The organism is Bradyrhizobium hipponense, assembly GCF_008123965.1.
GTDB classification, from domain to species: Bacteria; Pseudomonadota; Alphaproteobacteria; order Rhizobiales; family Xanthobacteraceae; genus Bradyrhizobium; species Bradyrhizobium hipponense.
Window position 1 is genome coordinate 1 of sequence record NZ_VSTH01000194.1, and the last position, 45,177, is coordinate 45,177.

Annotated in this window: 39 protein-coding genes and 2 pseudogenes; 16 read left to right on the top strand and 25 right to left on the bottom strand. The window is 58.5% G+C overall.

What is annotated here, in order from left to right; translation table 11 throughout:
* A partial coding sequence (locus tag FXV83_RS39185) for a DUF5801 repeats-in-toxin domain-containing protein (protein WP_235940559.1) occupies positions 1 to 1,844 on the bottom strand: 1,844 nt, incomplete at its 3' end.
* A 196-nt stretch (positions 1,845 to 2,040) separates the two neighbouring features.
* Here FXV83_RS39185 and FXV83_RS39190 point away from each other — a divergent pair.
* Positions 2,041 to 2,457, top strand: a complete 417-nt coding sequence (locus FXV83_RS39190) for a hypothetical protein (protein WP_235940560.1) — start codon at positions 2,041 to 2,043, stop codon at positions 2,455 to 2,457.
* A gap of 22 nt (positions 2,458 to 2,479) precedes the next feature.
* Here FXV83_RS39190 and FXV83_RS39195 read toward each other — a convergent pair whose 3' ends face one another.
* A complete protein-coding gene (locus FXV83_RS39195) occupies positions 2,480 to 2,929 on the bottom strand; it encodes a hypothetical protein (RefSeq protein ID WP_148745399.1) in 450 nt (149 codons plus the stop codon).
* A 54-nt stretch (positions 2,930 to 2,983) separates the two neighbouring features.
* Positions 2,984 to 3,409 (bottom strand): hypothetical protein, encoded by a 426-nt coding sequence (locus FXV83_RS39200; RefSeq protein ID WP_235940561.1) that lies wholly within the window; start codon positions 3,407 to 3,409, stop codon positions 2,984 to 2,986.
* A gap of 498 nt (positions 3,410 to 3,907) precedes the next feature.
* On the opposite strand from FXV83_RS39200, the gene FXV83_RS39205 reads away from it, so the two are divergent.
* Entirely contained in the window at positions 3,908 to 4,213 is a 306-nt protein-coding gene (locus FXV83_RS39205; RefSeq protein WP_235940562.1) for a hypothetical protein, read from the top strand.
* Between the two features lie 1,509 nt (positions 4,214 to 5,722).
* Here the strand turns inward: FXV83_RS39205 and FXV83_RS39215 are convergent.
* The 4 genes and pseudogenes from FXV83_RS39215 to FXV83_RS39240 all read right to left on the bottom strand — a co-directional run.
* Positions 5,723 to 6,967, bottom strand: a complete 1,245-nt coding sequence (locus tag FXV83_RS39215) for an HlyD family type I secretion periplasmic adaptor subunit (RefSeq protein ID WP_148745403.1) — start codon at positions 6,965 to 6,967, stop codon at positions 5,723 to 5,725.
* A 99-nt stretch (positions 6,968 to 7,066) separates the two neighbouring features.
* Positions 7,067 to 7,636 carry an ATP-binding cassette domain-containing protein gene (locus tag FXV83_RS39220; protein WP_235940564.1) on the bottom strand — a complete coding sequence of 190 codons (570 nt, stop codon included), beginning with the start codon at positions 7,634 to 7,636 and terminating at the stop codon, positions 7,067 to 7,069.
* Positions 7,637 to 8,007: 371 nt separating this feature from the next.
* Complete coding sequence (locus tag FXV83_RS39230) at positions 8,008 to 8,625, bottom strand: hypothetical protein (protein WP_148745404.1); 618 nt, start codon at positions 8,623 to 8,625, stop codon at positions 8,008 to 8,010.
* 894 nt (positions 8,626 to 9,519) lie between these two features.
* A pseudogene (locus tag FXV83_RS39240) lies at positions 9,520 to 9,843 on the bottom strand (sugar phosphate nucleotidyltransferase); the annotation flags it as partial.
* Positions 9,844 to 10,062: 219 nt separating this feature from the next.
* On the opposite strand from FXV83_RS39240, the gene gmd reads away from it, so the two are divergent.
* Complete coding sequence (gene gmd, locus FXV83_RS39245; RefSeq protein WP_148745406.1) at positions 10,063 to 11,154, top strand: GDP-mannose 4,6-dehydratase; 1,092 nt, start codon at positions 10,063 to 10,065, stop codon at positions 11,152 to 11,154.
* 305 nt (positions 11,155 to 11,459) lie between these two features.
* On the opposite strand, the gene FXV83_RS44620 is transcribed toward gmd, so the two are convergent.
* The 6 genes and pseudogenes from FXV83_RS44620 to FXV83_RS39275 all read right to left on the bottom strand — a co-directional run bounded on the left by FXV83_RS44620 (position 11,460) and on the right by FXV83_RS39275 (position 18,044).
* On the bottom strand, positions 11,460 to 11,723 hold the full coding sequence (locus FXV83_RS44620) for a hypothetical protein (protein WP_235940571.1): 264 nt from the start codon (positions 11,721 to 11,723) through the stop codon (positions 11,460 to 11,462).
* 43 nt (positions 11,724 to 11,766) lie between these two features.
* Positions 11,767 to 11,916: pseudogene (locus tag FXV83_RS45275) on the bottom strand (colanic acid biosynthesis glycosyltransferase WcaI); the annotation flags it as partial.
* 277 nt (positions 11,917 to 12,193) lie between these two features.
* On the bottom strand, positions 12,194 to 13,342 hold the full coding sequence (locus tag FXV83_RS39255) for an acyltransferase family protein (protein WP_187436472.1): 1,149 nt from the start codon (positions 13,340 to 13,342) through the stop codon (positions 12,194 to 12,196).
* Positions 13,343 to 13,954: 612 nt separating this feature from the next.
* A complete protein-coding gene (locus FXV83_RS39260) occupies positions 13,955 to 15,262 on the bottom strand; it encodes a WcaI family glycosyltransferase (RefSeq protein ID WP_148745408.1) in 1,308 nt (435 codons plus the stop codon).
* Positions 15,263 to 15,305: 43 nt separating this feature from the next.
* Positions 15,306 to 16,298 (bottom strand): GDP-L-fucose synthase family protein, encoded by a 993-nt coding sequence (locus FXV83_RS39265; protein ID WP_283811749.1) that lies wholly within the window; start codon positions 16,296 to 16,298, stop codon positions 15,306 to 15,308.
* 747 nt (positions 16,299 to 17,045) lie between these two features.
* Positions 17,046 to 18,044: an ABC transporter substrate-binding protein gene (locus tag FXV83_RS39275; RefSeq protein WP_235940565.1), complete on the bottom strand. Its 999-nt coding sequence runs from the start codon at positions 18,042 to 18,044 to the stop codon at positions 17,046 to 17,048.
* Positions 18,045 to 18,346: 302 nt separating this feature from the next.
* Between FXV83_RS39275 and FXV83_RS39280 the strand changes: the two genes are divergently transcribed.
* From FXV83_RS39280 to FXV83_RS39295, 4 genes are all read left to right on the top strand, one after another.
* On the top strand, positions 18,347 to 19,786 hold the full coding sequence (locus FXV83_RS39280) for an undecaprenyl-phosphate glucose phosphotransferase (RefSeq protein ID WP_148745410.1): 1,440 nt from the start codon (positions 18,347 to 18,349) through the stop codon (positions 19,784 to 19,786).
* A gap of 19 nt (positions 19,787 to 19,805) precedes the next feature.
* Complete coding sequence (locus FXV83_RS39285; RefSeq protein ID WP_148745411.1) at positions 19,806 to 21,062, top strand: hypothetical protein; 1,257 nt, start codon at positions 19,806 to 19,808, stop codon at positions 21,060 to 21,062.
* On the top strand, positions 21,059 to 21,730 hold the full coding sequence (locus FXV83_RS39290; RefSeq protein ID WP_210250791.1) for an acyltransferase: 672 nt from the start codon (positions 21,059 to 21,061) through the stop codon (positions 21,728 to 21,730). Before FXV83_RS39285 ends, FXV83_RS39290 begins: the two co-directional genes overlap by 4 nt.
* Before the next feature lie 120 nt (positions 21,731 to 21,850).
* Positions 21,851 to 22,483, top strand: coding sequence for a WcaF family extracellular polysaccharide biosynthesis acetyltransferase (locus FXV83_RS39295; RefSeq protein WP_148745412.1), 633 nt, complete (start codon positions 21,851 to 21,853; stop codon positions 22,481 to 22,483).
* On the opposite strand, the gene FXV83_RS39300 is transcribed toward FXV83_RS39295, so the two are convergent.
* Positions 22,438 to 23,910 carry an endo-1,3-alpha-glucanase family glycosylhydrolase gene (locus tag FXV83_RS39300; RefSeq protein WP_148745413.1) on the bottom strand — a complete coding sequence of 491 codons (1,473 nt, stop codon included), beginning with the start codon at positions 23,908 to 23,910 and terminating at the stop codon, positions 22,438 to 22,440. The two genes, FXV83_RS39295 and FXV83_RS39300, sit on opposite strands and share 46 nt — an antisense overlap.
* Positions 23,911 to 23,962: 52 nt before the next feature.
* Here FXV83_RS39300 and FXV83_RS39305 point away from each other — a divergent pair, with 52 nt between their 5' ends.
* The 3 genes from FXV83_RS39305 to FXV83_RS39315 all read left to right on the top strand — a co-directional run bounded on the left by FXV83_RS39305 (position 23,963) and on the right by FXV83_RS39315 (position 27,656).
* Positions 23,963 to 25,450 (top strand): hypothetical protein, encoded by a 1,488-nt coding sequence (locus FXV83_RS39305; RefSeq protein WP_148745414.1) that lies wholly within the window; start codon positions 23,963 to 23,965, stop codon positions 25,448 to 25,450.
* Positions 25,451 to 25,475: 25 nt separating this feature from the next.
* Positions 25,476 to 26,177 carry a class I SAM-dependent methyltransferase gene (locus FXV83_RS39310; protein ID WP_187436474.1) on the top strand — a complete coding sequence of 234 codons (702 nt, stop codon included), beginning with the start codon at positions 25,476 to 25,478 and terminating at the stop codon, positions 26,175 to 26,177.
* Positions 26,178 to 26,429: 252 nt separating this feature from the next.
* Complete coding sequence (locus tag FXV83_RS39315; RefSeq protein ID WP_148745416.1) at positions 26,430 to 27,656, top strand: glycosyltransferase; 1,227 nt, start codon at positions 26,430 to 26,432, stop codon at positions 27,654 to 27,656.
* A 483-nt stretch (positions 27,657 to 28,139) separates the two neighbouring features.
* Here FXV83_RS39315 and FXV83_RS39320 read toward each other — a convergent pair whose 3' ends face one another.
* The 6 genes from FXV83_RS39320 to FXV83_RS39345 all read right to left on the bottom strand — a co-directional run bounded on the left by FXV83_RS39320 (position 28,140) and on the right by FXV83_RS39345 (position 35,648).
* Positions 28,140 to 28,634, bottom strand: coding sequence for a hypothetical protein (locus tag FXV83_RS39320; RefSeq protein ID WP_148745417.1), 495 nt, complete (start codon positions 28,632 to 28,634; stop codon positions 28,140 to 28,142).
* A 285-nt stretch (positions 28,635 to 28,919) separates the two neighbouring features.
* A complete protein-coding gene (locus tag FXV83_RS39325; protein ID WP_148745418.1) occupies positions 28,920 to 31,187 on the bottom strand; it encodes a polysaccharide biosynthesis tyrosine autokinase in 2,268 nt (755 codons plus the stop codon).
* Positions 31,188 to 31,447: 260 nt separating this feature from the next.
* Positions 31,448 to 32,065 (bottom strand): hypothetical protein, encoded by a 618-nt coding sequence (locus tag FXV83_RS39330; protein ID WP_148745419.1) that lies wholly within the window; start codon positions 32,063 to 32,065, stop codon positions 31,448 to 31,450.
* Between the two features lie 142 nt (positions 32,066 to 32,207).
* The gene (locus FXV83_RS39335) at positions 32,208 to 33,692 is read right to left on the bottom strand and encodes an O-antigen ligase family protein (protein WP_148745420.1); all 1,485 of its coding nucleotides are present in this window, start codon (positions 33,690 to 33,692) and stop codon (positions 32,208 to 32,210) included.
* 29 nt (positions 33,693 to 33,721) lie between these two features.
* Positions 33,722 to 34,303 (bottom strand): hypothetical protein, encoded by a 582-nt coding sequence (locus tag FXV83_RS39340; RefSeq protein WP_148745421.1) that lies wholly within the window; start codon positions 34,301 to 34,303, stop codon positions 33,722 to 33,724.
* A 157-nt stretch (positions 34,304 to 34,460) separates the two neighbouring features.
* Positions 34,461 to 35,648 carry a polysaccharide biosynthesis/export family protein gene (locus FXV83_RS39345; RefSeq protein ID WP_235940566.1) on the bottom strand — a complete coding sequence of 396 codons (1,188 nt, stop codon included), beginning with the start codon at positions 35,646 to 35,648 and terminating at the stop codon, positions 34,461 to 34,463.
* A 268-nt stretch (positions 35,649 to 35,916) separates the two neighbouring features.
* Between FXV83_RS39345 and FXV83_RS39350 the strand changes: the two genes are divergently transcribed.
* The 3 genes from FXV83_RS39350 to FXV83_RS39360 all read left to right on the top strand — a co-directional run bounded on the left by FXV83_RS39350 (position 35,917) and on the right by FXV83_RS39360 (position 38,243).
* Entirely contained in the window at positions 35,917 to 36,456 is a 540-nt protein-coding gene (locus FXV83_RS39350) for a hypothetical protein (protein WP_235940567.1), read from the top strand.
* 74 nt (positions 36,457 to 36,530) lie between these two features.
* Positions 36,531 to 36,806 carry a hypothetical protein gene (locus FXV83_RS39355; RefSeq protein WP_148745423.1) on the top strand — a complete coding sequence of 92 codons (276 nt, stop codon included), beginning with the start codon at positions 36,531 to 36,533 and terminating at the stop codon, positions 36,804 to 36,806.
* Positions 36,807 to 36,974: 168 nt separating this feature from the next.
* Positions 36,975 to 38,243 (top strand): hypothetical protein, encoded by a 1,269-nt coding sequence (locus FXV83_RS39360; RefSeq protein WP_148745424.1) that lies wholly within the window; start codon positions 36,975 to 36,977, stop codon positions 38,241 to 38,243.
* A gap of 8 nt (positions 38,244 to 38,251) precedes the next feature.
* Here FXV83_RS39360 and FXV83_RS39365 read toward each other — a convergent pair whose 3' ends face one another.
* Positions 38,252 to 38,797, bottom strand: coding sequence for a transglutaminase-like cysteine peptidase (locus FXV83_RS39365; RefSeq protein WP_235940568.1), 546 nt, complete (start codon positions 38,795 to 38,797; stop codon positions 38,252 to 38,254).
* A 549-nt stretch (positions 38,798 to 39,346) separates the two neighbouring features.
* Positions 39,347 to 39,970: a transglutaminase-like cysteine peptidase gene (locus FXV83_RS39370; protein ID WP_148745426.1), complete on the bottom strand. Its 624-nt coding sequence runs from the start codon at positions 39,968 to 39,970 to the stop codon at positions 39,347 to 39,349.
* Between the two features lie 191 nt (positions 39,971 to 40,161).
* Between FXV83_RS39370 and FXV83_RS39375 the strand changes: the two genes are divergently transcribed.
* A complete protein-coding gene (locus tag FXV83_RS39375; RefSeq protein ID WP_148745427.1) occupies positions 40,162 to 40,899 on the top strand; it encodes a metallophosphoesterase family protein in 738 nt (245 codons plus the stop codon).
* 61 nt (positions 40,900 to 40,960) lie between these two features.
* Complete coding sequence (locus tag FXV83_RS39380; protein WP_148745428.1) at positions 40,961 to 41,623, top strand: hypothetical protein; 663 nt, start codon at positions 40,961 to 40,963, stop codon at positions 41,621 to 41,623.
* Between the two features lie 42 nt (positions 41,624 to 41,665).
* Here the strand turns inward: FXV83_RS39380 and FXV83_RS39385 are convergent, their stop codons facing one another.
* Positions 41,666 to 42,115, bottom strand: a complete 450-nt coding sequence (locus tag FXV83_RS39385; protein ID WP_235940569.1) for a hypothetical protein — start codon at positions 42,113 to 42,115, stop codon at positions 41,666 to 41,668.
* A gap of 814 nt (positions 42,116 to 42,929) precedes the next feature.
* Entirely contained in the window at positions 42,930 to 43,175 is a 246-nt protein-coding gene (locus FXV83_RS39395; RefSeq protein ID WP_148745429.1) for a hypothetical protein, read from the bottom strand.
* 184 nt (positions 43,176 to 43,359) lie between these two features.
* Here FXV83_RS39395 and FXV83_RS39400 point away from each other — a divergent pair, with 184 nt between their 5' ends.
* Positions 43,360 to 44,592, top strand: a complete 1,233-nt coding sequence (locus FXV83_RS39400) for a hypothetical protein (RefSeq protein ID WP_148745430.1) — start codon at positions 43,360 to 43,362, stop codon at positions 44,590 to 44,592.
* On the opposite strand, the gene FXV83_RS39405 is transcribed toward FXV83_RS39400, so the two are convergent.
* Complete coding sequence (locus FXV83_RS39405; protein WP_235940570.1) at positions 44,593 to 44,856, bottom strand: hypothetical protein; 264 nt, start codon at positions 44,854 to 44,856, stop codon at positions 44,593 to 44,595.
* Between the last annotated feature and the right edge of the window lie 321 nt (positions 44,857 to 45,177).

Sequence of the window (45,177 nt, forward strand, 5' to 3'; positions counted from 1 at the left end):
TCCGTGTACAGGTAGATGTGCTGCCCGGTCGCAACGTCGATCAGGCCGGAGTCAGCCCCGACGCTCTTGATCGTCAGCGCATAGGCCGAGCTGGTCGTGCCGGCGCCGTCCGCACCGTAGTTGCTGCTTACCGTGAAGTTGTCGGCAAAGTTCGCCGTCGCGTCGCCCGCCAGGTTGGTCTCGTCGACCACCAGCGCATCCGCCGCCACACTCGCCGTCACCGTGATCGACGGGCCGTCGTCCAGAAACGCAATCTGCCTGCCCAAATCCATGCTCGCGCTGGCCGTATCGCCATCCGCGTCAGTGATCGTCGCAACCAAAGTCACTAGGTTCGACACGCTGTCGAGGCTGATACCTTCGTTGAGGTCCGGGTTCTCGCCGCTGCCCTCGTGGACCGCACGCAACTGCGTCAGCGTGACTTCGCCGCTGGTCGAATTAAGTTCGATGGTAAAGACCTCGGCGCCGCTCGCCGCACTGGTCGGATCGGTGCCTTCGCGGCCAACAATTTCGCCACCCTGCAGGAACATGTACACGGTGTGGCCCGTACCCGAATCGACAAGCCCGGAATCTACCCCGGTCGCATCAGTGGCACCGGATGCCGCGAGCGCATAGCTGATCGTGGCGCCGTCGGCGCCGCCGATATGAGAGAACGCGCCGCTGAAATTGCCTGAATCATGTGTGAAGGTCGGGTTTGGCGTCGTGCCGTTCGGCAAGAAGCTCTCGTCGACTCCCAGGAAGGGCAGTTCGCGCTCGACCGAGGCCAAAATGCTCGGTCCATCGTCGAGTAATGTCAGGTGCGGACCGACGTCAACGCTGGCGCTGGCGCTCTGGTTGTTGTTGTCCGTCACGGTGGCGGTCAAGGACAGCAGGCCAGCCGACAGATGCGTCCCCTCGCTGACGTCGCCTGCCTCGCCGGAGCCCTCGTGCACCGAGCGCAGGTCGGTCAGCGTCAACTTGCCGCTCGCATCAACGGAAAGTGTAAAATCCTGCGGGCCAGCTGCTGCAGCGCCCGCGTTCACGCCCTCGCGGCCCACAACCACCCCGTTCTCTACGAACAGGTAGACGTGATTGCCGGTCTGGGAGTCGATCAGCCCGGAATCGATGCCAGGCGCACTGATCGACAGCGCAAACGTAAGGGATTGCTTACCGCCAGGAACGTCGACCGTGATGGGCACGAGCCCGCTCGCGACGGTGACTCCAAGCGGACCGTCCCCCGATCCGGAAATTCCATTGGTTGCAGCGGTCAGGAAGCTTTCGTCCACCACCAGATCCGGCACGCCGCCGACGGAAATCGTCGGCGCGGGAGTCGTAATCGTCGTCTGGAGGGCCGTACCGGTCGGAAAGCTGGTCTCAAGCCCCGGCAGTTCTTCCTGACCAGCCAACGTGTTGGTGCCCACGGGGGAAAGCGGATCGACCGTGTATGGATTGAAATCCGCCCCGCTCGCCTGCGCATTATTAAGGCCGAGCGTTTCACCCGCCGCGGGCAAAACCGAACTGTCGGTCGCGATCGGAAACGCGCCGGCGAACTCGGCAACGGTGAGATCGCGGCCGGGAGCCACCTCGATCGTTAGATTGCCCAGTTGATCGTGCCTGGAGTCGAAGAAGGGCTCGACCGTGATGGTCGATTGATTGTCGAAAAGAATGATCAGCTTTTCGCCGACGTGGACCAGCGTGATCTTGTCGTTGGCAATCCCGGAGAAATCGACCTGAACTTTCTGGTCGTAGCCGACGTTGACGACCACGGCCTGGTCGGCGAAGGGTTTCGTGAGCTTAAAGATGCGAGCGGGAGTTGCGTTCGACTGTCCAGCGCCGGCGGCCTGTGCCAAGCGAATCTGCTCGTTCATAAATTTCTCCGCCAAATAACGACTGTTGAACTAAGATTTCAACATGTTTGCTTCAAATTGATCGAATTAAGCTATTGTTTACCCCATCGGGGGTCAAGAAAATGATTTGGTTAATCAGTATTTTCCGTCGTTTTGTGGTAAAGGCGAAACAGATTGAGCGGGATCAATGGTGTTGGGGATGAAGCGGGGTTGTAGGTTGGCCTTTGCAGCCGCGCTCCTTGGCGTTGCAGGCCAGGCCGGCGCCCAAAATGCCCCAACGACCGAACCACAAATTGTGGAGCGCTCGGTCAAAGCCCTGCCAAGCAGGGACACCCAAGTCGGGCTCTACATTAACGTCCGGCCGGATTGCACGTCCGGGCCACTGCCGACCATCCGCCTGGCCAGCCCACCGGCCTCAGGCAAGATTGTCGTCAGGACGGGACGGGTGAAGGCAACCAATTACAAGGCCTGCCTTGCCCTCGAGGTCCCGGCCTACGTGGCGTTCTACAAATCCCCGCCCGATTTCGTGGGCAGCGATACCCTGATGATCGAAGTGAAATATCCGGGCGGACGGACCGAGATTCAGAAGATCACGGTCAACGTGGTGCGACCGGGCGCCCAGCAGAAGATCTGATCAGGAAGACCGCGGATCACGACTAATTCTCGACCGCGGTCACCTCGCATTGCGGACTGGTACCCAGCGCGACTAGACCGATATTCACATTTGAAAACTGCGCCGATCCATGAGCTGGCACCAAGCCTTTGGCAGGCCAGGCAACGACCTTGCTTTGGCGCCCGCGATCCTCGCCGGTCCAGCAGCCCAGCTCGATCGAACTAATCGGCTTTTCCCCGTCGTTGACGAGGGTGAAGCCGGCAATGCCATAATTGTCACCGCGTCTGTACGACTGAAATGCCTCTATCCGCACGTCGCTGGCCCTCGCATCCCCGGCGACCGCGCAGGGGACCGGTGCGAGCGCGGCCGAATGGAGGCCAACGAGGCCGACGAGAAGAAGACTAACTCTCATCCGAGACTCACCCGAAAATGCTCTGGATACTTCAGCAGCAGGCGCGAGGAGGCAACAGGCGAGTTTGTGCGCGGCGAACATGGCCGGAGATCGGGCTGGCTGCAGCTTCCCCGGCGGTCTGCCAACGCGAGAAAATCAGTGTGACAGGGTTGCGGATCGATGGACGTCAGCGGCAGCGTCGTTGCAGTCGCCCAGACGTTTGGCGACCACCTGCTCGACCCTCGGCACATCGCCCTTGTTGAGCTCGTTCACCTCCGTATACGCCTCCTCGCTGTGGACGGTGATCACCGTGCTCACCGGCCCCAGGTAATCGCAACGGTTTGAGAACGTGTAGGTATTGGCGTTCTTCTCGGGTTTTGCGGAGACGCAAGTGCCCACTGAGGGCGACGCAAAGGTGGCCTTCATTGCAATGGTCGGATCCACGCAAGCGGTCAGCTCGCGCTCGACCAAGCGGTGCTTTGTCTTTCGGTGTGCGACAAGATCAAGCGTCCGCACGAAGTGCCACAGGCCCTTGCGAAAAATTGGCCCGACAAACTCGTCGGCCTTGGCGCCGGAGCTCAAGGAAATCGCGAGTGCAATCACGATACCCAAATACCGGCAAGATATCTTCCCCAAGCGCGCCCCCGAAATCATTGCCCCTACCTGTCCCCAGTTCAGAGCGGTGCCTGGCGAATCAAGCTCCGCAGATTTGACGGCGACTACGTTGCGTCTGAGTTAATTTGATGGCGCGACCGTGCCCTCACGCCCTGACCTGCTTCTCACGCCAGCCTGTGCGCGGTCAATCTTCGCCGGCATCCGGCGGAATACGGAAAGCTGGACCAGAGCCAGCGTGATGAGTGCAAGGCGTTGACCTGATGCAGAAGTGCAACGGCCGACGTTACTTGGCCAAATCAGCACCAAATCGATGATCAACGGTTTGACCTGTGTGCCGGTTTTTGCTCTCTTGATATCCGATTTCTTTGCTCATTTTTGGGGGCGGCGATGCACAATCGGCCAGGCAAGTCCATTGCGGCGGCACTTCTTCTCGGCGCATGCCTTATGGCAACACCTCGCTCGGCTATGGCAGCAGACCTTGGCCTGGTCGCCTCGGGGCCGGGCGCGATCGGCCGCTGCTCCGAAATCGTCTTTGCTTGCGAGAACGGTCGGCAATATCCGTTGTGCCCGATCGCAGTCAGCGTGGCGGGCGAGGTCGTAGCCGCATCGCTGCACACCGGGCGCTATGGCGGAGTGCACGTCCGCATGGTGCCGATGGGCGTCGGATACCGCTACGCCGGGCGCGGCATCTGGCTCGACGGCTTCCACGATAATGCGCTGCTAAACTTCGGAAAGCACAGCCAGATCGCCTGCACGATCGAGCACCCGTGAGATCGCTTGGAACGCCGCGCCGCCGCGGCGCTTGCAGGCAGAAGGCTTAACCTTTGGTCCGCAGAACCACCCCTGTTCGCGGATACATATAGGCCTTGGGATGCACATACACAGGGCAATAGTCCTGCCACTGGTATAGTTGCCAATTCCACTTCCAGCATCCTGACGGGATTTGCGGGTCGTAGCTCCACTCGAGCCGGTACGGCTCGTCTCCGAATGGATATGATCCGCAATAGGCAGCGCTGGAAACAAACACCAGCGAAACGGTCAGAGCGGTTGTAGCCAAAAATCTCGGCATGTTGCCCTCGAGCTTGGTTCTTTATCAGAGTAAACACTGCCAAAGCGGGAGTTCCCAATCAAGTCCCAGGACTGGCCGTTAGCCCGCTCCTCGCCTGCCCACTATTGTGGCTGGGTTGGGGATTGATCCTGGTCTCTTCCGATCACTTGTCGGCTTACACAGGACCGGCGCGGAGCCCAACCAAGCAACGCATCAGTTCATGTTCGGGTCGCCTGTCCTTGCGCAAGCAGCGCATCTGCGCTCTTCACGAGCGCTCCTGCGAGCTCTTTGGCGGCATCCGGAGCGAATGCATAACCAGCTTGCTGATCGAGACGATGGGTGAGATGAACAGGATCAGGCCGCGGCCGCTCGTGTCGGCCGCGATCGTGCAGTTCTTTGGAATTTGGAGCTGACCGGGTCTGGATTGGCCGGCGCATTGGCTGCTTCCGCTTGCGGAACGGCCGCGAGCTTCGAAGAAGCAGCTCCGACCGAATTGGTCGGTTGGGCTGCATTTGCGCGCACCGGCTGCAGCTCGCCTCCCGCGCGGACGAGCGCCTCGAGCAGATCATTCACGCACTCACTTGCGAACCCTAATTCCAGGGCACCGGTGTATTTGCCGGTACTCTGAACCACGATCTCGTTTGTGTCGTCCGACAGAGCGGCCGAGTTGACCGCCGCAATCCCTGATCGCCATCGTCCCTGCCTTGATCATCTGCGGTAGCCCGTTCGACCCCCGTGTTGCGCGTTTCAGAGCTCACTATAGCGCAAGTGCGTTTGCTCTCAATTCCGGACGGTAGTGACAGGGAGCACGGCGCGGGAACAGTGAGGTCGGGGCCGTGTGGCTTTTGCGGACAAACTTCTACAACCGCCCTCCGCCGCATGACCCGACGACATCCCTGCCAGCGACTACAAGCGCCCGGTACAACGCCGATCTATAACCGCGCCTGCCAAGTCCAATTGCGCAACAGACAACCCCGGCTCCGCGGTCACCGACAATGCATTCGGAAAATTCATCGCACAATTCGCAAAAGGCGAGATGCCGAGCGATTCAGCGAGCGGATGATCCCCGACATTATTGATACCGTTCACAATCCGACTGATCCGACTTTCGCTCACGACGCTTCGGCAAGCTGAAATATCGAATGACGCGGTGAACGGATCGATACGGTTTCAGAAGGGCCAATTGGGCGCTAGGACGGCTGCGTCGGCCAAAGCCGATTTGTCTTGCTTCGCTACTGCTCGCGGAATGCATGGGCGAAGCTGTCGGACAGCGGCTGGATCAGGTAATCAAGCAGCGTCCGCTCGCCGGTGACGATGGAGACATCGACGGGCATGCCGGGATAAAGCTTCACATGCGGGACGCGCTTGAGCTCGGCGGCGCTCACCTCGACACGCGCAAGATAGTAGGTCGTGTTGGTCTTGTCGTCAGTCGTGGCATCGCCGGCCACCCACTTCACCGTCCCGTCTACGGTCGGCGTGATCCGCTGCTTGTAGGCAACGAAGCGGACAGTCGCAGGCAGGTCCGGCCGTACCACGTCAATATCAAGCGGCTGAACTTTCACCTCGAGCACCATCTTGTCTTCCAACGGGACGAGATCAAGGATCGCCCCGCCCGGCGGCACGACGCCCCCTTTGGTGAAGAACTTCAGGTTGAGGATGGTGCCGTCCTGCGGTGCGACCACTTCGGTCCGGCCAGCTTTCGCAATGAACTTGCGCAATTCCTCCGCCGCTTCATTGCGGTCGCCCTGCACCTTCCTCAGCTCTTCCGAAACGGCCTTGGCCTGCGTACTCCGCACGCCCATGATCTGTGCATCGGACTCTCCAATCTGCTCGCGGAAGGACTGGATCTTACCCTTGTTGGACTCGACATCGCCTCGTGCGGCGACCAATTGCCGCTCGAGCTCGAGCAGTTTCGGCTTGAGCGAAAGGCCTTTGGTCAAGAGGTATTTCTGATCGTTTAGCTGCTCCTCGAACAACGGAATCTGCTGCTCGATCGTCTTGTTCTGGGACTCGAGCGATGCCATCTGCGCCCGATACTGCTCGCTGCGTTGCATCCAGACGCTGATTTGATCCTGAACCGCGCGCTGATGATCGGCGAAGATCCTCTCCTGACCCTCCAGGATCTCGCGAATGGCGCCATCGCTGCGGCGGGAGGATAGATCGTCCGGATAGCCGACGGACTTCCGGCCGTCGCGCTCGGCGATCAGGCGCGCTTCCTGCGCGGTGAGCGCGTCGACCTTGGCGCGCTTGGCATCGCGATCTGCGTCTGCATCCAGGCTATCGAGCCGTATTAGCACCTGGCCCTTTTTGATAAGGTCGCCGTCACGCACCAGAATCTCGCGAATGATGCCGCCTTCAAGATGCTGGATCGTCTTGCGGTTGGTGTCGACCTTCACGGTGCCCGGAGCGACCGCAGCGCTGGACAAAGGTGCCAAACCTGCCCAGCCGCCAAAGCCGCCAAGCAGCACCGCGAAGATCGCAACGCCGTCCGCACCAGGTCCTTGATGGGCGGCTGCGGGGTTATCGGCGGTGCGACAGGGCGCGCGGGGCGATCGGCTCGATGGTTGTGATCAAGCTCATGCCTTCACCGCCCGGACATGCTTGGTGTCCGCCGGCTGCACGGCCCGGCGCTGGATCTGCCCGAGCACGGCGCTGCGTTCTCCGAACAATTCCACCTGGCCCTCGTTCAACACCAGAACCTTGTCGACGTGCGCCATCAACGAGGGACGATGGGCGATGACCACCACGGTCGTGCCAGCCTCCTTCATCGACCTGATGGCCTCGTTGAGCGCCTGTTCGCCCGGCGCATCCAGGCTCGCATTCGGCTCGTCGAGCACGAGCAGCGACGGCGTGCCGAACAGCGCGCGCGCGAGGCCAACGCGCTGGCGCTGGCCGCCGGACAGCACGGCCCCCTGTTCGCCGATCTCGGTGTCATAGCCTTTGGGCAGGCGCAAAATCATGTCATGCACGCCGGCCATCTGCGCGGCGGCAACAACGGCAGCGGGATCAGCATCTTCATCCATACGCGAAATATTTTCCCGCACGGTGCCCGGAAACAGCTCGACGTCCTGCGGCAGGTAACCGACGCAGCGGCCGAAATGCTCGCGCGTCCAGCTGTGCACGTCGGCGCCGTCGAGCCGGACCACGCCGGAATCCGGCCCGTGGATGCCCACGATGAGGGCGAGCCAATGTCGATTTGCCGGCCGCGGACGGCCCGATCACCGCAAGCATCGCCGGGCGCAAGATGGAAGTCACGGGGAATTACGGCGGCTGCCTATCTCAAGCGCATCCGCCAGGTGCACGCTTACGATACGCTGGCCGAAGCCGGGCCGAGGACGACGGTCACGAAGGTCTGCGCCAAGTGCGGCTTCGGCAATCTCGGCCACTTCGCGCGCGACTACCGCGACGCGAGCTGCCGTCGGACACCCTGCTCCGCGCGAGGAGAGCATCGAAGTGCGTCGCAGAATAACGACGCAACTCTCGGACATTCGCCGATTGTGGATGAGAGAACAGCTCATCAAGGAGAGAACACGCGAGTGCCACGAGGCCAAGTTTGCTGGCTTCCGATTGGACTGGCTCCAATTTCCCAGCCAGCCCCTCCCCATAGCGCGTCAACTACACCAAGCTCGCCCATAGCATCACGGACGAAGAATATGTTGGGAGAAGAGTTGATTTCCAGCGCACCGCTTTCTCCTTTGCCCTGCAGCCTCAAAAGGCACCAAACATCCGCGAGCCTGGTCTCATCGCGAATACCTAAATCTCCGGTGATCTCCGTGGCGCTTGAGGGCGTCCTCAATGTGTACGATTGCAAGGATGTATCGCGCGCGGTCTCAATCTTGACTGCGAACCGGCGCACGAAGGTCGCGCCAAGCCAGGAAATCTTGACCTGGGCCGCTGGCGTGATGTCCTCTCTAAAGTGCTCTCGAGCAACGAATGCCTCAGTTTGGGGTATTGCTGAGGTTGAAGGGGGATCGAACGGTTCGCCAGCTTTCCGGTTGGGCGAGCATTCGATCTTGCCACCAGGAACAACCGATGCCGATCTGCCGTTATCAGCCTTGCTCGCATCCGGGGTTGCGCCGCACGCCCATACTGCCAGCACAGAGACGAGACACGGGTTGAGCCATGTGCGGCGCATTGTAGGCGTCCTTGAATTGCTACTTCAAGGAGAAGGTAAACTATCGATTTCAGATGTAAATCAAAGGTTAGGTTCCTAGTTAAGCTCTAAATACGTAATAAAATGTAACGATAAATTTGAGATGAGTTCGAAGAAATACTTGCTCTCCGACAGCAGCAAGCGCTAACCCGTTGGCATTGCCGCGCACGGCGTAGTCGTCTCAGGTGGGAAGCAGCGAAAGCGCCGCTCAGTTAAGGCATGAAACGATGCCTGCGCGCAAATCGCATCCGACTCTCGGCTGTAGACTACCCAGCCAGCTTTGCGATGGAGGGAGCGGAGGCCGGAATTCGCATTTCATCCGGATCTATCATTGACTGCGGTGTTGCCCGACAGCACCTCGCCTGTGCGCGAAGTGGATCGCTCCACGTCCAGCGCACGCGCCAGGCTCGATTATGGGCGTAGGCCGGGATACGCCAGAACCAGATGGTTTCGTAGACACCATCCCCGAGCCGCTCCACATCCGAATGTGGTGTTGGCCAGAGCGCCACGACGGTGAGAACGGCCGCCAGTATGGGCCCTATTGAAATAACTACCTTGCGCATTCGTTTCTATAATCTAGGAGGAGCAACTTCCGCAGATGCAATGAGCAGTGAAAACACTTAAGTGTTCCGTCAGTAGAACACCCCTTTCCAAAATTGGAAATCCGGAACTCTACGGGTTCCAAACGGATGCGATAACCGCGGCCAATTGCAAATCCGGCCGCAGTCATTGCAGGGCGTATCATTGAATGGCCGCCTCACTAACGCTTAATCTCGCGCAGATCTGGTGTACTCGGTAGAGCAAAGCCGACCGGGCGCGCGCCGCCAATAGCGCCGTAGCCGGCGGTCGGCTTTGCGACGAAGGCAGCCTATGGCGAGCAGAATCCCGGCGGATCTGCGCGAACACCGCACCCGCGGCGATCGCCGGCCCGGAATCGCGCCGCATCGGTTCGAGGATCACGTCGGCCTCGATGCCGATCTCGGCGAGCTGCTCCAGCACCATGAAACGGTAGGACGCGTTGGTGATGACGATCGGCCGATCGAACAGCGACGCGTCCGAAACCCGCAGCAGCGTGTCCTGGAAGGTCGAGCGCGCGCCGAACAGCGGCAGGAACTGCTTGGGCCGCACCTCGCGCGAGGCCGGCCACAGACGCGTGCCGGCACCGCCGCACATGATCAGGGGGATAATCCGCCGAGCCAAATACAATACTCCACATGTCAATTCTAAGCCGTCATTCTAGCGGCTTCTCGTCGCAAGCTCTCAGAGAGAGTAACATCCACTTCGGGTAAAGTTATCGACGGGAAGCGGCTCTTGTTTGAGCGACTGACGCTGTTAATCTTAGCTTGATTTTTCCGATCTTTTCGTCTCCCTAAAGCTCTATTTTCGATTACGTAGAGGCCTCGACCTCCTAGGATTGATATGGCAAAGAAGCGCGCACTAATTACCGGCGTCACAGGTCAGGACGGAGCTTACCTGGCTGAACTGCTCCTGGAAAAGGGCTACGAAGTCCACGGCATTAAGCGGCGGACCTCGCTGTTCAACACCGACCGCATCGACCACCTTTACCTCGATCCGCACGAGCCCAATCCGCCATTTCGCCTGCACTACGGAGATCTGACGGACTCCTCCAGTCTCATTCGCATCGTTGCTCAGGTACAGCCCGACGAAATTTACAATCTGGCTGCGCAGAGCCATGTGGCCGTGTCGTTTGAGGAACCCGAATACACTGCAAATTCCGATGGGCTGGGGACGCTGCGGATTCTCGAAGCCATGCGCATCGTGGGGCTCGAGAAGACGGCGCGCTTCTATCAGGCGTCGACTTCCGAATTATATGGCTTGGTTCAGGAAATTCCGCAGAACGAGACGACTCCCTTTTACCCGCGCTCCCCTTATGCGGTCGCTAAGCTCTACGCCTATTGGATCACGGTGAACTATCGCGAAGCCTACGGGATGTATGCCTGCAACGGCATTCTGTTCAATCACGAGTCTCCCGTTCGCGGTGAGACCTTCGTTACCCGAAAGATCACGCGAGCACTCGCGCGAATCCATTTGGGTCTGCAGGAGCGCCTGTATTTGGGCAATCTCGACGCGCTGCGCGACTGGGGCCATGCCCGCGACTACGTCGAGATGCAGTGGTTGATGCTGCAACAGGAGAAGCCGGAGGATTTCGTCATCGCCACGGGCGTGCAGCATTCCGTGAGAGACTTCGTAAATATTGCAGCGAGCGAAGTTGGGATAAGGATCCGCTGGGAAGGCGCTGGCGTCGATGAAAAGGGCTATGACGCCTCTACCGGCAAATGTATCGTCTCGGTAGACCCGCGTTATTTTCGGCCCACCGAGGTCGCGACTCTCTTGGGAGACCCCGCGAAAGCGAAGCAGAGACTCGGATGGGAGCCAACGACGTCCTTCGAGACGCTGGTTCAGGAAATGATGAAGGAAGACCTCGAATCGGCAAAGCGAGACGAGCTAATCAAGCAGCACGGATTCCGGTACTTTCCGCGTCACGAGTAGCGTCGGAGTAGATCGTTGAACGGAATTGAAGTAAGCGCCCATCTGGCGCACTCACTTCTGGCTGCTTTTGTTTTGCCAGCCGACCTAACCGCGCCGCAGTTGAGGTCAGATGCCTCAGGGCAAGCGAACCGCATCCTCCACTGGAAGTCCAATGTTGTCGTTAGCGCTTGTAGCTCCGATACCTTTCTGCCCCGTCGACTTGCGCTCGCCCGCTATGACTTCCGACCAACGACGAACAATTGTCTGTCGATCCCACTTCCTTCCTCGCCGTAATGCCGGCGGAGGGCGGGTCCCTCATTAAGCTGCTAAATCGCGACTTGAAGAGCGGACGAATCTTCAGGTGGAATCACAAGGCCCGCACCCGTTACTTCCGCCGCGAGCCCCGTATCCTCTTCGGCCATCGCGATGAGTGGCCGAGCCGACGCAAAGATTGCACCAAGCTTGGAAGGCAAGACCAGATCGGCCGCCTCGGCCTTCTGCGGAATCAGGTGAAAATCGGCAGTTGCCATCAACTCGTTGAAGCTCTCGTTGGGCTGAAAGTCCGAAAAAATGGATATTGGAATGTCCAACGGCCATATGCTCGAGCCTCATCTTATCTGGTCCCTCGCCGGCGAGGATGAAGTGAATATGTGGATAACTTTGCTCCAGTCCGACCGCTGCCTCGATCACGAGTTCAAGGCCTTGTTTGTTCGACATCGTTTCGGAGTAGAGCGCAACGATATCGCTTTCAGCAAGCTTCAACTGCTCGCGATATCTCGTCATCCGCGAAGTAGGGCGGATCGCGCGAGTATCGATCCAGTTTCTGACCTCATCCGCTTTACCGACGCCTATCAAACTCTATGTACAGCTTGATGTCGCGCTCAACCTGATCCAGTTGTTCCTGGAGAGTTCTCGGCATCAGCCGCCCTCCTCGGTACTGCCCCAGCCCACTTCATCTTCGGCTTAATCCGCGCAGCGATCAATAATTGTTCTCGCCTTACGGACAATGCGTTTATAGAGGATTATTTCGGTGCGTAAGGGACCCATCGCAGCAGACGCATTACTGGCCGAACGGCTGGTTGCCATTGCTGGGCCGAGAGCCTCTCCCCATTGGGCCGCCACGACTACCAAGACCGCGTTCTGATTGAGGGGGCGACCGCACAAAAGCCATCTGCAGAGCGATGCCTTCTGGCGAGCTAACTGCGATAAGATTCGTCCTAGCCTGTGCCTTGGTCACAAACGGGAACACAATTTTTCGGCGAGCGAGTTTGAGTAGTAGTTTCTCGATCAACCAATAGGAGATCACGCCGACGATGGCGGAGGCGACGACAGCAGCGATAACGAACCCATAGCGGTTTTGCCCCACGACGCGGAATAGAGCCGATACGACGAATGTATGAGCAAGATAAATCGAGTAGGAGGCATCGCCGAGGATTCGAGGTATCCGCAGCTGTACGACGTTGCCTGAGGTCTCATAAAACACGCCGCCGAAGACAAGTAGGGCCGCTGGAACGCCCCATGATAAGAGCCGCGGTTGATCAATCGTCGCGACAGACACCAGTGCAAAACCGAGAATTCCTGTTGCAACGAGGCTTCTGGAGAGCGTGCGACCTATATCAACCCGCTTGGTCGAGTAGCCAAGAAGCAGGCCAAATCCAAACTCAACGAGAATTGGATTGGTGTAGGTCCGAACTATGACGTTCTCGCTGCTGATGAGAGTGCCGATCAGCGTGAGGAGCGAAAGGGTTGTCAGGATTGCGATGAGACGGATAGTCTTTCCCGCGAGGAGCGCAACCGAAAAGAGCAGGTAGAAAAACATCTCATAGTTCAACGTCCAACCCTGATAAAGAACGGGGTACGGCTGGCCATCCGGACTGTGACATGGAATGAAAAAGAGCGATCCCAGCATATGCCCAAAGGTGATGCCCGTTTGTTGCGTGAGCCCCGCCGAAACCATTGCGAGCAACAGAAACGTATACAACCAGTAGGTGGGAACGATCCGCGCGACCCTATGCCAAAGAAATTGTCCAGGCGTCTGCTCCCGATTCTCCGTCACGGTCCACATGATGAAGCCGGAAATGACAAAGAACACGTCTACGCCGGCCGCGCTTGCGAAGGTCGGTAGTCCGGCTTTGCTGGCCGCGTGATGATACACGACCGACAGGGCCGCGATCGCGCGCAAATATTGGACCGAGTAAAATTGCCTCATTTCCCGCTCAAATTCTTTATGTGCTATCTTAAAAAAAGAGGTGCGTCTTCGAAACGAGATGTAGGCTCGAACGCCGTAGCGAAACATATCGCGAAAACGCTAAAGTGTATGATGAAGGCGTTCAGGCGGGTCCATATGAGCCATCTGCCCGTGCGGCTGACAAGGCGCGGCTGCCGTTAAGGCTAATTTGATGCCCCTATCAACTCCCTCCAAGGCAGTCAGCCTGCGAGCAACACGCAGAGCGGTACGAGCGCTCCACGACGGCTCGCCGCCCGTCCGTCGAGGATCGCGCGGTACCAGGGCCACAAAGCTGCTCGGCCTGGTCAGTGATCACCGCGATCGGATCGTGCGCCTCTTGCTCGGCGCAAAGCGCAGCTTCCGGACTAGACGGCAAGCCGAATTGTACAACGTTCGATTCCAAAATCAGCAAAACAATTTGTAGATCTACGTCTTACCTGCGAAGAAATGGCGGTTTCCGATACTTTCCGCGTCACGAGTGATGTGCGCCGCAGTGGAGATGATTCGGGAGGTCGCGGCCCAGCGTTCGCTCGGCCTAACAGCAGTCAGTCCGCTTAGAGCAAAGTCGGTGCGAGCTCGAGCGACGTTAGCTCCTCAGAGTGTGGAAACCACATCCTCGACCGGAATAGCGGTCTTTTCTTTCGCAGGCGATGGCTTGACGTCCCCATTCGAGACTGAGACACGCGTCGCCTCCATGTCGCCAGCCCATCGACGAACAATGGTTTGACGATCCCAACGTTCAATTGAGCGCTCTCTACCCTTTTCACCCAGATTCTCACATAGAGCCCGATCTTCGCTAAGTTTACAGATCGCGGCGGCAAGGGCGCGGACGTCTCCCGGGGCAACGACCAAACCGGCGCCTTTCACCTCAGCTGCGAGCCCGGTGCGTTCACCAGCCATCGCGATGACCGGACGCCCCGAAGCGAAGATCGCGCCCAGTTTCGAGGGCAGGACCAAGTCGGCGGCTTCAGACTTTTGCGGGATCAGGTGGAGATCAGCCGTCGCCATCAGCTCATTGAAGCTCTCGTTTGGCTGCAATCCAAGAAAGTGGATTGTCCGACGCCCAGACGCCATCTGGATCAGCCGAGGCTTGTGAGGCCCTTCGCCCGCCAGGACGAAATGAATGTGCGGATGACTCGCCTCCAGGCTCGCGGCGGCTTCGATCACGAGATCGAGACCCTGTTTGTTGGACATCGTGCCGGAATAAAGAGCAACAACTTCCCGCTGGTTCAGACCGAGCTCTTGACGATATCTGGTCTGTTTTGAACGGGGAAAGATCGCCTGTGTGTCGATCCAATTCCTAACTTCGGCCGTTCGCTCCGGCGCGAGCCCCTTATCCCACAGGCGCTCTATCATCTGTGGCGATATGGTGGAGACACGATCAAAGGAACGGAGAATGGCTGCCTCGGCCTTCAGCATCATCTTGCGTAGTGAGCTGCTCCGGAGTAGCCCGAGCTCGAACGCGGCATCCACTTCGAAATCCTGTACGTGAAGCCACGAGGTTGCTTTGATTCGACGGGCAATTGTGGAGACCAATGCACCTGACATCAGGGATGGCGCAACTGAGAGCACGATATCCGGCCGCCAAAAGGATGCCTCCGCCAATATCGGCACGATGCTCGTTAATGCGAACGAAGCATGATGCAGCAGTCGCTTGGCACCTGAGGGATGCTCGGGCACGTAAATCGGCGTGCGAGTGACGCGAACCTCGTCAATAAGCCTTCGCCTGAAATACGCTGTCTTGAAATCGGTTGGGATCTTCCAAACCGGATAGTACGGAGGCGCGGTAACTACTCGTACCTCGTGACCTTCGGCAACAAGGCTCTCGCAGAGCTCCGTGTTGTACTTCGCAACTCCGATCAGATCGGGGGCATAATTGATGCCCACAAATAGAATACGCATCCACCATCATCCAATTTAATGTTCACGGTTTTAAAACTTGCAATCAAACGGGCCGACCGAAGTCAGGTATCTGCACGACCTCCAAATGACGGCCGCATCCCTGGAGAAAGTCTTCGTATGCGGCGGCGAGACCAGCCCGCAGGGAGACGTTCGGACGCCAACCAAGTGCGCGAAGGCGGGCGCTGTCGAGAAGTTTCCGTGGCGTGCCGTCGGGCTTGGATCTATCGAAAACCAGCTGGCCCTGATAGCCGACTACTTGAGCCACCGTGGCTGCAAAATCAGCAATCGACAATTCATCACCGCTGCCAACATTGATCGGCAAATCACTTGAATAGTGTTTTAGAAGGAAGATGCAGGCATCGGCAAGATCATCAACGTTTAGAAATTCCCGAAGCGGCGTGCCGGTACCCCATACTGTCACGCTCGGCGCTTGCGCCAGCTTTGCTTCATGAAAGCGCCGGATCAACGCCGCCGGCACATGGCTGTGATCGGGGTGGTAATTGTCACCATGGCCATAGAGATTGGTTGGCATCGCCGAAATGAAGTCATCGCCGTATTGGCGACGATACGCTTGACACATCTTTAGTCCGGCGATCTTCGCAATCGCATACCATTCGTTCGTTGGCTCAAGCGGCCCGGTCAGCAAATCGTCCTCTGTGATCGGCTGCTTCGCATGCTTTGGGTAGATGCAAGACGAGCCCAGGAAGAGCAGCCGCTGCACACCGGCCGCGTGGCTTGCACGGATGACATTGAGCTCGATCGCGAGATTATCGCATAAGAAATCGACCGGATAACTGTTGTTGGCGGCGATACCGCCGACCTTTGCAGCCGCGTGCACCACGACGTCCGGCCGATTTACCTCAAGCCAGCGCAGCGTGGGCTCCTCCTTGGTCAGATCCACTTCACGACGATCGACGAAAAGGATCGTGCAATTCTCAGAGGTGAGGCGCCGCACGATGGCCGAGCCCGCCATGCCGCGATGGCCGGCCACGAACACCCGCTTTCCCGACAGATGGTAGGTTTTAATTCCCGCCACGCTACACTCTCCACTGAGCTCCCGATGACGGAAGAACAGAGCGCACGGCGCATTTCACAAATCCCGTCCCACTCACCAGAACTGTTCGATGCCGGCGTGCGCGCTTACCAATATCATCTTCACGATGGGACAGCGCCTGTCACCCGGCAAAGATATTCATAATGAACAACGGCTGCGTGCACAAAAAGCAGTGGGCATAAGCACAAAATAGAGGCGACCTAGCTGCTGCATCGTGGACCGAACAAGGCCGAAGAATGCAGCGCCGCCGATCAGTATGCGCGGCGGAGAACGGGGGCTCCGGATGCAATGCAGACGCGATCCCAGTACCAACCATACGGCGTCTCGACGCGCACCAGCGGGCATCGACGCGAGGGAACATAGCGATATGGATAGGGTTGAGCCCAAAAGGTGACCGGGAATGCCCGGGATGCGCCCGTCAACAGGGCCGCGCTTGCGGGCATATACATCGCAGCGCCTGCGCTGCTCGCTGCATAGAGCGTCGCAGCTAGCGCCAGAAGACCAACCCGCGCGAACGTCTTCAACATTCGTAAAGCTCCCTTACCCCCGACCGAATCTCCCACTCGTCCGCTGCATGCCCGACTTAGCGGCGAAAGAAACAGGAATTACCCCTGAAATCAGCCTCAAATAGCGCGGGTAGACTAACAACCGAGCTCATGGAAGGCAACCGGCGCGGTTAACGGAATCGAAGCTTAGAACGATATAGCGAGCAACTGTGGCTTCTGCGACCTACCTGTCCGCGGGCCACGTCCCCGGGGCGGCAAGATTGGGGGACCGACGGTAGACGTCCCGTAAGAACTGATAGTCGACAGACTGGGCGAGGGGCACCGTTTCCTCCCCTAGTTTCGCAAAGATAAGAATATCGCGCAGGGTTCTCCAGCGACTTTCGTCGTAGTCTGCGATCCGCCCGCCGGTCGGCAAGATTAGTCTTCGTTGCTGCTGCAGCTCGAACTTGACGCGATCCGACTTTAGTCTTTCCGGGTCAAAGCTAACGAGAACCGGCACGCTGCGTGCATAGTCACTGTAGACAAATTGCCAGCCTTTAATGATGCCTTCAAGCACCTGCGCGACGGCTGAGGGGCGATCATGAACCAGATCAGATCTTGCAAAATACACCATTCCTGGAACGTGAAGCGCGTATTGCTCGGGCTTGATCGCATTCAGTCGGACATCGCCCGGCTCAGAGGGCCTCGGCTCCTGGCCAACTGCAGCGATGATCGCATCCACCTCACCGGCACGCAGTGCATCGAAGGTGTCGCGGTCCGGCACCTTGGTAATCTGGCTACGTGGCAGACCAAGCTGGGCCATCATCGCATCGAAAATCACGTCCCCTTCGCTGGCCTTCCTGTAGCCAACCCGTTTTCCTACCAGATCGGCAGGGCGACGCAGCCCAGAGCTCTCCAAGGTGAAAATTACCGTGGACGTATCCAGGAAGCTTGCCGCGAAAGCGGTCACCGGGACCCCGCGCCAGGCTGCCAGGAGGAAGTTCTGGCCGCTCGTCACGCCAATTGCATGTTCACGTGCGACTGTTGCGACAAAGTCGGAATCGTTGGGCTCGGCGCGCAGCGTGACATTGGAATCGAAGAAGCCTTGCCGTGTGGCGACCATTTCTCCGGCGAAGCGAGCGCTGAAGGAGCCGTCGAGCAGCAAACTCACTTGCGCGGCCGGCTCGAAGTGCTTCCCAACGGCCAGAGGCTCAAACCTCAGCGCCAAAATTACCGCTGCCACGACGACTGTGGCTACAAGGACGGACAACAAGAGCGGCCGGGATTCGCGTCTCACTCTTCGCCGCAACCTTGATCTAGGCACCTGGGAAATCCTGCGCATGCACTTTACGTGTCAGTTGAGGTATCAGATCCGCCGCGGTACAGTCACCCGGGTTAGGGTTACTTTTATCTGATCATTGTCTTAGCTCTCACTTTGTTCGAATACGCTGCAAATACGAGTAAATCATTCCGCAGGTCGTGAATTTCAGGACCATGACAATTGCATCCGTTCGTTCCGGCTCGATTCCTAAGCCGGAGGTCCGCATGGACGAACTGATCACGGTCCCCTCGCGTTCGGGACCGAGATGGCTGAGTCCGACTTTGATCGAACGGCTGACCATAGTCGTGGACGTACTATTGATATTGATGTGCGGCATCGGCTCCGCGGTAATATACCACCTCTACACTCACGCAGCGCTCGGCAAGATTGACACGTATGCCGCAGCAAGCCTGTTGGTCGCGATCAATTTTGGGCTGCTGACCACGGTGCAGCGCGGCTATCGCCTCAAGAACATCACCAACCTGCCGCGCAGCTTCCGCACCACGGTGATGACATGGACCGGGCTGTTCGGGGCGCTGTTGGCGATCGCCTTCACGATGAAGGTGAGCGACGAGTTTTCCCGCGGCACCACGATCTCGTTCTACCTGGTCGGACTTATCGTGCTGCTGGCCTGGAAGGCCACGGCCGGCCGCTGGACCGCCAGGGCGCTTGCGACCGGCGCGCTCGCCAACAGCCGCGCGGTCCTGATCGCCGAGTTCGGGCTGCCGGCGGCCTCCAACACCATGATGGACCTCGCCCAGCACGGCTATCGGCTGATGCGGATCATGGAGATCCGCCCCACCGACCTCGCCTCCCCGCTGCTGCTATCGACGATCGCGCCGCGCTTTGACGAGCTGATCGCCTATGCGCGCGAGAACCGGATCGAGCACATCTTCCTGCTGATGAACTGGAGCCGGCAGCACGCGATCGACAGCATTCTGGACGCGCTAAAAATCCTGCCCGTTCCGGTGCATCTGGTGCCCGATACCCACGCGGCGCGCTTCCTGCGCTATCCGCTGCAAAGCACCGGCAACACCTTTACCGCCGAACTGCGGCGCGCGCCGCTGTCGTGGAAGGAACGCGCGCTCAAGCGCACGCTCGACCTCGCCGGCACCACGCTCGCGCTGATCGTGTTCGCCCCCGTGATGCTGGTGACCGCCATCTTGATCAAGGCGACCTCGAAGGGGCCGGTGTTCTTCCGTCAGACCCGCAACGGCTTTAATGGGCGCGCCTTCAAGATCTTCAAATTCCGCACCATGCGCGTGCTCGAGGACGGCCCGACGATTCGGCAGGCACAAAAGAACGACCCGCGCGTGACGGCAATCGGCAAATGGTTGCGCAAGACCTCGATCGACGAGCTGCCGCAGCTCTTCAATGTGCTCAAGGGCGACATGTCGCTGGTCGGCCCCCGCCCGCACGCGGTCGCCCACGACTCGGAATATGAGCAGATCATCGGCAACTACGCCTTCCGCCACCATGTGAAGCCCGGCATCACCGGCTGGGCCCAGGTTAATGGTTACCGCGGAGAAACGCGCACGCTCGAGCTGATGGAGAAGCGCGTGGAGTATGATCTGTCGTACATCAATAATTGGAGCTTGTGGTTGGATGTGAAGATCGTTCTTGGAACGGTGATCGTCAGTTTCGCCCGGCCAACAGCTTACTGACAAGCGCGCAGTCTTTTGCATGAACCTTTCTTTAGCTGGATCCTGGAAATTCCTACATGGCTTGGGATCATCGTCGAAGACCCGCAATCTGATCCTCCTAGTGCTTAGTTTCGGCCTCGGCCAAGGCGCCCAGTTTTCTGCGACTACGTATCTGTATTGGATGGGCCACTACGAGCTGATTGCTGAATTTGGCACAGCCAATGCATTGACAACCTTCATTTTTTTCGTGGCAGACTGGGGAGGGGCTCTCTACCTAGCTAAGGAGGTGGTCGCCCCAAGCATGAACCGACCGTCGGCAATTGGGATTTATGTTTGTCTCAGCCAATTTCGGGTCGCCGCAGCAGCGGTATTTGCCGGCGCATTTTACATCTACGCCCTGAGTCAACCCGCTACATTCTTCAACGAATATCTAAAATACGCCAGCCTTGGTATGCTCTGCCATGGCTTCAACGCAGTTGGCTTACTCGACGGAGCGGGGCGGAGTGGAATATCCGGTCTGACGCAGGCGATCCCCATCGCTGGCGTTGCTATCGCGCTTCCTATTTGTTCTGGCCTCGACATGCTGACTGCCGGGCGTGCGCTCGGAGCACTATTTGCGGCATGCATCTGCCTTTCTGTATCCTTCCAAGTTATCGCAGCCCAGATTCGATGGCGATCTGCTGTCCGTGAGTTGTCGCCGCAACATGTCATCAGCATCGCAACAGCTTCGTTGCCCTACATGCTAACGACGCTCCCGGGCCATTTGCTCTTTCGAGTCCAGGTCTTGCTGGCAGCACAGCTTCTGCCGGCTGGTCTCGTTGCGCTCTTCTTGTACTGCCGTCAGCTAATCGGTATCGGTTACCAAGCATTGGGCTTCTATCTGAGGGTCGACATCAGAGATTTCGCGGAGGATCTTAGGAGGAAGAAGTGGACGCCGACTGCCATGTTGCTGGCTTCTACGGCGGTCAGGTTGGGAGCTCTGGGAACGATTACAGTTGCTGCATCGTCACTTGCGCTATTCCGGTCCAGTCCTTCGCTTGCTTTGGGGCTTGCTGCTTACTCGCCGTGCATCATAGGCATTGCCGCAGCGGCGACATTGCAACGCGCGTTAATCCTTCGGTCGAAAGCGGCCGAAACCACCATCATCCTGGTCATAGCAAACGTTGTGCCAGTTCTGTTGATCTACCCCGTATTCAGCACAAATTCCATTTACTCTTTGATCCTCATCGAATTCACGAGCTTAATACTTCAATCAGCTCTATTCATCTCACGATCATGGCGAAGGGGCTTGGCATGAAACGCAGGATGATCCTGCTGCAGCTCGCGTGCTTGTGCCTACCATGGCGCTTGCGTCGCTGGATCCTCAATGCCGCTTTCGGTTGGCACATCCATCAAACCGCTAAGATCGGCTTCTCTCTTCTTGCAACGCTGCGCCTGAACATGGGACCGAACAGTAGAATCGGCCACCTCAACTTTGCACGATACCTCGAAGAGATTGCACTCGGGGGCGGCGCGACCATAGGAAACAAGAATTGGATATCCGGTTATCCGATAAGCAGCAGTGATGCATTTCAAGGGAGCGATCGTTTTCCATCTCTGCAGATCAACGATCAAGCTGCCATCACGAATTCTCATCGCATCGACTGCACCGACAGGGTCGTCGTAGGCGCGTTCACAACGATTGCTGGTTGGAATACGCAAATAATCACACACTCGATCAAGATAACTGAAGCGCGACAAAGATGTGCGCCGATCGAGATCGGGAGCTACTGTTTCATCGGCACGCGGTGCGTTATCCTCACAGGGGCGAAGCTCTCGGACTACTCGGTTCTAAGTGCAGGATCGGTTTTGTCTCACGTTTACCAAGAACCTTACGGCCTGTACTCTGGAGTACCCGCGAAGCGCCAGCGCAACCTTGATCCGAACGCTGCATATTTCACGCGGAGGGCGGGACCTTGCTACTAGGCCAGCCAACTTGCCTGGATCGTAGGGCGCGGAGGAGGTATCCAAACCAAGTTTCAAGTGCGCTCCAATCATAGCGGCAAGTTTACATCCCCGACTACAGATCTACAACTGTGAGGTATAATGTTGATCGATCAACGGCCGATCTTCCAGGACCTTTCACGATCCAAAGCCCCTCCGGGATTCAGAGGACGATCAGGAGCCACGGTAATACTCTGGCAAACCGTTCAACTGACGCTCTTCAACTTGTCGCCACAGCCAGCCTACGCCTGGCGCAGGTTTCTACTAAGACTCTTTGGCGCCGAAGTCGGCGAGGGTGTTTTGGTTAGACCATCTGCCCGCATCACGTACCCCTGGAAAGTTAAATTGGGGCACCATTGCTGGATTGGCGACAACGCTGAACTTTACTCGCTAGGCGAAATAACGATAGGAGACAACGCCGTTGTATCTCAGCGATCCTATCTTTGTGCTGCAACGCACGACTACAGAGATATCGCCTTTCGGCTCGTCGACAGGCCAATCATAATCGAGCGAGAAGCTTGGATTGCTGCAGATTGCTTCATTGCGCCAGGGGTCACTATCGGGATGGGCTCGATCGTTGGCGCGCGAAGCACCGTGCTGCAGTCGGTGGAAGCAGGCATGATCGTGGCCGGATATCCCGCCGAGTTCAAAGGTTATCGCCGCCCTGCTCTGAGCGACGGTCTGGTACATCAATCAGAGGACGCTATTGCGGGACGATCGGAAGAACCACTATGATAAAGAAGGTCTTGGTATTGTGACTCGGCTCGGACTTCATAAGCGCTGGCAAATGAGATCTCAGCTTTGCCGCTTCTGACCAGGCGAAATGTCGGGCGACCCAAGACTAAGGGTGCCCTGAGCGACGTAATTCCCCCGGTGGCATCAACATTGACGATTCCTTTACTCGTCTCGATCTCAAGCCGCCCAGCGCTTGTGAGGAATCCAAGCAATTCAATCTCATTAGACTCAGGATCGTCGAACCGGCGAGTAAATCGCGACGTCTGCAGAGAGCCTCCGGCCTGCGCGTCCGTCGATTCAACGCGGTGGAAATAAAAGAGAACATCTTTAGCAATAGATGGCTGCTTTCGTTCCTTGTACCAGCCGACAAAAAAAGCGGTCAGGTCGTAAAATGCATGTTGTATGCTTGTAGACGGCTGTATCTCCGATCCTTCGGAATAGTCGTTCCACGTAGCAATTGCCACTGCGTCCGCGTCGGCTGCGATCGCGCGTTCCCATCCCTGCCGAAAAAGCCGGCTGTTGCCGGCCTCTACGTACCAAAAATCCTTCGGCCGAACGTCTTGAGGCCACACGGGGGCGATCCAACCTTTTCCCGCTGCTCGAATGAGTAAAGCGAAGCTCTCAATGGCCGCAAATTGGCTGGAGCGATTCCCCCCCCAGATCGACGCAGCATCCACGAGAGGCAGGTAGGGAAATGCTTCGGAACCATTTAGGAAGCTTGGGGCAAAGTAGACCACTTCGCCTTTGGCAGCCAGCTCCGCAAATAGCTGTCTCCATCGTGTAACCGGCCACCGTTCTGGCGCGAACGCTCCCAAGATAAGGCGTCCATCGGGTGTGCGAGCAATCGGAATGCGCTTAGCCACACTTGCTAGTGCATCCGCTAGCTCCGTTATAGGCAAGTCGCGAGCTAGAACAGCACAGTCGAGCGACAACATAATCGAGAACGTAACATCAAGACGCTCACACGCAGCGAGCATGTCCAACAACGGCAACCAATACAAATAAGAATCTTGTTTAGTTGAGCCAATATTGAACTGGAAACCATCAATGCCCACCGCAACGGCGGCACGGATATCGTGAACCATATCCAATACGGACCAATCAGGACTCGCCAGAGGTGACCTTGGAAGCGGCCGCTCTCGGATGAACCCACCGGAACCGCGATATTTTCCTCCCAGCGCTGCCGGCGAAAGATAGTTCGCATATAGATCCTGCTGAGGAGGTTTATTGTCGAATGAGCGCCGAAATATATGCCAGTGAGCGAAAACTCGGCGGCCAAGAGCCTCCTTATGTGGCAGGGCTTTGGCTTGTACTTCTCGCGGGCGCGCAGACGAACAAAAGACTGCTGCGCCGGCTCTGACCAAGAATCCTCGCCGGTTGCCTTGAAGGGGCAACAACTTTCTTCTTGTTGTTTCAGCGGAGCTCATTTATAAAAGTGCATGTTTTATCAACACTTGGCGACGAAATAGAACTGCTGAGATGGCTGCTCTTTCTGGACGGGCCGCAGTTCCGAAAATCCAACCGACCGCAACCATAGTTTCATTGACGGACTTTGTGCTCGGGTTTTCGCTGGGCAGCTACCTCATTTGGTCATTCATCGTATCCTCCGGTCAAGCGGAATTTGCGCTTCTATCCGAACTCGTACTAGCTGTGAATGGCGGATTGGCGCTGACTGGATTGCTCATTTCGATGGGCAGGGGCTTTCCATTGTTCACGGTCTTCTTCCTGTTCAACCTCATTTTTCACGGTATAGCGCCCCTGCAGCAAATTGCAGAGAAGACCTCGCCGATTTTCAACGACACGGACATTCTGCTTGAAGCATCGCTGTTGTGCGTCCCCTTCACAATTGCTGGACTAATCGCAGTTGTGCAACGCGCACCTGCGCCATTACGACCCGTGGCTAGTCCGCGATTTCTCAGTGGCAGCCTCTTACGATTTCGCCCTCGAAGTACCCTCGTCTTGTTTGTGGTTGCAGCTGCCATTACCGCTGCATTGCTAGTTTATTATCTTCCCGTTCTGCTGACGAACCGCCAGGCACTGTCGGACCAATTGGCAGACGACGCTTCGAAAACGGGGGTAATCGTCCTGAACGGATTTTTGAGCCCTTTCGTTCTTGCTGCCGCGCTCATTGGGCTCGTAATTAACTACCGGTGGTCGAGCGATCTTGGAACCGCCGCCTTCGGCGTACTCGCTGTGGCGGCGGTTCTAGTGAATAACCCGCTCATTCATGCGAGGTACCAGTCATCCGCGCTCTTGGGCTTTATGTTGCTTTCCATTTTCGGTTGGAGAAGGTCTCGCTTGCTTGTGTACGTGGTGCTAGCTGCGATTTCTGTGTCTCCGATCTTTAACAGCATCTTCCGATACAATTCGTACAAGGTTGATCAACGAACCTTGCAAAACTTCTTTGCGCATATGGATTACGACGCACTCAACATCCTCTGCTACACGCTCGTATGGGTCCGAGAGCAAGGAATTTCATTCGGGGCTAACTTATTCGGAGCCCTACTCTTTTTTGTTCCCCGCAGTGTCTGGAGTGACAAAGGCGAACATCCAACGTTAACAATGTTCAGCTACCTGAAAGAGTACCAAGGCTATGGAACGGACAATCTATCCTCACCGCCCCCCGTCGAAGGTTATTTTGCATTCGGCCTGTTAGGAGCATTGATTTTTCCCCTTCTTGTGGTGGCCACGTTGGATTGGCTGGAGAGGCGAGCTACTGTTTCCGAAGAATTTTCGCCATGGCAATTGATTGTTTGCATGTCCGCGATGCTGGCCCTTATAGTTCTTCGTGGTCCCTTCCAAGTAGGGTTTTCCGAAATTGTCTTGCATTCGCTGGCGATTGTAGCTGTCGCACTATTGATCTCCAAAGGGGCTAGTGCCAACGCGCTTCGCCGACGACATCGAGCATCAACTCAAGCAGCGCCGAATTATGACTCATCAAAGCATCGACTCAACCTTCTTCCCTGAACTTTCTGCAGGCGGATTCTCCAGAGTGGACGGCACTGTCGCGTTTTATCAGCGCGTGAACGCGCTCGTCGACCGAGATTCAGTAGTTGTCGATTTCGGCGCAGGACGAGGAGTTGGCCATATTGAGCTAGGCAGTCCGTATTCGCGCGCTTTGCGAAACCTGAAGGGGAAGGTTTCGAAAGTGATCGGCGTCGACGTCGACGAGGCTGTTTTAAGCAACCCTTCCGTCGATCAAGCCTATCTTTTGGATAGAGATGGCAGTTGTCAGCTGCAAGATGAGATTGCAGACCTGATATTCTCGGATTTTACATTCGAGCATATTCCTGATCCGGCGACTAGTGCACGCGAGTTGGAGAGACTCTTGAAGCCTGGTGGATGGCTGTGCGCTCGAACACCTAACAAGTATGGATACATCGGGCTCGCCAATCAGCTAGTTCCAGAAGCGATTGCTCGTACGGTATTGAAAGCGGCCCAACCGGAGCGAAAGGAGGAAGATATTTTTCCGGCTGTATATCGACTAAACACGCGGCGAGCCTTGCTCAAGCACTTCCCTTCCTCTCAATTCGAGCACTTCGTCTACACTTGGGATGCTGAGCCTGGTTACCATGCCAATCGTCCGATCATCTATCGTACGTTTAAGGTACTGCAGTATCTCACTCCCCCGCCGCTAAAAACCATCTACATGATCTTCTTGCGCAAGCGGACAGATAGTGGCCGAAGCAGGTAGACTTGGCCGTTCTTAGATCGATATCACGCGCTTGCTTGTCGGCCCGTCGAGTTGCTGATCTGCTTTCGAGCGGTTAACCTGCCCCCATCATGACGGCAGCCCGACTCGGTTGGTCTATGACCAACGGGTTTACCGAGATTCCAAGCAGTCAATCACAAATGCTGGCCTTGCCGCCTTTGTACAGGTACCGTCGGGCAACTACGAAAAATTTCAGAAGAACGATATACCCCTGTTTACGGTTGGAAAAGAATAGTGAAGATCCTGCATATCATTCCGACCGCGAACCCCAGTTATGGCGGCCCTGTCGAAGGCATATTCCGCTCATGCGCCGCATTAGCTGTGCGTTACCATCAACATCAGGTCGTCACTCTTGACCATCCGTCCGACCCTTGGGTCAAGGACTCGCCCATACCAATTATTCCCCTCGGAACATTGCCCCATGACATCCGGCAAAGGCGAAAGCGATTGCCTTGGGTACACTACGGCTATACGCCCAAGTTGATCCATTGGCTAAAAGAGCATGCGCCGGAGCATGATGTAGTTGTCGTAAATGGGCTTTGGAATTTCGCCACTGCAGCGGCGCGCTGGTCCCTTCTATCATCCAACGTACGCTACTTTGTTTATACTCACGGCATGCTCGATCCATGGTTTCGTCGCACGTCTCCAGTCAAAACCTTTTTCAAGCAAGTATCTTGGCTATTCAACGAGGGCCCACTCCTTGCAGGAGCGGCGGGCGTCCTATTTACGTGTGAAGAGGAACGTATGCTCGCGCACAACTCTTTCTGGCCCTACCGAGCAAAGGAGGTTGTTGTTGGCTACGGGACAGCGGACGTCACCGGCGATAAACAGACGCAGATTGAAAGTTTCCGAACGCAGTTGCCGGCATTGGGATCAAGAAAGTTTCTGCTGTTTCTTAGCAGAATTCATCCAAAAAAAGGATGCGATTTGCTGATCGAGGCGTTCGCGAACGTCGTTTCAGACATGCCCGATCTCGATCTGGTTATGGCTGGACCAGATCAGATCGGTTGGGCTGAGCAGCTCAAGGCACATGCCGCATCTCTTGGACTAGACGAACGCATTCATTGGCCTGGAATGTTGAATGGAGATCAGAAATGGGGAGCTTTTCACGGATCTGAGGCCTTCATTCTACCCTCACACCAAGAGAACTTCGGGATAGTGGTAGTGGAAGCTCTTGCTTGCAGTAAGCCCGTCCTGATTACGAAGAAGGTAAACATCTGGCGCGAGATAGCGGATAGTGGCGCCGGTTTAATCGCGAGCGATGACCAAAATGGAATCAACTCTCTTTTGGAGTCCTTCGCCAAGTTATCTCCAACTGAAAGGCGTGATATGGCAGCCGCTGCCCGAGCTACGTTCTGCCAACACTTCGATATCAACGAGAATATTGAGAAGTTCATCGCAACGGTTGGATCGGAGCGCAAGAGAGCAGTCAGCATTGACCATGCTATGCACGCGAGATAATCGGATCGACCGGGTGCGCTTGAGTATCTAGAAAGCTCTGCTAAGCACCAGCGAACTGTACGGGCCTAGTCCTGATTTTGACTTACCTCTGATCTATAGAATACCGGAACATCGATATTTTCATCATTGTACCGAGAACCGTTTCGACCCTTTTGTACGGCTGAAGATCGAAGGTATTGCATCTATCGGAGCCGAAATAGCAGAGTTTTACGCTGATTTTGCGAACACAATTGTTTTTGACGCTGACTACGTGATCCAGCATATTTGAATTCGACACGTGGGGACGCGCCGCAGCCTCGACGTCCAAACAAGGCTTCCCCAACGCATCGCGAATGACCGCGGAGTTCGAGTGCGCGGGTCCCTGCATGGTGAGCTTGGCAGTGCTTTCTGCATTCGCAGGGTCAATTGTTCTCAGCGTAACGATCATTGTAAGAAACACTTTGCAAACGACGCTAACGAAGACTTTTGATCTGAAGTGGAACACTACCACGGTCTTTCGTTCGTCTGGACGCCCGGCACAGGTACTTTTACACCATCCTTGACCAGTCGCTTCGCAAATGCTTCTCGCGAAACGATATCAGCAGTCTCCAGACTGGCGAGTAACAGGTCTTTGTATGGCCAGCCGACCCCCGTTAGATTGGAGGCAGCATCCTCAATTAGACCCGCGTCCACTAAGCCGACGAATTCGGAAACAATCATATCTCTGAGTGACTCGCTCGCGAATGGAAACATCGCCAGCGCCATTCGGTTGCGGCGGAGAGCAATCCAGCCCTCCCGTGGACCAAGTTGGTATGAGCGCTCGACGTAACTTAGATATTCGGCCTGAAAGCCGTTGGTTGCAGTCTGAGCTGAGTAGAAGAGAAGCCAAAGAAACGCGTCTGCTGGGTTAGCAGAAAACGAATTCCTGATGGCCACGGTCGTTAATGCGAGTTGGCGCTCGCGGTCCTGCAGGCTGTTCGCATTCGTTTCCTCCACCAAGCGCAGTCGAATTAGTGCTTCGTCCCTGATCCTGTCACTCCGGAGGACAGAGGGCGCCGAGTTCGCCTCGAGTGATATTAGTGTGGTGTTCAGAGTGCCAGGCTTGAACCGGTAGTCGGCGATCACGCGTGCTATAAAGTCCTTCCGCGGCATCGCCAACCAGAACTGGGGCAACAAGAGAGCAGACCAGAGCGCACTCACGAGCCCGACCAAAGCGAGTCCTCCCCGAAGCCACGCATGAAGATGCCTGCTTCGCAAGCTCCTCAGCATGAGGACCCGCGCGTGCTATTCCTCATAGCCATAACGGGCATAGTATTTCTGGTAGTAGTAGCGGCCGTGATAGGACTCGTATCGGGCGAGCAGCTTGGTGTTAGCCTTGTTCAGGACCACGCCGAGCAGTTTGTCCTGGATCTCCGGCGAGCCGCGCAGATTGTACCGCACCACGTCCGTCCTGGTCTTGCCCCACTCCACCACGAACACGTAGGAATCCACGAAGGCGGAGGTGACGCGCACGTCCACCACCGGCGCCATCGGCGGCATGTCCAGCACCACATAATCGAATTGCGAGCGGAGCTGGGTCACCAGCGCGTGCATCGCCTTCGAAGCCAGGATCTCGTTGGTGTGCAGCAGCTTCGAGGTGGTGCCCGCTGGCAGGATCGAGAGCTTGGTCTCGGGATCGACGACCAGTGCGTCCTCGAGCCGCGCCTTCTGGGTGACGACGTCGACCAGGCCGATCCTGGCATCGGGCACCAGCGCGCGCGACAGCGAGGGGTTGCGCAGGTCGGAATCGACGAGAATCACCCGCGCGCCGCTATGTGCCATCAGCTGGGCGAGGTTGGTTGACAACGTGCTCTTGCCCTCGTTCGGCAGGGTCGAGGTCACCGCCAGCACACGGTTCTCGCGCACGATGGAATTGAGGTCCACCGCCACCTTCAGCGAGCGCACGGCTTCCGCGAAGCGCGACAGCGGGTTCTCGATGAGATAGCGCAACAGATCCGGCTGCGGGTTGCCTTTGCTGGCAAGCTTGCCACCTAGCAACTTCGCGCCAAGTCCCGGCCCGGAAGCGGCCGCGCCGAGCGCCGGTAAGATTGCGATACAGCTAGTGCCGAGTTGCTCCTCCACCTGGCTGGTGGTGCGGAACACATTATCCGAAAGTTCCCGCGCCAGGGCGGCACCGAGGCTGAGGATTAGGCCGCCGAGCAGCGCACCGGCCAGGATCACCAGGCTTTTTGGAGCACTCTTGACCAGCGGGGTCGTCGCCGAACTGATTACACGCGCCTCAGTGATCGGGAACGATTGCTGCTGCACGCTCTCCATGTAGCGCTGGAGGAAATTGTCATACATCGCCTGGTAGGACTGCGCGTTGCTCTCGAGCTCGCGCAGAGCTACCTGTGCCTGGTTGGTGAGCTGGGATTCAGAGACGACGTTGGCGAGGCTTCCCTTGATGCTCTCCTCGCGCGTTATCGCAATATCATAATCGCTTTTGTAGGATTCCTGGATGCGTTTCAGCTCGTCGATGATGTTCTTCTTGATCTCCGCCATCTGCCTGCGCAGGTTGACGGCGGCCAGATGATCCGAGCCATACTTCATCGCCCAGATCGATTCCTTGGAGGCCATGTCGACATATTGCCCGCGCAGCTTGACGATGGTGTCGTTCTTCAGCGCGTCGGCGACATTGGCGTCCGGGATGTCCTGCTTGAGGATGTCGTTGATGCGATCGAGCCGTGCCCTGGCTTCGGCGGTCGCCGCATGCGCCATGATCAGCTGGCTGTTGACCTCCGCGAGCTGCTGCTCGTTCATCAGCCGGCCGCCGCTGTCGACGATGTTGTTGGCGATCTTGAAATCAACCACCGCCTTCTGCGCGGCGGAGGCCTGGGTGCGCAGCTCCTTGATGCGGTCCTGGAGCCAGACGCTGGCGCGGCGGGTCGCCTGGTATTTCGCCTCGAGCTGGTCGACGATATAGGCATCTGCGATCACGTTGGCGACCCTCGCGGCCTTGAAGGGATCGCTTGAGGTAAAGCCGATCTCCATAACGTAAGTCAGTCCAACACGCCTAATCGTGCGATTCTTCTCAAAACGTTCCAGCGCCCTCCGCGTCAGCTCGAACTCAGAGAGAGTTCCGGTTGAAGAAAAAACGCTAGCGATGGAGCCGACAATGGCCCCCAATAGTCCGCCGCCGCTGCCGGTGAATTCGGGATCGTCAATTAGGTGCAAGTCGCGGATCACGGCGAGGCTGATGTTCTCGGATTTCAGGATCTCGACTTGGGTCTCCACCGTGGCGGAATCGACCGCGACATCGCCCAGCACGGATTGCTGCTGGAACAGCTGCACCTTGCGGGTGTCGATCACCATTTGCGCGGTCGAGGTGAACAACGGCGCGGCGGTGAAGAGATAGAGCAGCGCCAGGATCACGCAGGCGGATGAAATCGCCAGCATGGTCGGGAACTGGCGGCGGACGATGGCGAGATAGGAGGTCAGCGTCTGTGACGGGGAGCTGTCAACCTCGGCGAAATCGCGGTTGATCTCCGAGGGTGGCTTGTTCACCTGCAACATCCAGCAATTCCTGAAATGGATCGATTAGCTAAAGGATTGGAAGTCTACCAACAGCCCCGCGGCGTTCGGGAACGAACGCGGCCCACAAAACACACGCCACGCGAAAGCCTAGCACATGTCATCTGCAATTGAACGTCATTGATGCGGCGCAACCACAGCAACTCGTGCCTATTTCATGTGAACCTTAACAGGGCCAAAAGCAAAGCGGCGCCCGTGGCGCCGCTGTCGTGATGTCGAGACGACGCCGCCGTGAGAGCCGCTTATCGCGGGCTCACGCTGTTGGTCGCACCGCTGACCGAACCGCTGCCGGGGTTAGTTGCATTGTTCGCCGTCGTGTTGCTGCCGAACGTGGTGCCGCCGCTACCATTGCCACCATTCGCAGACCCGCTCGTTCCGGTCGGGCCGCCCGCGCCGGTACCACCGCCGGCCGCGCCGCCGCCGGTCGCAGCGATCGCGACGTCGCCAGTTGCGGCCTGATAGGCGGCGATCACGTCAGGGTTGCCGATGCCTGCGATCGCGGTCTGGATTTCATTGCCGTAGGCCTGGTCGGTCTGCGCGGCCATGCGGGCGACTTGGGCAAGGCCGGCCACGATCGCACGCATCTGGTCTTTCGTCGTCGCGGAATCCTTCAGCAGCGCGATCAGGCCGGGAAGCGTCGTGGGATCGGAGGCGCCGAGATCGCGCACGCGCGAGATCAACTGCGCGCCGGCGCCCGGATATTGCTGCAACAGGCTAGTGGGTGAGCCTTTGAAATCGGAAATGACCTGCGCCGGCAGCTGGCGCTGCGGCGGATAAACGGCGGCGCTGGCGGCCGTTGAAATGGTCGCAGCGAGTACCGCGGCCGCGGCCAGACGAAGCGCAAACTTGATAACGCTCATAACTTATCTCCAAAATATCAGCTGCCCCCGGCGTACACCACATAGCGCGGGTGAATGACCTGTGCGGTGCAGAAGCTAGCGTAAGTAGAAGCCGCTGTCCATGTATCGTAAAAACTTCATAAACAGCGTAACCGCTTCAAAATTAGACGGTTTTGCGAACCGCAAGCTCGCGCCGCCGCGTCGTTTGGGCGCCCTTGCTCTGCCCCGCTTCCATCGGCGTTGCCGGACTCGCGGCAGCCTCTGGCTGCGCCTCGCCCGAGCGAAACGATTGCGCCAGGCCGGCACCGAAAAGCGCAAAGAACGGAATGGAATAGCCGGGGATCTGCAGCGTGAAATCGAGGCACGAATGAAGCAGCGACAGGCTCGCGGTCGCCGCGGCCGCGAGCGGAATGATGACATCGCGCCGCCGGGCAAACACGCCGCGGCCCAGAATGACGAACATGACCGCCCAGGCGGTCGCCACCAAAAGCGCCATCGGGATGCCGACGTCCGAGGCGAGCTCCAGCGGCGTCGAGTGCGCGATGTCCCAGATGCCGCGAATCGAGACGTTGGGGCTGCGGTAGGGCGGGAAGGCCCATTGGAAGGTGCCCATGCCGGTGCCGAACCAGGGATTGTCGGCGATGATTCGCAGCGTGGACTTCCACGCCTCGATGCGGCCCTCATCGACCAGCCCCTGGCTATCGAACCGGCTCGAGACCCGCCCGCCGAGCAGCTGCATCAGGCCGAGCGCCACCACGACGCCGGAGCCGAGCGAGATCCAGATTCCGGTCCGCGGCGGCAGGCCCTTGCGCAGGAATATGGTGAAGGCGACGATCATCGCGAGCAGCGACAGGCTGACGCCGGCGCGCGAGCCGGTCATGAACATCGCCATCAGGCAAATCAACAGCGCGGCCAGCTGCGGCAGGATCTTTCGCGGCGGGATCTCGGCGACATCGCGCGAGACGCGCTTCCAGATCAGGTGCCGCTCCGGAAGACGGCGGCGGACGGCCTCCAGGATCAGCAGCATCCAGATCACCGCGCACGAGCCGAAATAGGCCGCCGCCGTATTGCGGTTGATGAAAGTGCCGGTGACGCTGCCCACATAAGCCGTCTTGTCCCGCCACAGGATCATGGTGGGCTCGATCAGGAACGAGAGCACGCCGTAGAGCGCGTAGAGGCTGCCGGAAACGGCGATAACCCAGAGCATTTGCCGCGCGCGCTCGCGGTTCGCGCCGACGGTGATTCCGAGCAGGATCGCCAGAATGTTCGCAAGCGGCGCGCCCAATGCGAAGAACGCCTCGTTCTTGACGATGGACGCCGACGGCGCAATCGGCACGCCCAACAGATCCGAGGCCTGTTTCCAGATCGGATCGAACGGTGCGATCCAGGGATGATCGGACAGCTGCTCATGCAGCACGAAGGCATATCCGGCCACGATCACCCCGATGCCGGCGATCATCCAGAGATGGGGTCGGCGCAAGTCGCGCGTCGGCGCCGCCATCAAGGCGAGCCCCAGGCACAGGCACCAGAACGCGATCGACAGATCGTTGGTCGAGCCGAATGGAAACGGCGCGCCGGCCACGACGAAGAACAGGATGAAGGTCGCGGGCCAGCTCCACGACCAGCTTATATGGGGAAGAAGGCGCATCGTCGTTCAGGCCGGCCTTGGCTCTCGCTCTAGAGGAAGCAATCGATCGGATAGATCTTCAGATCCACGTTGAGGCGGCTGACCCGGGTCTGCGCCCGGAAGCCGTAGAATAGCCCAAGGTTATCACTTCCCGAATCGAGTTTGATTCCGGGGGTTAATTCATCCGGCGGGACCAGAAGCCCGATGTGGCGGTTGATGCCGGATATCTCGATTTGCCCGTCCCCCTCGCCGAAACGTCCCGCGAGCTGGGTTACCGTCACTTTCGGAAGCCCGCGACGCTGATGGCAGAGCTCTTCCTCCCATAGCTTGGTCTGGCGGACGAGAGGTTTGGCCGCGCCGTCGGGAACAACAATGTCTGAGAACGAGGGGTGCAGCATTCCGAAGAACCGGCTCTCCTTCGCGTTCGCCGACAGTCGGACGGTGAAGAAGAGCTCGCCCTTAGCCCCGCGCAGGTGCTGAAAAATTGGTGCATCGGGCTCAGCTGAGACCACCGCGTCAATCCGATGGCGGACACCGAGCTGCTGAGCTTCGCCGGCAGCCTCGCCAAGCAGAGCGGGACCCGCAACGACCACAGCCAGGAAACACCAGAATGCTTGCCGTCCAAAGCGCATGAAGACCTTGCAACCCTGCGGGGTGACCGATCACTGGTGAGCCTTGCTCAGTGGTGCCTTGATCCAAACTCGAACAGAACCGCTGTGATTGCTAAACGAAAATGGCACCGGGACAAAGCCCGGTGCCATCGTTTTCGTCAACCAAGTTGGCTCCGCCTTACGGCGCCAGCTTGATGTTGTTGCGGAAGATCAGGGCGTCGTTCGACAGGTTCACCGCATCGCTGCCGGTCGCCATGATCACTCGGAGGAAGGTCAGGAACTTCGTGACCTCGACGTTGCGCGAGTTCGAGACGTAGAGGATGTCCTGGTTCTTCATCATGACCTTGGTGGCGAGGAAGAAGCCACCCGGATCGCGGAAGTTCACGCTGAAGATGACCGGGATCGTCTCGGTGGTGTACTTGCTGACGTCGATGCCAAGCTGGGCAGCAACCTCACGCGGCTCGCGGCGATAGAGGAACACGGCAGCCGGATCGGCCTGGCCGTCGAGCAGACCGCCCGCCTTGCCAACGGCTTCGCCGAGATTGATGCGCCATGCATCGAAGTTGAACTCGCCGCTCTGACCGCTGGCACCGAACGCCAGGAACTTCTGCTGTTCGCGATAGACGTAGATGCTGTCGTCCGGCCGAACATAGATATTGTTTTCCGGGCTCATGACCAGGTTCTCGAACGGCACGGTCGCCCGCTTGCCGGCACGCTCCAGCATGACCCAGGTCTCGAAGCCCTGACCCTTGATGCCGCCGGCGCGGGTAATGGCGTCGAGCACCTTATCCTTCGCACCCGCGGCGCTCGCCGGATAGCGGGCCGGCGAATTGACCTCACCGAGCACGCTGATCAGCTGGGTCCGCTGCGAGGCCATCGCCACCACGACCTGCGGCTCGATGGCGCGATTGGCAATTTTCTCGACGACAGAGCGCTGGATTTGCACCGCCGTGAGACCCGCCGCCTTGACCTGACCGGCATACGGCACGGTGATGAAGCCGTCATTATCGACCGACTGATCGGGGATGGTCACGAAGTTGCCCGGACGGACGCCGGCTTCGGCCGGGATGAACAGACCGCCCGCCGCGGCTTCGAAGATGGTGACGCTGACCACGTCGCCGATGCCAAACACGATGCTGGCCGGCGGCCGTTTGTCCGTGAACGCCCCCGCGAGACCCTTCGGTTCATGGGTATGTAGAATGTTGACCGTCGCCGGATTGATCGGCACGAGCTCGTAGGCCGGCGCACTGGCCGTCTGGACGTGGTTGTTAACGTCGTCGGTTAACGGCCCCGAGCCGGGATTGGTCGAGCAGCCCCCAAGCGCCAAGCCGACGCTCAAAAGCGCCGGCGTCAAAACACGAGTCACAAATGCATGCATGAAGGCGCCCGGTGGTTCCCCAATTGAGTCAATTGGTACGGTGCGCCGCGAACTGCGACAAGGCTTCGCAGCCCAAATGCGTGGTTAACGGTGCGATCTGGTTGAGAGTGTTGCGCTTGCGCAACGTATCGGAACCCGCATTAAGCCTTTGTGACCCTTTGTCATAATCTGTGTGCTGCTTAATCAGGCAATCGCATAAGGAGCCAGCTGACTGCCCGCTCGCCTGCGTTTCGGGCCGATTGAATAGATTTCTGACGTGGCGCTTTTCGCAGTCGCAGCATTGTTTTTTGCCTGGAGTCCCCAGCCGGCCGATCCGTGTGGCGCCGACCTGGCTTGCCGCGGCCAGCCTCTAATTCCCGTAGCGGCGCCCGCCTCGAGCTGGAAGTTCACCCGCACCCAAGCGACAAAGGAAGGTGAGAGCTTCGCCTCCATCATGAAGACCGCCGATACGACCCAATTCGACCCCAGCTTCGCCGGCCTGATCGTCCGCTGCGCGCCTCATGGCAAGCTCGACGTGTTGGTGGCCTTGATTTGGCCGTTCCCACCCAAGAGCCACCCCAAGGTCACGCTTTCCTCCGCGACAGGAGGCACCTTGACGTTCGAGGCCAGCATGGCCGCGGCTGGTGCCGCCGTCCTTTTGCCTGACGAGGTCTCCGCCTTTGCCGCCGGCAAGTGGCAAACGACGCCCTCGCTTACCGTGGTGGTCAAAGAAACCGATAGCGAAATCAGAGGCGTGGTGGCTTTGAACGGGCTTCGCGAAGCCTATCATTCGCTGCTGGCAAATTGCGGGCAATAGACAAAATTTAGCCATACGACTTAAGGGTCTTTTTAGGGGGCGGAACCTAGGGTCCGGAGCACGGAGTGTTTCGGATGACCGAGTTTTTGATTTTGAGTTTTCTTGTAGGTGCTGTGCTGGGCCAACGCTTTCGGGTCTTGGTGCTCCTGCCGCTTACCTTCGTTATGATGCTTGCCGCCATTCCGGTTGGATGGGTGGCCGATGTCAGCTTCCTTGAAGGCTTGAAGAACCTGGTGCTTGCGGCCGTTGCTCTCCAGGCCGGCTATCTGTTCGGCTCAGCCGCGCGCTTTGGCCTCGCTGCCCGTCGTGCAGCCCGCGTGTTTGCTCGTCCACTCAAGCCCGCCCGCTGATCGCTTCAACAGTGCTCGAAGAGCTTCCCGGAGAATCGTTGGGCGAGCTCCGTTTGTTCAGCATGCATGAAGCGCTTCCCCGCCCTGTACGCCCACACCTCTGTTTGAAAACCGATCGACCGCTTGTATGGTGACCTGACCGGTTCAGGATTCCTTCGAGCGCGCTGTTTGTCCCTCGCTTATTTTGCCCTCATCGTCGCTATTGTTTCCGCTTCAGCTCTCGAAATTGCCGGCGCCAAATTCGGCGTACAGCTCGGGATGATGGCTGCGGCCTTAAGCCTATTGGCCGCCGCCTTCAGCGCACGAAAGGCCGATTACGAGCACTATCTGCGTGCCACCGCTTGGAGCCGCTGGGTTCTGATCGCCATTCCTCTTTGTATCGCCGCCCAGCTCGCGCCGCTCTGGCTGAACTCGGCCCATCCGATCTGGGCGAGTGTACACGATGCCTTGGGCGGGCTGGCCTTTGGGCCAATCACGGCCGACCTCGGCTTGACGTTGAATGCGCTGTTCTTGGCGCTTGCCGCTCTCGCTCTTCTCAGCGTTACCATCGTGGTGGTCCGCGACCGCGGCCGCGCCGAGCTGGTTCTTTTTGTCCTGAGCGGCATAGCAACGGTTGGCGCCGTAGCCTTGGATCTGCATTGGATCTCGCCGGGCCTGATGGCTGCCGCGCCCTCTGACCTGGCGACAACCTTTGCCGGCCTTGGTGTCATGCTCAATTTAGCCGTCATGCAGCTGGCCGCTGAGCGGGCCGAAACGCGTCATTCGATGGTTCGCTCGATTGCGATCGGCCTTTGCGGTCTTGTGGGCGCTCTGGCGAGCGCGGCTGCGAGCTTTGGCTTGTCCGGCACGAACAGCGCGATCGCCGCGGTCTTCGGCCTGGTGCTGATCCTGCTGATCCTTGTCATTCGCCGGCTCGACCTGTCACCGTTGGCGGCCGGCGCACTGTCGGTAGCCGCACTGATCGGAGCAACGATTGTCCTGACCTTCCTCTTCGAAAAGAGTTCCGGGCCCATCCTCTTGCGGCTAGTCCCAAACATCGAGGCTGAAACGAGAGCAGCGCTCGAACGCATGTTGGCCGATACGAGGTGGTTCGGGGCGGGCGCAGGGACCTTTTCGGCCGTAGGCCGGATCTACTTGAGCGATGCCGGTGCGCCTCTATTGGCGCCTTCAGCGGCCACAGCCATCGTCGCCGATATGGGATGGATCGGCCTATTTGCCGCGGCGGTGGTGAGCCTGACCGCCTTGATGCGCCTGTTCTTCGGCGCTTTGCAGCGCGGCCGCGACTCGTTCTTCCCTGCGGCGGCCGCGGCCTGTCTTGTCTTCGTGCTTGTTCAGGGCTTCGCCGGTCCGGGACTGCTGCACCCGGCAGCAATCCTTTGCCTTGCGGTGATCGTGGGACTGGGATTGTCGCAGAGCGTCAGCCAGTCCTCACGATGAAGCGCGGGTTACCAGGCGTCGTGCTCGCCGCCCAGTGATGCCCAGTAGTTCGGATTGTTGGGCGTCTGGATGCGGACCCAGCGATAGGGCTTCTTCGACCAGGGCAGGATGTGCCGGGTGAGACTGTCCAACACGAGATCGCCGGAGAAGGTGCGCACCACGACGACGAGATGGTGCTCACCCGAAGGCACCACGACCTCGCTGAGCAGCACCGCGCGCGCCGGAAAGCCCTTCGCGATCAGATCGTGGCGTTTTGTTACGGCGTAGTCGTTGCAGTCGCCGCTGGCGGGATGCAGAAGCCACTTCTCGCCTGTCACGCCCTTCAGATTGGGTTCCGGTCGGATCGCAAGATTCACCTGACGGTTGACTTGGTTGAGCTCGGTCCAGCGCTGAGGCGTCAGCCTGAGCCGGCCGCCTCTGAACACCCTCCGGTGAGGCCTGCACTCATTCTCGTATCTGAGGCAGAACATCGTGAACGCCATCGGCGGCAGGGTCGTCGCATCGAACTTGATGTATTGAATTGCGCCGCGCAGCTCCATTGGAGAGGTTATCAAGTCCGCTTCTGCGTGGTGCGGAACCCAAATCGATACGATCGAGACGCTCGCCAAGAATCTCGCAGCCTTGCGCATCTTGTGCTCCCCGTTGGTGCGGAGGGGGAATTCACAAAACACCTCTCAAAGTACGGCTCACCGGCTGAATGCGAACCGATCAAACAACAACTTTAACAATCTTTGGATGTATTTGTTCCCTGGTTTGTTGAAGGTCGTTGCCGGGCACAGATCATCCTACGACCGGGCATTCGGCCAGGAATTCGTGAATGAGATTCCTGCCGTCCGTGGTCACGGTGGAAACATTCACGGCTGGACGATATCGAGAACCTTGCCGAGGTGCTGGCGGCCGCAGTCGCGTACGTAAAGGGGCGAGAAAAAGGTAGCGAGGAAAAAGCGCGCAGACGCCGTTGAGCGGAGCGAGCGCACCAATCCTGTCGGATCGGAAGACTTCAAGAGACGGGTCTTGCCACGGTCCGGCAATCCTGCGGAGCTGGCACGGTGAGACCACCGCGGATAATGGCTGGCCGGAATTTGCCAGCGGTGATGCATCCGTTAGGCGTTGCGATCGCCGCCAAGTGAGGCCCAGTAGTTCGGATTCTTGGGCATCTGGATGCGGACCCAGCGATAGGACTTCTTCGACCAGGGCAGGATGTGCCCGGTGAGATTGTCCAGCACGAGATCGCCGGAGAACGTGCGCACCACCACCACGAGATGATGCTCACCCCAGGTCGTCACGACCTCACTGAGCAACACCGACCGTGCCGGAAAACCCTTGGCGATCAGATCGTGACGTTTGGTCACGGCGTAGTCGTTGCAGTCGCCGCTCGCAGGATGCAGCAGCCACTTCTCCCCGCGCAGCCCTTCCAAATTGGGCTCGGGTCGGATCGCACCGTTGACCCGCTGATTGACCTCCTGAAGCAGAGCCATGCGTTCGGCCGTGAGCTTTAGACGACCGCCCCTGAACACGATTTGCTGCGGTCGCGGCTTACACTCGCCCTGGTACTTCAGGCAAAAGATCGTGAACGCCATCGGTGCCAAGGTCGGCTGGTCGAACTTGATGTACTGGATGGCGCCGCGCAACGCCAACGGCGCACCAACAAAGGCGGCCTCGGCCTTGTGCTGGCCCCCAGCCAATAGAGCGGCGGCAACCACCAGGAACTTTAAAGTTTTGCGCATGTCGCGCTCCCCATTTTTGTTGGGGAAACGCTACGCGAGACGTCTTGAAATCCGGCTCAAAGGCCGAGCCATCCTTTAATCAAAACCGCCGCGACTCCGTCACAAACAATTAAGAATACCGATGCGTAATTTGTTCTGCTATGAGCGATCATGACGTCCGTTCATGACGCCAGACGCGATTCGACCAGCTGATGGGCCTTTCCAAGCGCTTTCGTAAGAACGTCAAGCCTCGGCTTCCCGACGGCGTGAGGATCTATGCCATTGGCGATGTGCATGGACGCGCCGACTTGCTTCAGTCCCTCTTAACCGTCATCGACGCCGATCTTGCTCGCTCCGCTCCCGAACGAGCCATCCAGGTCTTTCTTGGCGACTATGTCGACCGGGGCCCGGACTCACGCGCGGTGCTTGATATCCTGATCGAACGCTCGAAGTCGCATGAGACGGTCTGCCTCAAGGGCAACCATGAGGTCTTCCTGCTCGAGGTTCTCAAGGACCCGGCACGGTTGCAGGAATGGCGCCACTACGGAGGCCTGCTGACCCTTGTCTCCTACGGCATTAACCCGACGATGAATCCGACGCCGGAGGAGCAGATTGAGCTGATCGAGGGTTTGAGGCGCGCGCTTCCGCCGGAGCATCTTTCCTTTCTTCAGCAGCTCCGCTCGTCCTTCGCGTGTGGCGACTTCTTTTTTGTTCACGCCGGCGTCAAGCCCGGGGTAGCGCTCGAACGTCAAAAGGACGAGGATCTGCTCTGGATCCGCGAGGAATTCCTCGAGTCCGACAGACGCTTCGGCAAATATGTCGTTCACGGCCATACCCCGGTCAGCGCTCCGGATATCCGGCCAAACCGGATCAATATCGATACCGGCGCTTATGCGACCGGCAACTTGACCTTGCTCACGATCCAGGGCGATAGTCTGCTCGCACTTTAGGGCTTTTGCAGAGTTGCTGGCCAACTCCCGCGCCCCGCCTCACGAGCCTCTCGAATTCATTATGAACCGCATGATCTTGCTTCGCATCGTTGGCGCCTGCATCGCAGTGATGTTGCTGCTTTATGCCGGATTGGGACTTTATGGCGATCTCACGCGATCGAACTTTCGGGCGAGCGATTTGTTCTTGGGCGAGTTTCCGCCCGAGAAGGTCAATGTAGCCTCATCGGGCGTTCTGGCGCCGTTTTCATTCGATGGCGACTTGCTTGCGAACTACGCGGCAGCGAAAGCCGCGGACTTTCTTCACCATCCCGCAGCCGATGCGAACAGCAGGGCTACCGAGAACAAGGCGGCCCAAGATGCCGTGGTTGCGGCCCTGAAAGTATCGCCGATCCGGCCCGCGCTATGGCTCACGCTCGGCACGCTGAAGGCGCAGTCGGGCGAGCCGGTGACGCCTGCGGTGAAAATGTCTTACCTGGCCGGCGCCGTGCCGGTCGCCGTTGCGTTCGCACGGATCCAAACCGTGACTTCGAGCGCGGCGGCAGCCGACGAAGAGATCAAGCTGCTGGCGCAATCGGACATTCGCTCGGCGCTCGCCAACCGCGCTGGCTACGAGCAGCTTCTGATCGCGGCCTACGTGCAGGCGACGCCGCAAGGCAAGTCGCTGCTCCTGGAGGTCACCCAGGGGACCGATCCCAAGTTCAACCAGATTTTGCGGCGGTACTGACGTTCGGGCGATTTAGCTTGCGGACTGGCTTGCCCTGAACTTTCAGCGCGCCGCTTTCGGAGGGATCGGCACAAAGTCCTGCTCGCGACGCGGTTGATCAGGTCGCCCTTGGTAGATGAACATCCCCTTTTTGGTCGCGATGATGTCGCCTCGCTGCAAGCTTTCGTCGTTGAGCACCCGCTCGGTTGCGACGATCTCTGGATCTTCCGGGACCGGCACGTAGAGTTCGGGGTGTTCGCGCCGCTCGCGCGCGACCTCCTTGCCTCGTCGCCTTGCATCTTCGATCCACTGCCGCCATTCCTCGCGCGTCAGTTCGGGCTCGCTTGGTGGAAGGTAATCGTTAAGCGAGGGCTCTGGCTCGGTTTGAGCAAGACATGGAGGCGAACGGGCCAGACCAACGGCCAGTCCACCAGCAATGATGACCGCTTGAGACAGCGCCGCAAACCGCTGTGCATAAGCTAGCGAGTGGTGATGTCGAAAGGGGTCGCACAAGCGATAGCTCCAAGACGAGACATAAGGATGACCACTGGCTAGCGGGAAGTCTCTTATCTCTTCCTCCTCAATCTATACCTTTGCCGATTGCAACAAAGCAAATTCACGGGCAAGGTCTGTCCTTTAGCGCACGAGGATTTTAGCATCGTGGTTCGCAGCATCGCAGCATCGCTTTGTTGGCTCTGTTCATTTGGTTTGGGATGCGGTCTGCGACGGCAGGTCAGATCGAATACCCGCAAGTCATCCATACGCAATACGAAGCCGTCGATCAGAAGGCCGGCGGTCACTTCGTCCCTTCGTCCTGTGGTCAGAGCGGGAAAAGATCTTCTAAGGCCTCGACCAAAAGCTTTTCCCGGGAGCTCGGTTTGTCGACATCACCCAGGTGACCCCTAGCGTGGGTTCGATCACACTGACCTATGTCGAGGTGCGGACCGTCAGCAGTCCGAGCAACTTTCCCACCGGCGGCGGGATGACGCCTAGCGGACAATAACCAGACTATCGCCTGCTCGACCCACTACCCCGCGTTCTGTTTCCGTAATAGGGCCGCGCGCGCCCTCCGCTGACCAGAGGTGGCTGAATCTGGCTCGGAATATTCGGCGTCGCCGTGCTTGGCGAGGGCTGCGATGGATTGACGATGATTACGTTCCGATTGGGGGTCGACGGATCATAGACGCCCTGGGCCCAGGTGCTTGGGGCCCAGATGCTTGCGGGCACAAGTAGCGCAGCAGCGATCAAGACTAATCGTTTCATGAGATATCTCCCGAGCGAGAACGTCAGGGAGGCGATCACTGTTCCTTCACGGTTGCTTGGGACCTCACCGAGGCACGGCGATGAGCTTGCCATCTCTCCAGACCCCTTGTGCCGTCTTTCCTGCAGGCAGGCTGCCGGTAAGGTTCCGGACGGCGGTGGGCCGTGAGGCGGCCTCGGTCGTCTGCGTCTTCTTTGTCGGTGTCGTCAGGATGCTGCTGCTGGTCACGTTGGCCCGATCCTTGACGCCTTGCGCAAAGGCGGGCTGAGCCATCAAGGACAAAAACGTAAGTGCTGTCAAAACGCCGCGCATGATCAAACACCGGAAAGAGGAACTCCGGCGAAATGTCACAGGTTCTTGCCCAAAAGCAAGCACCTTTGGTTGACCAAGACCGGCCCTTGGCAGACCTTGCCATCAAAAGCGAGCTGCCACGCGGAAGGTTAGAAGCGGAAAAGCCTAGCGAAATAGCTTTTTCCGGGTTACTTGATCGGCCTTGATGACCGACCCCAGCGACACTGCCGCCAGCGCTTCAAGGACGCACGCGATCAAGGCCGGGTTTGTCCGTCTTTTGTCCAGGCAGATCCGCGAGACAACTGGCGACCCGCGGCAGATCCGCGAGATCGTTTACGAGTTGGCCCGCATCAAGCTCCTGGAACAATTCACCCATGCCGACGCGCGGGAATCCCGCGAACTCCAGCAAGTGCTCGAACGCGCCATTCGGGAGGTTGAGCTTTCATTTGAACGCGGCACGCCTGAGCGCAACGCGATGGCCGCAGCGCCAGACATGGCGCTAGACGTCGTGTCGGATCCGTCGCCGGTCGGTCCTCCTGCTCCCCCGCCGATTTCGGCTGTCGCACCCGTTCCGACTTCGCCGCCCGTTCCGAAGCTTGCGGACACCCCGCCCCGTCCTGTCGCACCGCCAGGACCGCTCGGCCAATCCCAGCGGAGCGGCACCATCAACTCTCTGATCCGAAGAATGGCCACCATCCTCGTCATCATGGCTGGCGCCAGCGCGGCGGTTACGTATTGGCCGCTGTTGAGGACACAGTCCGTCGCACTGTGGCGGTCCGCAGCATTGTCCGAGCGTGCGTCGACAAGTCCCCAGCCTCAACCGGCCGCTGCCGCGAATCCATCGAGCAGTGAGACACTCGAACGGACACCGGATCACCCGAGGGAGCCGGCGCCAGCTGCGCAGCCCTCGATGCCTTTGCCGACAACGTTCGGCGTCTACACCCTGAACGAGGGCCAGCTCCAGGAACTCAAGCCGCTCCCCGGTAAGATTCCGGACCGCCGGGTCGCGATCTCGGCCGCCATCAACACGCCAAGCGCGACGACGCTGACGAGTGGAGACGTCAAATTCATTGTGTTCCGGCCCGACGGGGGTGTCGATGCAAGTGGGACCGAGGTTCGGGTGGTCGCGAAGGTCTCGCGGGCGATGGGCGTCGATGCCACCGGGAAAGCCGCCATGGTCAGCGCCGGCGATTCCTGGGTCATTCGCAGCATGTCCTTCCCCTACAAGGTGGGCCCGGTGGAGGATCAACCCAGGATGTTGTTGCTGCAACCCGAAACCGACGACTTCGTGCTGTCGCCCGGCCGTTACGTCGTGGTCGTCAAAGGCATGGGCTACGACTTCACTGTGGCGGGCGCGGTGACCGATCCCAATCAATGCGTCGAGCGCATCAACGCGGCGAATGGCGCATTTTACTCGCCCTGCCCGTCGCGAAGGTAGCTATTTGCTGGCCTTGCTGTCCTTCGGCGTATCCGCTGGCAGATCATCGACCTTGCCGTTATTCGCAACGCATTTGTTGAAATAATCGCGCTGTTCCTTAGCAGATCCCTTGGTGCTACCGGCGGCGGGATTGCCAATCTGCTTTGGCGGAAATGCCTTCGCAACTGCCGCGTCACATGTGCGGGCCACATCTGCCGTTATGGCCGAAGCCGTCGCGGGCACGGCCAACGCCAGGACAAAGGCAAACCCGATCGTCTTTCGCATGTTTCTGACTGACACTTGGCCGTTCCCCAATCCATTTCCGCATTCACCTGCAGAACCATATCAAAAAGCTTCCACAGGCCAAAGGCGAAAGCGCCGCGGCTCGTCGATTGCATGGTCTGATTTGTTGCTTGAACGAGGCGCCCGCGCCTCGACTTGACCGCAAACCTTGCCGCCCGAGGAACGGCTCCTGCTGCAACCGGATTAATAGGGCTGATTGGCCTTGGGGCAAGCCTGGAGAACGTAATCATGACATCACGCAAGCTCGCATGGTTGCTGGCAACCGCCGTTTTATCTGCTCCGACCGCTGCGATAGCGCAGGGC

Coding starts and splice junctions, on each gene's coding strand:
- FXV83_RS39285 (WP_148745411.1), top strand. CDS start 19,806: ATGAACCTTTCTTTAGCTGGATCCTGGAAATTCCTACATGGCTTGGGA.
- FXV83_RS39325 (WP_148745418.1), bottom strand. CDS start 31,187: ATGTTGCAGGTGAACAAGCCACCCTCGGAGATCAACCGCGATTTCGCC.
- FXV83_RS39260 (WP_148745408.1), bottom strand. CDS start 15,262: ATGCGTATTCTATTTGTGGGCATCAATTATGCCCCCGATCTGATCGGA.
- FXV83_RS39300 (WP_148745413.1), bottom strand. CDS start 23,910: ATGAGCTCCGCTGAAACAACAAGAAGAAAGTTGTTGCCCCTTCAAGGC.
- FXV83_RS39290 (WP_210250791.1), top strand. CDS start 21,059: ATGAAACGCAGGATGATCCTGCTGCAGCTCGCGTGCTTGTGCCTACCA.
- FXV83_RS39205 (WP_235940562.1), top strand. CDS start 3,908: ATGGCAGCAGACCTTGGCCTGGTCGCCTCGGGGCCGGGCGCGATCGGC.
- FXV83_RS39380 (WP_148745428.1), top strand. CDS start 40,961: ATGAACCGCATGATCTTGCTTCGCATCGTTGGCGCCTGCATCGCAGTG.
- FXV83_RS39195 (WP_148745399.1), bottom strand. CDS start 2,929: ATGTTCGCCGCGCACAAACTCGCCTGTTGCCTCCTCGCGCCTGCTGCT.
- FXV83_RS39230 (WP_148745404.1), bottom strand. CDS start 8,625: ATGCGCCGCACATGGCTCAACCCGTGTCTCGTCTCTGTGCTGGCAGTA.
- FXV83_RS39340 (WP_148745421.1), bottom strand. CDS start 34,303: ATGCGCTTTGGACGGCAAGCATTCTGGTGTTTCCTGGCTGTGGTCGTT.
- FXV83_RS39280 (WP_148745410.1), top strand. CDS start 18,347: ATGGACGAACTGATCACGGTCCCCTCGCGTTCGGGACCGAGATGGCTG.
- FXV83_RS39330 (WP_148745419.1), bottom strand. CDS start 32,065: ATGAGCGTTATCAAGTTTGCGCTTCGTCTGGCCGCGGCCGCGGTACTC.
- FXV83_RS39295 (WP_148745412.1), top strand. CDS start 21,851: ATGTTGATCGATCAACGGCCGATCTTCCAGGACCTTTCACGATCCAAA.
- FXV83_RS39370 (WP_148745426.1), bottom strand. CDS start 39,970: ATGCGCAAAACTTTAAAGTTCCTGGTGGTTGCCGCCGCTCTATTGGCT.
- FXV83_RS39405 (WP_235940570.1), bottom strand. CDS start 44,856: ATGCGAAAGACGATCGGGTTTGCCTTTGTCCTGGCGTTGGCCGTGCCC.
- FXV83_RS39400 (WP_148745430.1), top strand. CDS start 43,360: ATGACCGACCCCAGCGACACTGCCGCCAGCGCTTCAAGGACGCACGCG.
- FXV83_RS39305 (WP_148745414.1), top strand. CDS start 23,963: ATGGCTGCTCTTTCTGGACGGGCCGCAGTTCCGAAAATCCAACCGACC.
- FXV83_RS39355 (WP_148745423.1), top strand. CDS start 36,531: ATGACCGAGTTTTTGATTTTGAGTTTTCTTGTAGGTGCTGTGCTGGGC.
- gmd (WP_148745406.1), top strand. CDS start 10,063: ATGGCAAAGAAGCGCGCACTAATTACCGGCGTCACAGGTCAGGACGGA.
- FXV83_RS39395 (WP_148745429.1), bottom strand. CDS start 43,175: ATGCGCGGCGTTTTGACAGCACTTACGTTTTTGTCCTTGATGGCTCAG.
- FXV83_RS39335 (WP_148745420.1), bottom strand. CDS start 33,692: ATGCGCCTTCTTCCCCATATAAGCTGGTCGTGGAGCTGGCCCGCGACC.
- FXV83_RS39375 (WP_148745427.1), top strand. CDS start 40,162: ATGGGCCTTTCCAAGCGCTTTCGTAAGAACGTCAAGCCTCGGCTTCCC.
- FXV83_RS39255 (WP_187436472.1), bottom strand. CDS start 13,342: ATGAGGCAATTTTACTCGGTCCAATATTTGCGCGCGATCGCGGCCCTG.